This is a genomic window from Citrobacter sp. Igbk 17 (genome assembly GCF_028069775.1).
In the GTDB taxonomy this organism is placed as follows: Bacteria; Pseudomonadota; Gammaproteobacteria; order Enterobacterales; family Enterobacteriaceae; genus Citrobacter.
Genome location: NZ_JANEWI010000036.1, coordinates 1 through 50,845 on the forward strand (window position 1 = coordinate 1; position 50,845 = coordinate 50,845).

37 protein-coding genes and 1 pseudogene are annotated in these 50,845 nt (G+C 52.3%); 13 read left to right on the forward strand and 25 right to left on the reverse strand.

What is annotated here, in order from left to right:
* The 7 genes and pseudogenes from NNO08_RS18505 to nudI all read right to left on the reverse strand — a co-directional run.
* Window positions 1–85: pseudogene (locus tag NNO08_RS18505) on the reverse strand (4-amino-4-deoxy-L-arabinose-phospho-UDP flippase); the annotation flags it as partial.
* Window positions 82–1,737 (reverse strand): lipid IV(A) 4-amino-4-deoxy-L-arabinosyltransferase, encoded by a 1,656-nt coding sequence (arnT, locus tag NNO08_RS18510; RefSeq protein WP_271457305.1) that lies wholly within the window; start codon window positions 1,735–1,737, stop codon window positions 82–84. The gene arnT and the pseudogene NNO08_RS18505, both read right to left, overlap by 4 nt.
* On the reverse strand, window positions 1,734–2,636 hold the full coding sequence (gene arnD / locus NNO08_RS18515; RefSeq protein ID WP_271457285.1) for a 4-deoxy-4-formamido-L-arabinose-phosphoundecaprenol deformylase: 903 nt from the start codon (window positions 2,634–2,636) through the stop codon (window positions 1,734–1,736). The genes arnT and arnD overlap by 4 nt, the downstream gene beginning before the upstream one ends.
* Window positions 2,633–4,615: a bifunctional UDP-4-amino-4-deoxy-L-arabinose formyltransferase/UDP-glucuronic acid oxidase ArnA gene (gene arnA / locus NNO08_RS18520; RefSeq protein ID WP_271457286.1), complete on the reverse strand. Its 1,983-nt coding sequence runs from the start codon at window positions 4,613–4,615 to the stop codon at window positions 2,633–2,635. Before arnA ends, arnD begins: the two co-directional genes overlap by 4 nt.
* On the reverse strand, window positions 4,612–5,595 hold the full coding sequence (gene arnC, locus NNO08_RS18525; RefSeq protein WP_005129419.1) for an undecaprenyl-phosphate 4-deoxy-4-formamido-L-arabinose transferase: 984 nt from the start codon (window positions 5,593–5,595) through the stop codon (window positions 4,612–4,614). The genes arnA and arnC overlap by 4 nt, the downstream gene beginning before the upstream one ends.
* Window positions 5,596–5,597: 2 nt before the next feature.
* Window positions 5,598–6,737, reverse strand: a complete 1,140-nt coding sequence (gene arnB / locus NNO08_RS18530; protein WP_271457287.1) for a UDP-4-amino-4-deoxy-L-arabinose aminotransferase — start codon at window positions 6,735–6,737, stop codon at window positions 5,598–5,600.
* Between the two features lie 289 nt (window positions 6,738–7,026).
* On the reverse strand, window positions 7,027–7,458 hold the full coding sequence (gene nudI, locus NNO08_RS18535) for a nucleoside triphosphatase NudI (RefSeq protein ID WP_271457288.1): 432 nt from the start codon (window positions 7,456–7,458) through the stop codon (window positions 7,027–7,029).
* Between the two features lie 317 nt (window positions 7,459–7,775).
* Between nudI and NNO08_RS18540 the strand changes: the two genes are divergently transcribed.
* The gene (locus NNO08_RS18540) at window positions 7,776–8,318 is read left to right on the forward strand and encodes a YfaZ family protein (RefSeq protein WP_048211092.1); all 543 of its coding nucleotides are present in this window, start codon (window positions 7,776–7,778) and stop codon (window positions 8,316–8,318) included.
* Window positions 8,319–8,397: 79 nt separating this feature from the next.
* Entirely contained in the window at window positions 8,398–9,594 is a 1,197-nt protein-coding gene (locus tag NNO08_RS18545) for a nicotinamide mononucleotide deamidase-related protein YfaY (RefSeq protein ID WP_271440128.1), read from the forward strand.
* 38 nt (window positions 9,595–9,632) lie between these two features.
* On the opposite strand, the gene NNO08_RS18550 is transcribed toward NNO08_RS18545, so the two are convergent.
* The 4 genes from NNO08_RS18550 to glpA all read right to left on the reverse strand — a co-directional run bounded on the left by NNO08_RS18550 (window position 9,633) and on the right by glpA (window position 14,800).
* Complete coding sequence (locus NNO08_RS18550; protein ID WP_271448519.1) at window positions 9,633–10,550, reverse strand: Rpn family recombination-promoting nuclease/putative transposase; 918 nt, start codon at window positions 10,548–10,550, stop codon at window positions 9,633–9,635.
* A 185-nt stretch (window positions 10,551–10,735) separates the two neighbouring features.
* Window positions 10,736–11,926 carry an anaerobic glycerol-3-phosphate dehydrogenase subunit GlpC gene (gene glpC / locus NNO08_RS18555; RefSeq protein ID WP_271457289.1) on the reverse strand — a complete coding sequence of 397 codons (1,191 nt, stop codon included), beginning with the start codon at window positions 11,924–11,926 and terminating at the stop codon, window positions 10,736–10,738.
* Window positions 11,923–13,182: a glycerol-3-phosphate dehydrogenase subunit GlpB gene (glpB, locus tag NNO08_RS18560; RefSeq protein WP_271457290.1), complete on the reverse strand. Its 1,260-nt coding sequence runs from the start codon at window positions 13,180–13,182 to the stop codon at window positions 11,923–11,925. The genes glpC and glpB overlap by 4 nt, the downstream gene beginning before the upstream one ends.
* On the reverse strand, window positions 13,172–14,800 hold the full coding sequence (gene glpA, locus NNO08_RS18565) for an anaerobic glycerol-3-phosphate dehydrogenase subunit A (RefSeq protein ID WP_271457291.1): 1,629 nt from the start codon (window positions 14,798–14,800) through the stop codon (window positions 13,172–13,174). The genes glpB and glpA overlap by 11 nt, the downstream gene beginning before the upstream one ends.
* A gap of 272 nt (window positions 14,801–15,072) precedes the next feature.
* Between glpA and glpT the strand changes: the two genes are divergently transcribed.
* Complete coding sequence (glpT, locus tag NNO08_RS18570; protein WP_137384134.1) at window positions 15,073–16,431, forward strand: glycerol-3-phosphate transporter; 1,359 nt, start codon at window positions 15,073–15,075, stop codon at window positions 16,429–16,431.
* Between the two features lie 3 nt (window positions 16,432–16,434).
* Window positions 16,435–17,502, forward strand: coding sequence for a glycerophosphodiester phosphodiesterase (gene glpQ / locus NNO08_RS18575; RefSeq protein ID WP_137384133.1), 1,068 nt, complete (start codon window positions 16,435–16,437; stop codon window positions 17,500–17,502).
* A gap of 62 nt (window positions 17,503–17,564) precedes the next feature.
* Here glpQ and NNO08_RS18580 read toward each other — a convergent pair whose 3' ends face one another.
* On the reverse strand, window positions 17,565–18,443 hold the full coding sequence (locus tag NNO08_RS18580) for a LysR family transcriptional regulator (protein ID WP_271448516.1): 879 nt from the start codon (window positions 18,441–18,443) through the stop codon (window positions 17,565–17,567).
* A gap of 217 nt (window positions 18,444–18,660) precedes the next feature.
* On the opposite strand from NNO08_RS18580, the gene NNO08_RS18585 reads away from it, so the two are divergent.
* Window positions 18,661–19,851: an MFS transporter gene (locus NNO08_RS18585; RefSeq protein WP_333908957.1), complete on the forward strand. Its 1,191-nt coding sequence runs from the start codon at window positions 18,661–18,663 to the stop codon at window positions 19,849–19,851.
* 3 nt (window positions 19,852–19,854) lie between these two features.
* Here the strand turns inward: NNO08_RS18585 and yfaE are convergent, their stop codons facing one another.
* From yfaE to ubiG, 4 genes are all read right to left on the reverse strand, one after another.
* Window positions 19,855–20,109 (reverse strand): ferredoxin-like diferric-tyrosyl radical cofactor maintenance protein YfaE, encoded by a 255-nt coding sequence (gene yfaE / locus NNO08_RS18590; protein WP_115643144.1) that lies wholly within the window; start codon window positions 20,107–20,109, stop codon window positions 19,855–19,857.
* Window positions 20,109–21,239, reverse strand: a complete 1,131-nt coding sequence (nrdB, locus tag NNO08_RS18595) for a class Ia ribonucleoside-diphosphate reductase subunit beta (protein WP_271440122.1) — start codon at window positions 21,237–21,239, stop codon at window positions 20,109–20,111. The genes yfaE and nrdB overlap by 1 nt, the downstream gene beginning before the upstream one ends.
* 110 nt (window positions 21,240–21,349) lie before the next feature.
* A complete protein-coding gene (gene nrdA / locus NNO08_RS18600; RefSeq protein WP_271457293.1) occupies window positions 21,350–23,635 on the reverse strand; it encodes a class 1a ribonucleoside-diphosphate reductase subunit alpha in 2,286 nt (761 codons plus the stop codon).
* Between the two features lie 488 nt (window positions 23,636–24,123).
* The gene (ubiG, locus tag NNO08_RS18605) at window positions 24,124–24,852 is read right to left on the reverse strand and encodes a bifunctional 2-polyprenyl-6-hydroxyphenol methylase/3-demethylubiquinol 3-O-methyltransferase UbiG (protein WP_271440116.1); all 729 of its coding nucleotides are present in this window, start codon (window positions 24,850–24,852) and stop codon (window positions 24,124–24,126) included.
* A gap of 158 nt (window positions 24,853–25,010) precedes the next feature.
* Here ubiG and gyrA point away from each other — a divergent pair, with 158 nt between their 5' ends.
* Complete coding sequence (gyrA, locus tag NNO08_RS18610) at window positions 25,011–27,647, forward strand: DNA topoisomerase (ATP-hydrolyzing) subunit A (protein ID WP_271440115.1); 2,637 nt, start codon at window positions 25,011–25,013, stop codon at window positions 27,645–27,647.
* Between the two features lie 43 nt (window positions 27,648–27,690).
* On the opposite strand, the gene NNO08_RS18615 is transcribed toward gyrA, so the two are convergent.
* The 6 genes from NNO08_RS18615 to atoS form a co-directional block, all read right to left on the reverse strand.
* Window positions 27,691–28,875, reverse strand: a complete 1,185-nt coding sequence (locus tag NNO08_RS18615; protein ID WP_271457294.1) for an acetyl-CoA C-acetyltransferase — start codon at window positions 28,873–28,875, stop codon at window positions 27,691–27,693.
* A gap of 30 nt (window positions 28,876–28,905) precedes the next feature.
* On the reverse strand, window positions 28,906–30,228 hold the full coding sequence (locus NNO08_RS18620) for a TIGR00366 family protein (protein WP_271457295.1): 1,323 nt from the start codon (window positions 30,226–30,228) through the stop codon (window positions 28,906–28,908).
* Window positions 30,225–30,875, reverse strand: coding sequence for a 3-oxoacid CoA-transferase subunit B (locus tag NNO08_RS18625; protein WP_048211108.1), 651 nt, complete (start codon window positions 30,873–30,875; stop codon window positions 30,225–30,227). Before NNO08_RS18625 ends, NNO08_RS18620 begins: the two co-directional genes overlap by 4 nt.
* Window positions 30,876–30,877: 2 nt before the next feature.
* Entirely contained in the window at window positions 30,878–31,537 is a 660-nt protein-coding gene (gene atoD, locus NNO08_RS18630) for an acetate CoA-transferase subunit alpha (protein ID WP_271457296.1), read from the reverse strand.
* 196 nt (window positions 31,538–31,733) lie between these two features.
* Window positions 31,734–33,119, reverse strand: a complete 1,386-nt coding sequence (gene atoC / locus NNO08_RS18635; RefSeq protein WP_271457297.1) for an acetoacetate metabolism transcriptional regulator AtoC — start codon at window positions 33,117–33,119, stop codon at window positions 31,734–31,736.
* On the reverse strand, window positions 33,116–34,954 hold the full coding sequence (gene atoS, locus NNO08_RS18640; protein ID WP_271457298.1) for a two-component system sensor histidine kinase AtoS: 1,839 nt from the start codon (window positions 34,952–34,954) through the stop codon (window positions 33,116–33,118). Before atoS ends, atoC begins: the two co-directional genes overlap by 4 nt.
* 168 nt (window positions 34,955–35,122) lie before the next feature.
* Here atoS and rcsC point away from each other — a divergent pair, with 168 nt between their 5' ends.
* Window positions 35,123–37,969, forward strand: coding sequence for a two-component system sensor histidine kinase RcsC (gene rcsC / locus NNO08_RS18645; RefSeq protein ID WP_271457299.1), 2,847 nt, complete (start codon window positions 35,123–35,125; stop codon window positions 37,967–37,969).
* A gap of 112 nt (window positions 37,970–38,081) precedes the next feature.
* Here rcsC and rcsB read toward each other — a convergent pair whose 3' ends face one another.
* Together rcsB and rcsD are read right to left on the reverse strand one after the other, a co-directional pair.
* Window positions 38,082–38,732, reverse strand: a complete 651-nt coding sequence (gene rcsB / locus NNO08_RS18650) for a response regulator transcription factor RcsB (RefSeq protein WP_003027592.1) — start codon at window positions 38,730–38,732, stop codon at window positions 38,082–38,084.
* Between the two features lie 16 nt (window positions 38,733–38,748).
* Window positions 38,749–41,418, reverse strand: a complete 2,670-nt coding sequence (gene rcsD, locus NNO08_RS18655; RefSeq protein ID WP_271457300.1) for a phosphotransferase RcsD — start codon at window positions 41,416–41,418, stop codon at window positions 38,749–38,751.
* 741 nt (window positions 41,419–42,159) lie between these two features.
* Between rcsD and NNO08_RS18660 the strand changes: the two genes are divergently transcribed.
* From NNO08_RS18660 to mgtE, 6 genes are all read left to right on the forward strand, one after another.
* Complete coding sequence (locus NNO08_RS18660) at window positions 42,160–43,260, forward strand: porin OmpC (protein WP_271440107.1); 1,101 nt, start codon at window positions 42,160–42,162, stop codon at window positions 43,258–43,260.
* A 115-nt stretch (window positions 43,261–43,375) separates the two neighbouring features.
* Window positions 43,376–44,431: an FAD:protein FMN transferase ApbE gene (gene apbE / locus NNO08_RS18665; protein WP_271457301.1), complete on the forward strand. Its 1,056-nt coding sequence runs from the start codon at window positions 43,376–43,378 to the stop codon at window positions 44,429–44,431.
* A gap of 79 nt (window positions 44,432–44,510) precedes the next feature.
* Window positions 44,511–45,575: a bifunctional DNA-binding transcriptional regulator/O6-methylguanine-DNA methyltransferase Ada gene (gene ada, locus NNO08_RS18670; RefSeq protein WP_271457302.1), complete on the forward strand. Its 1,065-nt coding sequence runs from the start codon at window positions 44,511–44,513 to the stop codon at window positions 45,573–45,575.
* Window positions 45,575–46,225, forward strand: a complete 651-nt coding sequence (gene alkB / locus NNO08_RS18675) for a DNA oxidative demethylase AlkB (protein WP_416348253.1) — start codon at window positions 45,575–45,577, stop codon at window positions 46,223–46,225. Before ada ends, alkB begins: the two co-directional genes overlap by 1 nt.
* Window positions 46,226–46,300: 75 nt before the next feature.
* On the forward strand, window positions 46,301–47,944 hold the full coding sequence (locus NNO08_RS18680) for a multidrug ABC transporter permease/ATP-binding protein (protein WP_271457303.1): 1,644 nt from the start codon (window positions 46,301–46,303) through the stop codon (window positions 47,942–47,944).
* Window positions 47,945–48,049: 105 nt separating this feature from the next.
* The gene (mgtE, locus tag NNO08_RS18685; protein WP_137384114.1) at window positions 48,050–49,486 is read left to right on the forward strand and encodes a magnesium transporter; all 1,437 of its coding nucleotides are present in this window, start codon (window positions 48,050–48,052) and stop codon (window positions 49,484–49,486) included.
* On the opposite strand, the gene NNO08_RS18690 is transcribed toward mgtE, so the two are convergent.
* Window positions 49,449–50,696 (reverse strand): SulP family inorganic anion transporter, encoded by a 1,248-nt coding sequence (locus NNO08_RS18690; RefSeq protein ID WP_271457304.1) that lies wholly within the window; start codon window positions 50,694–50,696, stop codon window positions 49,449–49,451. The genes mgtE and NNO08_RS18690 overlap by 38 nt on opposite strands.
* Window positions 50,697–50,845 lie beyond the last annotated feature (149 nt).

Here is a 50,845-nt window from a genome sequence, read left to right on the forward strand (position 1 = left end):
CGGGTACCGGGCGGGTGGCCTGCTTTTGGCACAATTGTCCACAGACACTGAGCAGGCTGGCAAGGACTAAGGTTAGCCAGATCATTTAGGCCTGTACTGAATCAAGACCAGGCGCCCCTGATTGTCGATATAGTCAGCGGGAGGAATGGCAAGCTGATTAATATCCTCATCCTTCGAAATTGACAGCACGAGCGTAATGATCCCCTCCTGACGATGTTGCGCCAACCAGCCGGCAAAGTCATCCCGGCTAACGAAGCGTCCCTGGGCATCCGGATAATTAAGGCCATATTTTAACTCACCTGTTTGCCCGTACATGTTGATGTCATCGCGTTTCAGGCTCCAGGCCAGGCCAGCGGCAACGCCAACACTGTCGGTGAAAATATAACGGCTCGACTCCAGCGACTCTTTGGTCATCTCGACAAAAAACTGTGGCTGTTTGGATTCCATTACCCTGTCAGGTACTGAGAAGCCGAACAACAGCGCCAGCCCCAGCGGGCAGAGCGCTGCTAATTTCCAGTTTTTTTCACTGTTATTAAGCGTATACCAGCCAAATAGTGTCCAGGTGATAAAGATACCCCATGAGCAAAACACTTTATACGTTTCGATATGCGACCAGACCGGTGTCTTCAACGGTCCGAGCGTGGACACGATAAATGTGGCGACAATACCAATAACACCGAACAGAATATTGATCCAACCGTTGACGCGCAGGGCTGCAGAACCTTTTTCAGCAGCCTGCAAGCCAAACCGCGCGGTAAGGATCGCCAGCGGCGCGAAGCAGGAAAGAATATAGGTTGGCAACTTCCCTTTGGCGATACTGAAAAACAGTATCGGCATAATAATCCAGCTCAGCAGGTATAAGGCGCTACGTGGTACATCCCGTTCACGCCAGCCGGTACGCAATGCGCCCGGTAGTAGCCCGAGCCAGGGTAAGGCACCTGCCACGAAAACCGGTATGTAGTACCAGAATGGCGCTTTATGCTGGGCATCATCCTGCGCAAAACGCTGAATATGCTCAATCCAGAAAAAGTAGTGCCAGAAGTCAGATTCGCGTTGTGCAATCGCCAGCCCCCACGGCAGGACAATGGCAATACAGCTGATAATCGACAACAGACCGTAAATAAAGATCTCTTTCCAGCGCCTTTGCACGAAAACCCATGGCAGCACGCTGAGGACGGGGACAGCGAGCGCGAGAAAGCCTTTGGTCATCACGCCCATGCCGCAGGTGAGTCCTAACAGCAAAAAGGCGACAATTTTACCTGTTCTGGTGGTGGCCTGCATTCCCTCCCAAAAACAGCACATACCCGCCATTAGCCACAGCGCGATAATGGGATCAAGTACCGCATAGGTTCCGATACTGTAAACAGAGAAAAACGTTAGAAAGATGACGGCAGAGAGTATGGCCGTGCGTTTGTCACGCCATAGCCGCATTGCCAGCCAGGCGACCAGAAGTGCAGTCAGTAGGGTTGCAAAAATAGCCCCCGCCCTGACGCCAAAGTTGTTTGCACCAAACAACCATTGCCCGATGCTGTTTAACCAGTATCCCGCGATGGGTTTTTCAAAATAGCGTAGCCCTAAAAAATGTGGGACGATCCAGTCGCCAGACGTCAGCATTTCCCGACTGATTTCAGCATAGCGCGTTTCGTCGGGCTGCCAGAGCAGGCGGCTATTGATGGGTAAAATAAAATACAGTGCAATAAATGCGACAAATGCCAGGGCGTAACGTGCGGATTTCATGGTGTCACACTCGCGGGTTGCTGGCAGCCGAGCCATCCCTCTCTGCCGGGTATTTTGCCACGAACGATCTGGCCCGTTGGCAGTGTACTGATATCGTCTGGTAACAGTTCGCCCAGCGGACAAAACGTAATTCCTGCGTCGGCGGCACGAATGAGCAGATCGTCAAATTTCTGCTGAAAAGCAATGCCTTCCACCTCTGCGTGAATCGTGTAGACCGGGGTGCCTTTGTCCCGCTGAATACGGGAGAGAATATAGTCGTTGAAGTCCGCTGCCTGTACCTCCTGACCAACCACCTCATCCCATGTCGGTAGCGTGACCGGAATTTGTGGCGTACCCATTTCTCCTGTTTCAAGTACGGGACGGAATAACGATGTTCCCCTGCAATCGCTGTTATAGCGCAGATGGAATGTTTCTTTCGCCTCGACGACGCGCGAGTCGGCACGCCAGCCAGCGACGGCAGAACAGGTGACGGGTTGGCCGATGATCGTTTCGAGCGCATTAATGCCTCGCGAAATATCATCAATCAGCTGTTTATCGTTCCAACTGCCACTTCGTGATTGCCAGGCATGATGATCCCAGGCGTGCAAGCCTGTTTCGTGATATCGGGCAGCTTGCGAAATGATGGCCGCATTGGCCAGGCCAATTTCTTTTCCAGGCCAGGCGGTGCCGGCCAGTAAAATATCCCACCCGTAGAGCGAGGCTGCGTTTGAGCGCAGCATCTTCCACAAAAATTGCGGCTTCACCAGACGCCAGAGATGGCGTCCCATATTGTCGGGCCCGACGCTAAAAAAGAAACTTGCCCGAACGTTATGCCGGTTCAATGTCTCCAGCAGGCGGGGCACGCCTTCGCGTGTCCCCCTGAATGTATCGACATCTATGCGCAAGCCCACTTTGGTCATGATGTGTGTTCCGTGATATCCACACTGCGTAAGAAGAAGTCCAGCGTCTCTTCAACCGTTTCTTGCATCTCGATTGTTGGTTCCCAGTTCAGGCAACGTTTGGCGTTACGAATACTGGGTTTGCGGTGCTCAACGTCCTGGTAGCCTTTGCCATAGTAGCTGCTACTCTCAACGTCGCGGAAACCAGCAAACGGCGGGAAGTGCTGGCGCAATGGATGTTTTTCGAAACAGGACAGGAGCATTTCAGCCAGTTCCTGAATACTGGCTTCGTTATCCGGGTTACCGATATTGATGATCTCGCCATCACAGCGCCCGCCGTCGTTTTCAATGATACGGAACAGGGCTTCGATACCGTCACGAATGTCGGTAAAGCAGCGCTTTTGCTTACCACCTTCAATCAGCTTGATGGGGGAGCCTTCCACCAGATTCAGGATCAGTTGGGTAATGGCGCGTGAGCTGCCGATACGTGCGGCGTTCAGGCTGTCCAGACGCGGTCCCATCCAGTTAAACGGACGGAATAAGGTGAAACGTAGCCCTTCTTTTTCACCGTATGCCCAAATGACGCGATCCAGCAGTTGTTTAGAGACCGAGTAGATCCAGCGCGGTTTATTAACCGGGCCGACGATCAGGTTGGAGCTGTCTTCATCGAAATCTTTATCGGTACACATACCGTAAACTTCAGATGTTGACGGGAAAATGATGCGTTTGCGGTACTTGACACAGTAACGAATAATTTTCAGGTTTTCTTCAAAATCGAGTTCGAAGACGCGCAGCGGGTTGCGGGTATATTCAATCGGCGTGGCAATGGCGACCAGTGGCAGCACGACGTCGCATTTTTTCACATGATATTCAATCCATTCGGAGTGAATGCTGATATCACCTTCCACAAAATGGAATCGTGGGTGTTGCAGAAAACGCTCAATTGCATCGCTGCCAATATCAAGCCCGTAGATTTCGTAGTTATCTTCGCGCAGCAGACGTTCGGTCAGGTGGTTGCCAATGAAACCGTTAACGCCAAGGATCAACACGCGGGTGCGACGTTTGCTGGCGGAAACGGGCTGGCTGTTGAGGCGAGAACCGGCAACCAGACCCAAAACTTGTGCCAGCTGTGAGCCCTGCATGGTAATGCCATCACCCGCTTGCCCGGTAATGATTTCGAGTGCGCCATCGGCACAGGCAATCAGCAATGGTGATACGGAGATAACCGTTCCCGGCAGCGCCGCAGATGTATTTGCACTCTGGCGTGATGACCAGATGGTGAATTTTTGTGTACCGGCATAGCTAAATGCACCAGGCCATGGATCGGACACGGCGCGAACCATGTTGTGCAGTTGTGCGCAGGGTTTGTTCCAGTCGAGGAAACTATCTTCCGGCGTGCGGCGACCAAAACAGGTGGCGTCGGCTTCCTGCTGTGGGTATTCCTGAAAATCACCGGCTTTGATGGCTGGCAGCGCCTGCGCCAGTACCTCGCGGGCAGACTGGCATAATTTATGGTGCAGGGTTAACGCTACGTCATCGGGGGAAATGGTAATGCGTTGCTGGGCGACGATGGCACCAGCATCTGCGCGCTTGACCATGCGGTGAAGCGTCACACCTGTTTCGGTTTCGCCATTGACTAATACCCAGTTCAGCGGTGCACGGCCACGATATTTGGGCAGCAATGAGCCGTGCAGATTAAAGGCTCCCGCAGGCGCAAGACGCAGGATCTCATCGCTGAGTAAATGGCGATAGTAGAATGAGAAGATCACATCGGGGGCGAGTTGGCCGATCCGCTCGATCCACAGCGGATGATTGACCTCGTCAGGAGCGTACACCGGAATTCCTGCGCTGGCAGCGAGGCGGGAAACTGAGCCAAAAAACGCTTTTTCACCTGGGTTATCGGCATGCGTAAAAATAGCAGCGATGTCATAACCCGCATCCATCAGGGCCTGAACCCCCTGACATCCCATATCGTGATAGGCAAATACGACGGCTTTCATGCGCGGTTTTCCTCAGTTGACTGCGTGGTTTGTGGACGGATAACGTGTTGAACAAAATAGCGAGGGCGTGCGCGGACATCGTTATAGATGCGACCGATATATTCGCCGAGTAATCCCATGCCAATGAATTGCGCGCCGATAAAGGTAAACAGCACGGCAAACAGCATAAACACACCTTCTGCCGCCCACTGCGGGCCGAGCGTCAGGCGAAGAACAACAAGCAGGACCGACAGGGTAAAACCTGTGGCGGCAATGATGCTGCCCAGCAGGCTCAACATACGCAATGGCGTGGTGGTCAGGCAGGTTACCAGGTCATACATCAGGTTTATCAGACGCATGAAACTGTATTTAGAGTCGCCAAATTCACGCTCGGCATGGTGTACCGGGATTTCCGTGGCGCGGCGAGCAAAGATGTTAGCCAGGATCGGAATAAAGGTGCTGCGCTCCTGGCAATGCAACATGGCATCGACGATGTGGCGGCGATAGGCGCGCAGCATGCAGCCATAATCGCCCATGGCTTTACCGGTTGTTCGCTGAATCAGATGATTGATCATCCGTGAGGCGGTCTTACGAAAGCGGCTGTCCTGGCGGTTCTGACGCACCGTGCCGACGACATCGAAGCCTTCTTTTGCCGTGGCAACCAGCCGCGGGATCTCCTCTGGCGGGTTTTGTAAATCAGCATCCAACGTGATGATCAGGTCGCCAGTGACGTGGCTGAAACCGGCCATAATCGCCGAGTGCTGCCCATAGTTTCGATTCAACAGAATAGAGACAATATGGCTGTTCGGTGCCTGAGAGGCGTCCATCATCAGTTGAGCCGAATTATCACTGCTACCGTCATCAATGAGCAGGATTTCATATTCAGTATCCAGTTTTTCGCAGGCGGCGCTGGTGCGCCTGATTAATTCTGGCAGGCTTTCCTGTTCGTTAAAAACGGGAATGACCACCGAGACTTTACTAATCGGTGAGGCTTCAAACATGCTTATTGTCCTGCAATCTGGCGAAGTGCCGTAATGACGCGTTGTGTGTCATCGTCGGTCATGTCGGGAAATAGCGGCAGTGAACAAATGCGTGCGCTATTCCATTCGGTATTAGGCAGAGAAAGATCGGTGAAACGTTCGCGATAATATTTCTGCGTGTGGGCCGCGCGAAAATGCAGGCCTGTGCCAATATTTCTGGCCTTTAGTGCTTCCATCAGAGCATCTCTGCTCAGCCCACAGCGGGCTTCATCCACGCGAATGATGAACAAATGCCAGGCGTGCAGATGCGACCACTGAGGCAGGGTGAGCGGTTGAAACGGCGTATCGGCCAGCGCCTGTTGATACTGCTGCGCAATTTGCGCCCGGCGCGCGTTCAGACGATCCAGCTTGTTCAACTGCACCAGGGCGATGGCGGCGTTGATGTCAGTCAGGTTGTACTTGTATCCCGGCGCGAGAACTTCAGCCTGCGGCGCGCGACCATAGGTTTGACGGTCATAAGCATCTACACCCAGGCCGTGGAATTTCAGGCTGCGAAGCCGTTGAGCGAGCTGGCTGTCGTCAGTAACAATTAACCCACCCTCTGCACAGGTCACATTCTTGATCGCGTGAAAGGAAAAGATTGCGGTACCACGAGCACCAACATGACGCCCCTTGTATAACGTTCCGACGGCGTGCGCTGCATCTTCAATAACAGGGATTCCGTAGCGTTCACCGATGGCGTAAATGGCATCAAGATCGGCCGGGGCCCCGGCATAATGCACGGGAATAATAGCTTTGGTTCGTGGTGTGATAGCGGCTTCAATGTGTTCGGGGGTCACCATCAGCGTATCGCGGTCGACATCGATCATAACCGGTGTGGCGCCCAGCAGGACAATCATGTTGAGTGTCGATACCCACGTCATCGACGGGGTGATCACTTCATCGCCTTCACCCACACCCAGCGCCATTAGCGTAATGTGCATACCTGCCGTCGCGGAACAGACGGCAACGGCGTTTTGGTTTCCTGTGAGCTGGCAGAAAGCGTCTTCCAACTGCTGATTTTTAGGACCCGTGGTTATCCACCCTGAATCCAGAACCGCCTTAACTGCGGCAAGTTCTTCATCACCCATTGCCGGACGGGAGAAAGGCAAAAAGTCAGACATCATTATTCCTTCAAGCCATTTAACGCCACCGCAGTTTTATTTTTAGTGATAAACAGGGGCATCGTTAATTATTTCATCAGGCCACAAAGGTTAAAGACTGAAGGTTAATTTATCCTTAAGAGTTTAAGGTTGGAGATATAAAGGGGGATGTGCAGGAGATTATTTTATTTGTCTGAAAATAAATGATTTTTACGAGTGTTTTGTCGTGGCTATGGCATTGCAGCCCTGCTGCTGAATGATGAGTGCAATGCCATGATCTGAAGGATCAATATCCTACTGCTATCACCATTTAAGCTGACAATAACCCTTTCAATGTTAACGTTTTACGTGTGGCGATGTTTAAATCGTATTGGGCGAGATCTTCCGGTTTAACCCAGGCGAAGTCCTGGAACTCTTCGTTAATCTTTACTTCACGGTTAGCGGAAACACAATCGAAGATGAGATAAATCATGTAAATCTCTTCCTGGCTACCATCAGCATAGGTTTTGGTTCGAATATCGTCACTGAAGGTCCAGGGGGTAATCTGCGATAACTCGAGGTGTTCTCCCAGTTCTTCCCTGATTTCCCGACGTAAGGCTTCTTCGATACGCTCTCCTGGCTCAACGCCGCCGCCAGACAACGCCCACTGACCAGGGAAAACGCCGCGATCGTCGGCCATTTTGCACAGTAAATAACAGCCTTCATTTTGAATGAGTGGGCAAACAATCGTTCTTTGACGCATTAGTCTGTTCCTTGTAGGGGAGGGCGGAGGAGTCCATCGTTAACATATCTTACCTTTTGCAGGCGACAGAAAAAACGCTTCATTGCTGTTTAAGTCTGCTTTGCCGGGGAAAAGAAGGTTGTCTGTTAAAAACGGCAATCAGGTGCCTTTCACCGTCAATTTCAGGTAAGAACTTAACCTTACTGAAATATTGCGGGTAGTATTTAGTTACAATATGTCATTGCATCGCTTTTTTAGCTCATTGATTCCTCGCTATCTGGCAGTACAATCCAGCGGTTTTGGGGCTATGTTTTGATTCTTGCTGGAAAGGATAGAAAATGAAAAAAAGTTTATTACTGGGTTTTGCCGGAATGCTGTTTGTTTCTGCGTCGGCGAATGCGATTAGCATTAGCGGTCAGGCTGGCGAAGATTACACTAACCTCGGTTTTGGTATGGGTACTGAGTCCACCGGACTGGCTGTTAGCGGCAACTGGATGCATAACGATGACGACGGTGATGTTGCAGGGCTTGGCCTTGGTCTGAATATCCCTCTGGGTCCGTTGCTGGCAACAGTCGGTGGGAAAGGTATCTATACCAACCCGAAAGACGGTGATGAAGGCTACGCGGCAGCTGTCGGTGGTGGTTTACAGTGGCCGATTGGCGACAGTTTCCGTCTGTTTGGCGAATACTACTACTCCCCGGACTCACTCTCCAGCGGGATCGACAGCTACGAAGAAGCAAATGCTGGTGCGCGCCTGACGATTATGCGTCCGCTGAGCATTGAAGCAGGTTACCGTTACCTGAATCTGGCGGGTAAAGATGGCAACCGCGATAACGCGATTGCTGACGGCCCATACATCGGGGTTAACGCCAGTTTCTAATCTACCAGGCGCGGCGTTCAGTCGCGCCTTCCCCCCTCCTTGCGTTATAGTGTTTTCATCATAAAAGCAGGAGAACACGATGTTAAACGTGGAGATGCTATCCACCGGGGATGAAGTGTTGCACGGACAAATCGTCGACACCAATGCCGCCTGGCTGGCCGATTTTTTCTTTAATCAGGGATTACCATTAACACGCCGCAATACGGTAGGCGACAATCTGAATGATTTGGTCGCTATTCTGCGTGAGCGTAGCGAACATGCTGATGTGCTGATCGTCAATGGTGGCTTAGGGCCGACCAGCGATGATTTGAGCGCACTGGCGGCGGCAACCGCAAAAGGTGAAGGGCTGGTTCTGCATGAAGCGTGGCTGGCCGAAATGACGCGTTTTTTCCGTGAGCGGGGACGTGTGATGGCTCCGAGCAATCGCAAACAGGCTGAACTTCCGGCCAGCGCGGAGTTTATTAATAATCCGGTCGGAACGGCCTGCGGGTTCGCCGTGAAGCTTAATCGCTGCCTGATGTTTTTTACGCCGGGTGTGCCGTCAGAATTTAAAGTCATGGTTGAACATGAGATCCTGCCGCGCCTGCGTGAGCGTTTTTCTCTTTCTCAGCCCCCGCTATGCCTGCGCTTAACGACTTTTGGTCGTTCTGAAAGCGATCTGGCGCAGAGCCTGGACTCTCTGGTTTTACCACCCGGGGTGACAATGGGGTATCGCTCGTCGATGCCGATTATCGAGCTGAAGTTAACCGGGCCTGATTCCCAACGTGAAGCGATGCTGGCGCTATGGCCAGAGGTGAAACGCGTTGCCGGCCAGAACATGATTTTTGAAGGTACCGAAGGGTTACCTGCGCAAATTACCCGTAAGCTCCAGGAGCGCCAGTACAGTCTGACGCTGAGCGAGCAATTTACCGGAGGCTTAATTGCTCTGCAGCTGTCTCGCGCCAGTGCCCCGCTGTTAGCGAGCGAGGTGGTGCCATCTCAGGAAGAAACGTTGGCACAAACGGCGCACTGGATAACCGAACGACGCGGCAACCATTATGCCGAACTGGCGCTGGCGGTATCGGGTTTCGAAAACGAACATATTAACTTCGCACTGGCAACACCTGACGGTACGCATGCCTTGCGGGTGCGACTCAATGCAAATCGCTACAGTTTGGCTATTCGTCAGGAAGTTTGCGCAATGATGGCGCTTAATATGCTGCGGCGTTGGCTAAATGGTCAGGATATTGCCGGGGAACACGGCTGGATAGAAGTGGTTGAATCGCTCACGATTTAATGATTGATTGGGAAGGCTAAAAACCTTCCCAATCTGACTCATTCTGTGACATCGTCAGGCAATAGCCCAGTAATTAACCGAACCAAATCACGATCAATTCCATTTACCAGCATCATGCGCGCGATACGTAAGGCTTCTTCTTGCGTACCTTTCTGTACTCCTTGCGCTAATCCTTGTTGTAGCCCATTGTGGTGACCTTCTTGTTTTAGCCTCTCTGCGATTGTCATCAACCTCTCCTTGTGGTGGGGGGAACGTTCAGCAACTTCATGGATAAATTCGCTGACGTGAGAAACGTCACCGTACCGTAGCAGGTAATTAAATAGCGTTTGTAGCTGGCTGTCATTAGCGGTGCTTGTAACTAATAGCGAGACCAGGCGGTCCACTAATCCCATCAAATCGCGATCGCGGATATGTTTTTGCATCAACTCTAGCAGTGCAACACGCCGATGCTGTGCGATTTCATCGTCAGGTATCACGGTAATGTCGACCAGCGGAAAGGCTTCTGAATAAAGCTGTCGTGCCAGCTGTGGATTGTCAAATTCATCCAGCCAGTTGAGTGACCAGGGATAAGGACTTTGTTGACCGTGATAAAACAACATGGGGATTACCAGCGGCAGCGTTTTATTCCCGGCATCAAGATGATACTGCATCGCAGCAGTGGCATAACGCATCAGGCGAAATGCCATGTGCTGTACCGCCGTACTCTGATGTTCAATAACACAATAGATATAGCCCTGGCCTTCGCGGGTTTCTAACGACCACACTACGTCAGAGTAGTATGCGCGGAGATCTTGTTCGATAAAACTGGTGGACTCCAGCTTCAGCGTTTTTAAATCGCATATCTCACGTAATGCGGTGGGAAGATGTATATCCAGATAATCCCGAGCCATCTCAGGGTAAGACATTATCTTTTTAAAAACGGCATCATGCGGTGTAGATGTAGTGGATTTAGCCATGGTAGTCCGTCACCGGAAAGAGAAGATGGCGTGACGGTATCCACTTTTAAAATGCGCTGCATGCGGGAAATGGGGTCTTTGCGTGGGTGAATCAGAGATAAATACGCCCGACTGCAACGTATTCAATTAAGCGGAACGGGCTACGCAAAAAAATGCCCGGTAGCAAATGACACCGGGCAACAGGTTTAACCCAACGCTTTGGCAAGCAGGGTGATCGGATGTTCGCAGCGCTTACTGGTAGACATCTCAATCTGCCATTTACACGTTTCGCAGTCGGTCACGACGATATCCGCGCCGCTTTCTTCAATCTGGCGGAACAGCGGTGCGCCGATTGACTGTGACGTCGGATAGTTTTCCTTTTTGAATCCGTACGTTCCGGCGATCCCACAGCACTGTGAATCCAGCACTGTCAGTTCAAGTCCAGGAATTTGTCGCAGCAGTTCCAGCGTATAGAGTGTCCAGCCCATTTTCTCCATATGACAGGGTGTGTGATAGACCACTTTTAGCGGCAACGTTTTCAGCGGCAACGTTTTCCCTTCGTCCAGCTTGCGCCACAGCCAGCGTGTAGCCAGTTCAATATGTTCGCGCAGACCTGAGTTGTCGACATCCAGCACTTCAGGGTATTCATCGCGTAGCGCAAAGGTACAGGTTGAAGAGGTGGCAATAACCGGAATGCCTTTGCCATCAATCGCCTCTCTGAGTGAGGCCACGTTGCTTACTGCCTGCTTACGCGCTTTATCGGTAAAACCGTTGGCAATCAGCGGTACGCCGCAGCATTTCTCTTTACTCAGCAGTTGCACGCCAGTACCCATCGCATTCAACACCTTGATCAGGTCTTTACCGAGCTGGGGATGGTTGTAATTCACAAAACAGCCGTGGAAAAAGGCGACCTGATCCTGGTACTGCGCCTGCTGTGCGGCAACGCTGCGATACCAGCGGCGGAAGGTGCCAAAGGAGTACTTCGGCAGCGTACGGCGATGATCGATTTTTAGTGCATAATCAAGAAGCTGGCGCACCGGTTTCAATGATGTAGCGGTGTTCACGATGGGTGCGAACGGCGTAGAAACACTGCCCATCAAATCGGTATGGCTTAAGACAAAGTTACGTATCGATGGACGCGTCGTGTCGTATTTGGCACGAGCGCGTTGAATGATATCGCCAATTTTGACATCCGAAGGGCAGGCCACTTCACAGCGTTTGCAGTTGATGCAATATTTCAGCGCATCGTCGTATAACGCGCCATCTTTCAAACGCAGACGTTCACCGTCAGGGCCGGCTTGTTTAGGGCCAGGGTAACCAGGGTTGACACGGCTTACCGGGCAGGCTGTGGTGCACACTGTGCATTTGATACAACTTTCAAAACGTGTGTCGCTCATTGCTGGCCTCCTGCACGTTTCGCAATATGATGAGCGGCGTGTAAAGCGCTCACTGCGCACACTCCGCCTCCGCAACCCTGGGCGATAGGGTCAAAACCGCCAAGTACCGATCCGATGGCAAACATATTCTCTACTGTTTTTCCTGCAAGCGATGGACGCAGTTCAGCATCGGTGGTTACGCCAAACTGTTGCCACGGCTGCGGATCAAAAACGTCACGCTGATACCATTGCGCGCGTGTGGCGGTTTGTTGTACATCCAGACTGAGAATCGGCTCATGAACGGCCTCACGCGTGGCAACCAGCCCGCTGCTAAAGAAGCTACCGCTGGCGAGCACGGCGAAGCGTGGACGCAATGGAATATCGGCATGGTTGCGGGTCCAGATTTCGCTGACAACGCCATCCTGACAGGTGATTTTTTTCACTTCATCGCCAGGCATCCACACCCCACCCTGGCGTACAAATTGGCGCTGCAATTTGTTATGCAGGCGCATGCCCAACACTGATGGCGGTAAAGTGGGTAATAACATCAGTGAGCAGGGCAGGCGGTCGTTGAGCCACTTCCAGAGCCGATCGTCAGCCAGACCGAAACAGGCTGGCATAATTATCATGTCGCAGGTTTTTGCGATTGGCAGCAGGGCGTCATAGAGCAGCGACCATTTATCTTCGTTATCTAACAGACGTGCAATGTTGACGGCACGAAACTCGGTTGGGTTATCACGCAGGACATCCAGTTCTGGCAAATCGATTTCAGCCGTGTCGACGCTGAGGTTACGCTGGCGCAGTGAGGCCGCGGCCAGGTGCGCCTGGAAATCCAGTAAGCCGCTAATTCCCACCACACAGATGCGTTGTGCTGATAACGGCCAGACCGGCACTTCCGCCGAACTAAGCCAGGTTGAACGCAGGGTTCCCAACGGTGTTACACGTTGATGAGCCTGATGAACCTTACCGTGCAAATGTGTTCCGCACTCTTCCAACAGATTCTGCGCCTGCTGCGCCAGCGCCAGTACAGTCTGCGTTCCGATGGTGCTATAAGGATGACCCGGAGCTTGAGTACGCAGTGCATTCAGCCCCGCTTCAATGTCGGTTACCGGTTGACCATCTGGCAGGTTGCTGAGCAAATCCAGTGAACCGGAGGAAAAGTGCAGAGCGCTTTGGCCGCGGGTAACAATCGTGCAGCGCAACCCGCTTTTTTGCAGTTGCAGGCCACACATCAGCCCGGCGAGACCGCCGCCGATAATGACGGTATCAAATTTCATCCTGGTGCTCCTTTTCCAGACCGCATAACCCCTGATAAACCCAGCGGGTGAATTCGCTTTCGCGCAGTGCATCTCCCCACGCGATAGGCTGCACGCCTTTCCAGCGTTCGTTGAGGAATTCAGAAAGCTGGGTGATAGATTGTGCGGCGGTAGTGACATTAAAACGTTGTAGCAAACCTGCGGCGCGGCAGGCACACAATTCGCCCTGACACGTCCCCATCCCGACGCGGGTGCGACGACGTAAGTCGAGCAAACTGTTGACGGTTAAATTTTCAACGGCATATTGCACTTCGCCTGCGGTGACGGCTTCACATTCACAGACCAGGCTGCGGTGTTGACGGCCTTCGCTAAGCCATGCCGGGGTGCGGTCGCCATGGCGGTAGACCGCTGAGCCGCGCAGTGGTGCTGGCAAAGAGATAACGCGTTTAAGCGTGTGTTCGGTCGATTCCTGCGAGCCTGGCAGTGCTGTCTCTGCGGTCGTACAAGGGCGAGAATTGCCCAGTTTACGGCACACTGCGTCGGTGGCCCATTCCGCCATCAGGCGGTAGGTCATCAGTTTGCCACCGGTAATGGTGATAAATCCGTCCAGTCCGTCGCGCGTGGCGTGATCGAATAACACAATACCGCGGCTGACGTTACGGCCGGTCGGATCGTCGTCGCTGGCCACCAGCGGACGCACACCGGAGTAAGCACGCAGGATGCGAGTTTTCGCCATAATTGGCGCCAACTTCTCACCTTCACGCAGCAGAATATCCACCTCTTCTGCGGTGACGCGGTTGCTGTCGATATCGTCGTAATCAATGTGCTGTGAGGTTGTACCGATCAGCGAAATGGTATCGCCAGGGACCAGAATATCGGCGTCAGATGGCTTACGGCAGCGGTTGATAACATGCTGGTTTATGCGATGGTCCATGATCAACAGAGAACCTTTCGCCGGGAACATACGGATGCTCAGATCCGCATATTCTGCAATGCGCTGACCCCAGATCCCGGCGGCATTAACAACCACCGGTGCATGCAGAGACTGCATCTCGCCCGTCAGATGGTTGCGTACGTTCACCCCGCACACGGTCGCACCTTCACGAATCAGCCCCGTCACTTCATGGGCCGTTAAGATAATCGCACCGTGCTCTCGTGCATCCAGCATGTTGGCGGCGGTTAAGCGGAAAGGATCAACGGTACCGTCTGGTACTTTCACTGCGCCAATCAGTTGCGGGTTTACCGAAGGTTCGATAATACGCGCCTGCTGTGGATCAATCGCTTCTGCGCGGATGCCCGCGTCTTCACAGGCACGAATAAAGGTTGCCTGGAAAGAGAGTTCATCTTCTGGCAGCGTAATAAACAGACCGTCCGTCGGCTCAACACAATGGCGGGCGATACGTTTCAGAATTTTGTTTTCGCTAATGCATTCGCGGGCAGATTCAGCATCAGTAACAGCGTAACGTGCTCCGCTGTGCAGCAGACCGTGGTTACGGCCCGTCGCGCCTGTCGCGATATCGTGGCGTTCTACTAAGATGACGCGCAATCCGCGCAGGGCACAGTCGCGTGCGATCCCTGCACCTGTTGCTCCTCCACCAATGATTATCACGTCACTTGTTTGCGAGTCGCGAGTTTTCATTGTTTTTCCTCACAGTTCGTTTTTTATCATTTAGCCACATAAAAAACATGGATTGTTTGATTTCGCGCATAATCGCTCATAATTCGAAAATGAAACGTGATTCCGTGCGCTTTTATGAACATTTGTCATAAATGTGTAACAATCTGTGCTGTAATTCACATTATTGCCCTGAATGTTTCCTTAACATCGCGGCCACACTGGGAGCGGTAGGGTTGTTACGGCAATCTGCAGTGTTTCCTTCGAATGAAAGACGGCCACGGAGGCTACTATATATGTTGAGTATTTTTAAACCTGCGCCACACAAAGCGCGTTTAGCTGCAGCGGAGATCGATCCGACTTATCGTCGATTGCGCTGGCAGATTTTCCTGGGGATTTTTTTCGGTTATGCCGCGTACTATCTGGTACGTAAGAACTTTGCTCTGGCCATGCCGTATCTGGTTGAACAGGGTTTCTCTCGTGGCGATCTGGGCTTTGCGTTGTCCGGTATCTCCATTGCATACGGATTTTCGAAATTCATCATGGGGTCCGTCTCGGATCGCTCGAATCCGCGCGTTTTCCTGCCAGCGGGTCTGATTCTGGCTGCTGCGGTGATGCTGTTCATGGGCTTCGTGCCGTGGGCGACATCCAGCATTGCAGTCATGTTTGTGCTGCTGTTCCTCTGCGGTTGGTTCCAAGGGATGGGGTGGCCGCCGTGTGGCCGTACCATGGTGCACTGGTGGTCGCAGAAAGAGCGTGGCGGCATCGTTTCCGTCTGGAACTGTGCGCATAACGTCGGTGGCGGTCTGCCTCCGCTGCTGTTCCTGTTGGGTATGGCCTGGTTTAACGACTGGAAAGCTGCGCTGTACATGCCTGCCTTTGGTGCGATAGTCGTTGCGCTGTTCGCCTTTGCGATGATGCGTGATACGCCGCAGTCCTGTGGCCTGCCGCCTATCGAAGAGTACAAGAACGACTATCCGGATGATTACAACGAAAAAGCGGAAGAAGAGCTGACTGCGAAGCAGATCTTCATGCAATACGTACTGCCGAATAAACTGTTGTGGTATATCGCTATCGCCAACGTGTTCGTCTATCTACTGCGTTACGGTATCCTGGACTGGTCACCGACCTATCTGAAAGAAGTGAAGCATTTTGCGCTGGATAAATCGTCCTGGGCTTACTTCCTGTACGAGTATGCCGGTATTCCGGGTACGCTGCTGTGCGGCTGGATGTCGGATAAAGTCTTCCGCGGTAACCGTGGTGCCACTGGTGTGTTCTTTATGACGCTGGTCACCATCGCGACGGTCGTTTACTGGATGAACCCGGCAGGCAATCCGAACGTGGATATGGCTTGTATGATTATCATCGGCTTCCTGATCTACGGCCCGGTCATGTTGATCGGTCTGCATGCGCTGGAACTGGCACCGAAAAAAGCGGCGGGGACGGCGGCAGGCTTTACTGGACTGTTCGGCTACCTGGGCGGCTCTGTAGCGGCGAGCGCCATTGTAGGTTACACCGTTGACTTCTTCGGCTGGGATGGCGGCTTCATGGTGATGATTGGCGGTAGCGTACTGGCGGTGATTCTGCTGGTGGTCGTCATGATTGGTGAAAAACGACATCATGCAGAAATGATGCTGAAGCGTAACGGGGGCTAATGGATGAAAACCACATTGAAAAGTCTCAGCGTAGCGCTGATGCTGGCAGGTATGGTTGTTAGCAGTGCGGCGGTTGCCGCAGATAAAATTGTCATTGCACACCGTGGTGCCAGCGGATATTTACCCGAGCACACGCTGCCTGCGAAAGCGATGGCTTATGCTCAGGGTGCGGATTTTCTGGAGCAGGATTTGGTGATGACCAAGGATGATCACCTGGTTGTCCTGCATGACCACTATCTTGACCGCGTAACCGATGTTGCTGAGCGCTTCCCGGATCGTGCGCGTAAAGATGGGCGTTACTATGCCATCGACTTTACGCTGGATGAGATCAAATCGCTGAAATTTACCGAAGGTTTCGATATCGAAAATGGCAAAAAGGTACAGACATATCCAGGGCGTTTCCCGATGGGTAAATCTGATTTCCGTGTGCACACTTTCGAAGAAGAAATTGAGTTTGTTCAGGGATTAAATCATTCAACTGGCAAAAACATCGGCATTTACCCGGAAATGAAAGCGCCGTGGTTCCATCACCAGGAAGGGAAGGACATCGCCGCTAAGACGCTGGAAGTGCTGAAAAAGTACGGGTACACCGGTAAACAAGACAATGTCTATCTGCAGTGCTTTGATGTTGCGGAGTTAAAACGCATCAAAAATGAACTGGAACCGAAGATGGGGATGGATCTCAATCTGGTGCAGTTGATTGCGTACACTGACTGGAATGAAACTCAGGAGAAAAAACCAGACGGCAGTTGGGTAAATTACAACTACGACTGGATGTTCAAACCGGGTGCCATGAAGCAGGTGGCGGAGTATGCGGATGGCATTGGGCCGGACTACCATATGTTGGTTGATGAGAAGTCCAGTAAGGGCAATATCTCATTAACGGGTATGGTACAGGACGCGCACCAGAACAAGATGGTGGTGCATCCATATACTGTTCGTGCCGATCAGTTGCCGGATTATGCAACGGATGTAAACCAGCTGTATGACGTGTTGTACAACAAGGCGGGCGTTGACGGGCTGTTCACCGACTTCCCCGACAAAGCGGTAAAATTCCTGCATAAAGAGTAACGGCAGAAGGCCTGCGATGAACGTATTCTCGCAGGCCTTATTTGTGAAGCGTGAGCAGATTGCTAGATGAGGCCGTCAGCAGTCAACGATTCCATATATGCCTGCAGTAGAAATAAAGGGCTGCCGTCTACCGGCGGCTCTTTTGCCAATAACGATATTTGTCGATAAAACGTTGGCTCCAGCGCTACAGAGCGAATTTCCCCGCCAACTGCCTTCAGCGTGAGTTCCGGTAGTAATGCAATCCCCAGCCCCTGGCGAATAAAACTCATTGCGGTATCCGGATGGTTAAATTCGTATTTAATAACTGGCTCAATCCCTTTTTCTTTAAACAATGTCATGATGCTTAATTCATAGCGGCCTTTACTGATAATCAGCGGTTCTCCCATCAGTTCTTCCAGCGAAACGGTGGTGTTGGCTGCCAGCGGGTGGCTTTCGGGGACCACTACGGTGAATCTGTCACGAATGACAGGTACGCAATACATATTGCTGACCGGGAAGTGTACAAAGCCTGCATCAATGCTCCCATTGCGGAGTGAATCCACTATCTCGTTGCTGTTCTCTTCGTAGGGTATGATTTTGATAGTAGGGTGCTGATGCTCAAAGTAGCGGATGATGCCGGGTAAAATGCAGGCGCAGGCACTGGGAAAACAGCCAATATGCAGGGTACGAATTGGGTTTTGCTTCTCCTGCTCGGCAATCTCTTTGACCGCGTGCGTTTGCACGATAATCTCACGAAGGTGTGGGATAAGCCGGGAACCTGCTGGTGTTAGCTGAATATCTTTTCGACGCTCACGGATTAAAATATCGATGCCCAGCTCTTCTTCAAGCGCTGAAATAGCCTGACTCACTGCCGATTGGGTCATATAGAGCCGCTTGCTGGCTTCGGTGAAACCACCGTACTCAAGAACGGCAAGCAGGGCGTGGATCTGTGTTAGCGTCATTAGTTATCTCTAATTAATATAATTAAAATGATTAATTTCTCTAATATCATAGGCCTGTTTATACTTGCTTTCTACATTCAGTACCCAAAATAATTGGCGTAGCCAACACGTAAGCAACGTGAAGTATGACGGGTATAAATCACATTTTGACGCACCTGTCCGTGGTTCAGTTGAGCTGAGCGTTGCCTGCGTGCGCCGTCTGAACAGGTTGTCGAAAATGAAAGAAAAACTGTGGACGAAGGATTTTTGGGCAATAACAATTATCAGCTTTATTATCTTTTTTGTTTTTTATGTCCTGCTGACCCTGCTTCCGATCTATATTTCGGATCGCCTGCATGCGACTCCTGATAAGGCCGGTTTATTAGTCACGTTCTTTTTGGGCGCAGCCATTCTTGTTCGTCCTTTTGCCGGGCAGTGGGTGGGAAAATATTCGAATAAAACGATTCTGGTGCTCTCTTCTCTGGCCTTTTTGGTGGTCACTGCGCTGTATCCGGTTTGCCATTCAATTGAATCACTCCTGCTGATTCGGGTGCTTCATGGTGTAACGTTTGGCGTTATAACCACGGTAAAAGGAACGATTTCCGCGCGGTTGATACCGGCCTCCCGACGTGGGGAGGGCATCAGTTTTTTCTCGTTAGCCATGGGATTGGCGATGGTGGTTGGGCCATGGGTCGGGCTGAACATGGCGCGTTGGGAAGCATACACCGCCGCATTCTGGCTGTGCACGGCCGTGGCGGCGCTGGGGATTGTGCTGTCACTGATTGTCGCCGTACCGCCAGTGATTCGTCACGCTGATGGATCTAAACCGAAGCTGGGTTTTGCAGCCATGTTTGACCGCGCTGCGCTGCCTTTCGCGATGGTGACATTCTTTATGACCTTTTCCTATGCGGGTGTTTCAGCTTTCCTTGCATTGTATGCCCGCGAATTGGATTTGATGGCCGCTGCCAGTAATTTCCTGCTTTGCTACGCTATTTGCCTGATGGTCTGCCGAACTTTTACCGGCAATATCTGTGATAAAAAAGGGCCGAAATACGTGGTTTACCCGTGCTTACTGGCCTTCACCGTTGGGTTGGTGGCGCTGGGTTACACCAACGGGAGTATTATGATGATTCTGGCCGGTGGATTAATTGGTATCGGCTATGGCTCAGTGACGCCTGTGTTTCAGACACAAATTATTAGCTCGGTGGAGCCGCACAAAATCGGTGTTGCCAATTCGCTGTTTTTCAATGCAATGGATGCGGGAATGGCGATTGGTGCGTTCATTATGGGCATGATGGTTGAAGGTGTGGGGTATCGGGCGATTTACCTGGTTGGGGCTTTGCTGGTGGTGCTGGCCGGGGCGTTGTATATCATGCAGATGAAAAAACGCGGCGACGTGGTACTGGTCTCCGCGCATGAAGTCCACTAAGCACTACATTTCAATCTCAATATCCCCGTTTGCCCGGCAACAGCAGGGCAATATCTCGCCCGGCTGAATAAACGCCAGAGGTTCTGCAATCCAGTCAACCTGTCCCGCCACCAGGCGGGTACGGCAAGAACCGCAGTAACCTTCACGGCACTGATACTCGACTTCAACGTTGTGCGATTCGAGCGCGGCGAGCAGGGAAGGATGTTCATCCTGGCACAGCAGTTGTGTGCCAGAGATGCGCAGAGTAACGCGGCCCATCAGAGCTGGAAATTACTCAGGTCGTCGGTATCAACTTCGGCGTCGATTTGGCCGACCAGGTAAGAGCTGACTTCCACTTCCTGCGGTGCAACCTGGACGTTATCGGATACCAGCCAGGTATTGATCCACGGGATCGGGTTAGAGCGTGTCTGGAATGGCAGATCAAGGCCAACAGCCTGCATACGGATATTGGTGATGTACTCAACGTACTGGCACAGGATATCTTTGTTCAGACCGATCATCGAACCGTCACGGAACAGATAATCTGCCCACTCTTTTTCCTGCAGCGCGGCCTGTACAAACAGGTCATAGCACTCTTGTTTACACTCTTCGGCAATTTCGGCCATCTCTGGATCGTCGACACCGCTGCGCAGCAGGTTCAGCATATGCTGGGTGCCGGTCAGATGCAGGGCTTCATCACGGGCAATCAGACGAATGATTTTTGCATTGCCTTCCATCAGTTCACGTTCCGCAAAAGCGAAAGAGCAGGCAAAGCTGACGTAGAAGCGAATAGCTTCCAGCGCGTTAACGCTCATCAGGCACAGATACAGTTTTTTCTTCAGTTCACGCAGATTGACGACAACCGTTTTACCATTGACCGTATGCGAGCCTTCGCCCAGCAGATGCCAGTAGCTGGTCATCTCGATCAACTCATCGTAGTAGCTGGAAATACCTTCCGCGCGTTTCTGGATCTGTTCGTTGGTGACGATATCGTCGAACACCACCGCGGGATCGTTAACGATATTACGGATGATATGGGTATAAGAGCGGGAGTGGATAGTCTCGGAAAATGCCCACGTTTCCACCCAGGTTTCCAACTCAGGGATAGAAATCAGCGGCAGAAGTGCCACGTTCGGGCTACGCCCCTGAATAGAGTCCAGCAGCGTCTGATACTTCAGGTTGCTGATAAAAATATGTTTTTCATGTTCCGGCAGTGCCTGGAAGTCAATGCGGTCACGTGAAACGTCGACTTCTTCCGGACGCCAGAAGAAAGAGAGTTGTTTTTCGATCAGTTTTTCGAAGATGTCATATTTTTGCTGGTCGTAGCGGGCGACGTTCACCGGCTGGCCGAAAAACATCGGTTCCAGAAGCTGGTCATTTTTCGTCTGTGAAAAAGTGGTGTATGCCATTGATGTGAATCCTTTGTGGGATGTGCGCCGGAGGCGGTGCAAGCACCTTTCCGGCCTACAAACCGTGCAATCGTAGGCCGGGTAAGCGTAGCGCCACCCGGCATCATTCATCAGATCTTACATGCGCCGCTTTCGCAGCCATCATCCTGAATGGATGGCACCAGATCGTCCTGAGAATCTTCCGCACCGTCGCGGGTGTTCTGATAATACAGCGTTTTGACACCAAATTTGTAGGCGGTGAGCAGGTCTTTCAGTAACTGCTGCATCGGCACTTTTCCTGATGGGAAGCGTGACGGATCGTAGTTGGTGTTGGCAGAAATCGACTGATCGATAAATTTCTGCATGATCCCTACCAGTTGCAGATACCCGTCATTGTTCGGCATCTCCCACAGCAGTTCGTACGCGTCGTGCAGGTGTTCGTAGTCCGGCACAACCTGACGCAGAATGCCATCTTTGGATGCTTTAATGCTCACGTAGCCGCGCGGCGGTTCAATGCCGTTAGTGGCGTTGGAGATCTGCGAAGAGGTCTCCGACGGCATCAGCGCAGAAAGCGTGGAGTTACGCAGACCGTGGGTCTTAATGGACTCACGCAGTTGCTCCCAATCCAGGTGCAACGGCTCGCTGGCAATGGCATCCAGATCTTTCTTATAGGTATCGATCGGCAAAATACCCTGTGCATAGGTGGTTTCGTTGAACCACGGGCATGCGCCTTGCTCTTTTGCCAGTTCGTTAGAGGCTTTCAGCAGGTAATACTGAATGGCTTCAAAGGTTTTGTGGGTCAGGTTATTTGCGCTGCCGTCAGAGTAACGCTTACCGTTTTTCGCCAGCCAGTAGGCGTAGTTGATCACGCCAATACCCAGCGTACGACGGCCCATGGCACCACGTTTAGCGGCCGGAATTGGATAATCCTGGTAATCCAGCAGCGCATCGAGAGCACGCACAGCCAGTACGGCCAGTTCTTCCAGCTCATCCAGGCTGTCGATAGCACCAAGGTTGAATGCGGATAACGTACACAGTGCGATTTCACCGTTTTCGTCGTTCACATCGGTCAACGGTTTGGTCGGCAGTGCGATTTCCAGACACAGGTTGGACTGGCGTACCGGTGCGACAGCCGGATCAAACGGGCTGTGGGTGTTGCAGTGGTCAACGTTCTGAATGTAGATACGACCAGTTGAAGCACGTTCCTGCATCATCAGCGAGAATAGCTCAACCGCTTTCACGCGCTGTTTGCGGATGCTGTCGTCGTTTTCATATTTTGTGTACAGGCGTTCAAACTCGTCCTGATCGGCGAAGAATGCGTCGTACAGACCTGGAACATCGGACGGGCTGAACAGGGTGATGTCACCGCCTTTCAGCAGGCGCGTATACATCAGCTTGTTGATTTGCACACCGTAGTCCATATGACGGACGCGGTTGCCTTCTACGCCACGGTTGTTTTTCAGCACCAAAAGGCTTTCCACTTCCAGATGCCACATCGGGTAGAACAGCGTGGCGGCACCGCCACGAACACCGCCCTGAGAGCAGGATTTCACCGCTGTCTGGAAGTGTTTATAGAATGGGATACAGCCCGTGTGGAACGCCTCACCGCCGCGAATCGGGCTACCCAGCGCACGAATGCGACCCGCGTTGATACCAATGCCAGCACGTTGAGAAACGTATTTTACAATCGCGCTGGACGTGGCGTTAATCGAATCCAGGCTGTCGCCACACTCGATCAGTACACAGGAACTGAACTGGCGGGTAGGGGTGCGCACGCCGGACATGATTGGTGTCGGCAGCGAAATTTTAAACGTAGAAACGGCGTCGTAGAAACGTTTAACGTATTCCAGACGGGTTTCACGCGGGTAGTTAGAAAACAGGCAGGCCGCGACCAGAATGTAGAGGAACTGTGCGCTTTCATAAATCTCACCGGTCACACGGTTTTGCACCAGATATTTGCCCTCTAACTGCTTTACCGCAGCATAAGAGAAGGTCATATCACGGTCGTGCTCGATGAACGAGTCCATCTGCTTGAACTCTTCTTCCGTGTAGTCTTCCAGCAGATGATTGTCGTATTTACCCATTCCAACCATTTTCACGACATGGTCGAACAGTTTTGGCGGCTCAAACTCACCGTAGGCTTTTTTACGCAGGTGGAAAATTGCCAGGCGAGCAGCCAGGTACTGATAATCCGGCGCGTCGCGGGAGATCAGGTCCGCAGCAGCTTTGATGATTGTTTCATGGATATCGGAAGTCTTGATACCGTCATAAAACTGAATGTGGGAGCGCAACTCGACCTGTGAAATCGATACGTTATTCAGTCCTTCTGCCGCCCAATCCAGAACTCGATGGATTTTGTCGAGATTGATGCGCTCTGTACTACCATCACGCTTTGTCACCAGCAGACTCTGATTCATGTGGTTTTTTACCTGTCCGTGAAAGAAAAAATATCCCCCATATTATCCACAGTGCCACGTTGTGACTAAGTCTGTGGATAAATACTATATGTAGGGGTTGTTTGATAAAATAGACGCTATATGGTGAGTATTCTAGTAGGGATTCTTTTCAGCACAAGAGTTGATTTTGAGGTTAAATTGAGGTTGCAAAAGGGTAAGAATCGCTAAGTGCGCGTCTTATAAGGCCTGGCGGGGATGTCAATAATTGAGAAAAAAAATAGAAAATTTGATCGAGTGCTGATTTCTTCATCTAAGGCAAAGAAAGTTCTTATGATCTGGCACAAAAATTGCCCTAAGGCACCTACTCAGGATGAGTAGGTGATGCGTAATCACGTAGGCCTGATAAGCGAAGCGCCATCAGGCATTGACGTTCGGTGTCGTGCCGGATGGCGGCGCTGGCGCGCTTTATCCGGCCTACAATTCAGCGCCATCAGGCCATGAGCGCCGGTTTATTCGCTTTTGGCGGTGGTATGCACCATATAGTTCACATCCACGCCGGGGCCCAGTTTGAAGGTGTTGGTGATGGGGTTGTAATGCAGACCGGTCATGTGACGTTCCTTCAACACCGTCTGGTCAACCCACTGTAACAATTCAGCCGGCTTAATAAATTTTTTCACATCGTGTGTACCTTTAGGCACCATGCGCAGAATATATTCCGCGCCGACCACGGCCATCAACCAGGACTTACCGTTACGGTTGAGCGTGGAGAAAAACACTTCGCCGCCGGGTTTGACCAGTTTGGCGCAGGCTCTGACCACAGACTGCGGGTCCGGTACGTGTTCCAGCATTTCCATACAGGTGACGACGTCATACTGGTGCGCATATTTCTCGGCGTGTTCTTCGACTGTCTCTTGCACATACTCAACATGTATGCCGCTTTCCAGCGCATGCAGTTTTGCCACCTGTAAGGGTTCAAACCCCATATCCAGGCCGGTGACCGTTGCGCCTTCACGCGCCATACTTTCTGCCAGAATCCCGCCGCCGCAGCCGACGTCGAGTACCTTTTTACCAAACAGACCACCTGACCGCTCGGCAATATAGCCCAGACGCAGCGGGTTTATGCGGTGCAGAGGCTTAAATTCACCCTCAAGATCCCACCAGCGTGACGCGACTGCTTCAAACTTGGCAATTTCTTCATGGTCAACGTTGTGAGTTACCGGCGGTTTTTCGGCATTCATTGGGGCTTCTACTCCTAAATTTGCAATGCAAACGAGTATATCAGCCTGACGGGATGAATAAAGCCTCCGTCTGGGGGAATCCATTTACCTGAATCTGCACGGGTGTGTTATAATTTGCGACCTTTGAATCCGGGATACAGTAGAGGGATAGCGGTTAGATGAGCGACCTTGCGAGAGAAATTACACCGGTCAACATTGAGGAAGAGCTGAAGAGCTCCTATCTGGATTATGCGATGTCGGTCATTGTTGGCCGTGCGCTGCCGGACGTCCGAGATGGCCTGAAGCCGGTACACCGTCGCGTACTTTACGCCATGAACGTATTGGGCAACGACTGGAATAAAGCCTATAAAAAATCTGCCCGTGTCGTTGGTGACGTAATCGGTAAATACCACCCTCATGGTGATACCGCCGTTTACGACACCATTGTTCGTATGGCGCAGCCATTCTCCTTGCGTTACATGCTGGTGGATGGTCAGGGTAACTTTGGTTCTGTCGATGGCGACTCCGCAGCTGCGATGCGTTATACGGAAATCCGTATGTCGAAAATCGCCCACGAGCTGATGGCTGACCTGGAAAAAGAAACGGTTGATTTCGTCGATAACTACGACGGCACCGAACGCATTCCAGACGTCATGCCAACCAAAATTCCTAACCTGCTGGTGAACGGTTCGTCCGGTATCGCGGTAGGTATGGCAACCAACATTCCGCCGCACAACCTGACGGAAGTGATCAACGGCTGTCTGGCATATATTGACGATGAAGACATCAGCATTGAAGGGCTGATGGAACATATTCCGGGTCCGGACTTCCCGACCGCAGCGATCATCAATGGTCGTCGTGGTATCGAAGAAGCTTACCGTACCGGTCGCGGCAAGGTATACATTCGCGCACGTGCAGAAGTCGAAGCTGACGCGAAAACTGGCCGTGAGACCATCATCGTGCATGAAATTCCGTATCAGGTGAACAAAGCACGCCTGATCGAGAAAATCGCCGAGCTGGTAAAAGACAAACGCGTTGAAGGTATCAGCGCACTGCGTGACGAGTCTGACAAAGACGGTATGCGCATCGTGATTGAAGTGAAACGCGACGCGGTTGGGGAAGTGGTGCTGAATAACCTCTACTCCCAGACCCAACTGCAGGTTTCTTTCGGTATCAACATGGTTGCGCTGCACCATGGTCAGCCGAAGATCATGAACCTGAAAGATATTATCGCTGCGTTTGTTCGTCACCGTCGTGAAGTGGTTACCCGCCGTACTATTTTTGAACTGCGTAAAGCCCGTGACCGTGCGCACATCCTCGAAGCGCTGGCGATTGCTCTCGCCAACATCGATCCGATCATCGAACTGATCCGTCGTGCACCGACCCCAGCTGAAGCGAAAGCGGCACTGGTTGCGCGTTCCTGGGAACTGGGTAACGTCTCTGCCATGCTGGAACGTGCGGGTGATGACGCTGCGCGTCCTGAATGGCTGGAACCTGAGTTTGGCGTGCGTGATGGTCAGTACTTCCTGACTGAACAGCAGGCCCAGGCGATTCTGGATCTGCGCTTGCAGAAACTGACCGGCCTTGAGCATGAAAAACTGCTCGACGAATACAAAGAGCTGCTGGAGCAGATTGCTGAACTGCTGCACATTCTGGGCAGTGCCGATCGTCTGATGGAAGTTATCCGTGAGGAGATGGAGCTGATTCGTGAGCAGTTCGGCGACGCACGTCGTACTGAAATCACCGCGAACAGCGCTGACATCAACATCGAAGATCTGATTAGCCAGGAAGATGTTGTCGTAACCTTGTCTCACCAGGGCTATGTGAAATATCAACCGTTAACCGATTACGAAGCGCAGCGTCGTGGCGGGAAAGGTAAATCAGCAGCACGTATTAAAGAAGAAGACTTTATCGACCGCCTGCTGGTGGCCAATACTCACGACACGATCCTCTGCTTCTCCAGCCGTGGTCGTTTGTACTGGATGAAAGTTTATCAGCTACCGGAAGCGAGCCGTGGCGCGCGTGGACGTCCAATCGTCAATCTGCTGCCGCTGGAAGCCAACGAACGCATCACCGCAATTCTGCCGGTACGCGAGTACGAAGAGGGTGTGAACGTCTTCATGGCGACCGCCAGCGGTACGGTGAAGAAAACGGCGCTGACCGAGTTCAGCCGTCCGCGTTCTGCCGGTATTATTGCGGTTAACCTCAATGATGGTGATGAGCTGATTGGCGTCGATCTGACCTCAGGTTCTGATGAAGTCATGCTGTTCTCTGCTGCCGGTAAAGTGGTGCGCTTTAAAGAAGATGCCGTTCGTGCGATGGGTCGTACCGCGACCGGTGTACGCGGTATCAAGCTGGCAGGAGAAGATAAAGTTGTTTCTCTGATTGTTCCGCGCGGTGAAGGCGCTATTCTGACCGTAACGCAGAACGGCTACGGTAAGCGTACCGCGGCAGAAGAGTATCCGACCAAGTCTCGTGCGACGCAGGGCGTTATCTCCATCAAGGTTACCGAGCGCAACGGCTCTGTTGTCGGCGCGGTACAGGTTGAAGATACCGACCAGATCATGATGATCACCGATGCCGGTACGCTGGTGCGTACTCGCGTGTCGGAAATCAGCGTGGTTGGGCGTAACACCCAGGGCGTGATCCTCATCCGCACGGCGGAAGATGAAAACGTCGTCGGTCTGCAACGTGTTGCTGAACCGGTTGATGATGAAGAACTTGACTCCATCGACGGTAGTGCTGCGGAAGGGGACGATGATATCGCTCCTGAAGCTGAGAGCGACGATGATGCGGCAGATGACGCAGAAGAGTAATTAAGTTGTAATGAGAAGGGCCGGAGAAATCCGGCCCTTTTTTTTAGTTCATCCGCTCCACGATCATTGCTATACCCTGGCCGCCGCCGATACACAGCGTTGCCAGACCGAGCGTTTTATCCCGTGCCTGTAACGCGTGCAGCAATGTGACCAGAATACGCGCGCCGCTGGCGCCGATAGGGTGGCCCAGCGCAATCGCCCCACCGTTAACGTTGACCTTTTGCGCATCAAACCCCAGTGTTTTACCCACGGCAAGAAACTGTGCGGCAAATGCTTCGTTAGCTTCGATAAGGTCGATATCCGACAGTTGCAGCCCGCTCAGTTGTAACGCTTTTTGCGTGGCCGGAACGGGTCCCATGCCCATCATCGCCGGGGCGACGCCGCCGCTGGCCCAGGCTTTGATTCTCGCCAGCGGCTTTAGCCCAGCAGCCAGCGCTGCCGACTCTTCCATTACCACCAGCGCGGCAGCACCGTCGTTAATCCCTGAGGCGTTGCCAGCGGTAACAGTGCCGGCTTTGTCGAAGGCCGGACGCAATGCGGCAAGACCTTCCGCCGTGGAGTCAGCCTTGGGAAACTCATCGCGTTCAAAAATGAGGGTTTTCTTACGTGATTGTACGCTGACGGGGACAATTTCGGCCTGAAAAGCGCCGGACTCTATTGCGGCAACGGCTTTCTGCTGTGATAACAGTGCCAGTTCATCCTGCATTTCGCGGCTGATGCCGTACTCTTTAGCGACGTTCTCGGCGGTAATCCCCATATGGTATCCATGCTCGGCGCAGATCAGGCCGTCGCGCAGAATAACGTCTGACAATTGCCCATCACCAAGACGATATCCCCAGCGTGCTTTTGCGTCTAACAGGTAGGGGGCCTGGCTCATGTTTTCCATCCCTCCCGCCACGATAGCCTGAGCTTGTCCTGCTTTGATTGCGAGGGCGGCGAGCGCCACGCTTTTCAGGCCCGAGCCACACACTTTGTTGACAGTGAAGCCGCAAACCGTGTCGGAAAGACCGCTTCTTAGCAACGCCTGACGCGCCGGATTCTGCCCCAGACCAGCCTGCAGTACGTTACCCATAATCACTTCTTCAACCTGCTGCGGATCAAGATGAGCGCGCTCAATTGCCGCTTTTATCACGGTTGATCCCAGCTCGATAGCGCTGGTGGTCGCCAGTGCGCCATTAAAGCTACCGATTGCGGTACGTGCCGCGCTGACAATGACACAGTTTTTCATTTTTCTGTTCCTTTATGTAAGTAATGGCTGTCAGAACAAGGTCAATCCAATGACAAAAATGACGCCTGAGAAGAGCAGGGCGGTGATGCAATACCCCATGATGTCGCGCACCCCCAATCCGGCGATAGCCAATGCAGGTAGCGCCCAGAACGGCTGCGCCATATTCATCCACTGCTCGCCATAGGCGATAGCCATTACTGACTTACCGAGATCGGCACCAAGGGCCTGAGCGGCTGGCATGACGAACGGTCCCTGAATAACCCAATGGCCACCGCCAGACGGCACGGCAAAGTTAATCAGTGCTGAACTGAAGAAGGTCATCAGCGGGAAGGTGTCTTTGTTGGCGACGTTGATGAAGAACTCGGTAATCAATCCACCGAGGCCAGAGTGTTCCATCATCAACTGAATACCGGCGTAGAAGGGGAACTGCACCAGGATGCCGGCGGTGCTACGCGCGGCTGCGCTAACGGCACGCATATAGGCCATAGGCGTTTTATGCAGCAGCAGACCGGCAATCATAAACATCAGGTTGACGGTGTTGATGGTGATGTTGAAGCCTTTCTCAGTGAAATAGATAGCCAGATAAGCAATCCCTAATGCCCCAATGATCAGGGCCAGAATGCGGCTCTCTTCCAGTTTTTCCGATGGTGGGGCGTCGGGTGGCAGTTTTTTCTGGAAATCAGCTTCTTCCAGTAACAGCTTCGGATCGATACTTACCACATCAGAAGGTTTTGGCGTCATCATGCGTGTGATGAACGGCATCACGACGATCAGTGCCACGGTGATGAAGATGTTGAAACCGGTAAACAGCGTGTCTGCGACCGGAATTAACCCTGCGACGTGTTCAACCGGGTTGCCTGGTGTTGCCGCCAGCAATGGCATTGAACCGGAGAAGCCACCCCCCCAGGTGAGAAAACCGATGTAGGCACAAGCAATCAGCAGGGGGTAGTCGGAGCCGGGTACCCGGCGTGCGACTTCACGGGCAAACATCGCCCCCACTACCAGACCAAAACCCCAGTTGATGACACAGGCGACTGAACCGAAAAACGTTACCAGCATGACACCCTGAGCGGGGGTTTTGGCGGCAGAGGCCGCCGTACGCAGCAGACTTTTCACCGGTCCTGAGCTGGCTAACGCGTGGCCTGTGACGATGATCAGCGCCATCTGCATGCCGAAAGCCAGCAGATTCCAGAAACCATCACCCCAGAATTTCACCATGCTGACGGGTGTTTGTGGCGTTAGCCACAGCGCGATGCCGAAGGTCAACAGCGTTAGCAGCATGGCGAAAATCAGCGGGTCAGGCAGCCAGCGGCTGACCACGCGCGTCATAAAACGAGCAATGCGGCCGATCATGCATCACCTCGCAGGATAATCAGCTCGGCGGCGACATCAAACTGCGCTTCGGTTTTTTCACGCAGCGTGGCGATATCGCATCCTTCCGCGATTTCCGTAAGCCACATTTTTCCGTCAATGAAGCGGAAAACAGCGAGTTCGGTCACCAGCATATGCACCGCATGTTGTGCCGTCAGCGGCATGGTGCAATGTCGGAGGATCTTCGCTGAGCCGTCTTTTGCACAATGCTCCATCGCGATAATCACTTTGCGCGCGCCGGTCACCAGATCCATCGCCCCTCCCATGCCGGGAACCATTTTTCCGGGAACCACCCAGTTGGCGAGGTTGGCTTGTTCATCGACCTGTAACCCACCGAGCACGCAGGCATCGACATGGCCGCCGCGAATTAACGCAAACGACATGGCGCTATCAAACATGGCCGCGCCTGGTAAAATCCCGCACGGTTGCCCACCGGCGTTTACCAGGTCTGGATGCGCGGTCGTGACCGGGCCCAGACCGAGAAAACCATTTTCTGACTGCAATGTGATATGAATGTCAGCGGGCAGGTAGTTGGCAACCATCGTCGGCAGACCAATCCCCAGGTTGACGACATCCCCATCGTGAAGCTCAAGCGCCACACGGCGCGCAATACGTTGTTTAGCATCCATGATTAGCTCTCCTGTGGCATGACGATATGGTCGATAACGGCACCGGGGGTAACGATCTGGTCTGGCTGGAGTTCACCGATCCCGACCATTTCATCCGGTTCAACCAGTGTGATGTCGGCGGCGAGGGCAATCAGTGGGTTAAAATTACGGGCGCTAAGTTGATAGGTCAGGTTGCCAAGCGTGTCGGCGCGGTGTGCGCGGATCAGCGCCAGATCGGCACGCAATGGACGTTCGAGCAACCAGACTCTGCCATCGAGCGTCATGGTCTGCTTGCCATCTTCCACTACGGTGCCGACGCCGGTTGGTGTGAGAAAACCGCCAAGGCCTGCGCCACCGCAGCGAATTTGCTCAATCAGAGTGCCTTGTGGCACCAGTTGTACGTCCATCTCGCCGGCAATCATGCGGCGACCGGTTTCAGGGTTGGTGCCAATGTGCGAGGCAATCACTTTGCTCACGCGGCCGTTGACGATTAAGGGGCCGATACCGGTATCGACAAATGCGGTATCGTTGGCAATTAACGTCAAATCCCTGACGCCAGATTCAAGTAAGGCTTCGACAAGGCGAGGTGGCGTGCCAACCCCCATAAAACCGCCGACCATGATGGTCATGCCGTCACGAAAGAAGCTCGTTGCGTCTTGTAAAGTAATCAGTTTTGTTTTCATTATGTTTCCCTTTTGCATACTCCATTTTGGGTACGCTCAGGGAATTGCAAGCCGGGTGCCAGAATGACAAATAGCGAAATTATTTTTTAATTATTTGAATTTTATGATTTATTTTTTATTGGCTGGTGAGGGGAAGGGGGAGTTGCTATGCAGAGTTTTGCGCAGTGTGCAAAATTCTGCATAGCAAATTTAGGTATCAGGAGCCTGACGGGTCAATACCATACTCTTGCAATTTGTACATCAGAGCGCGCCGACTGATCCCCAGCATTAGCGCGGTACGGGTGCGGTTGCCATCCTGATTGTCGAGCACCTCAAGGATGATGCGTTTTTCCTCACGCTTAATTTCTTCCTTCAGATTGCGTTCTCCGGTCTGAACTGCTTTTACCTCTGTTACGGTACTGACAGGCGATCGGAACTGCGCAGGCAGGTCTTCGGCAAAAATCACCGCACCGGTATTCATGACCACCGCGCGTTCGATGACGTTAGACAGTTCACGAATGTTCCCTGGCCATGGCCAGGCGGTAAGCATGGACATCGCCGTTGGATCGATCTCAATGATATCCCGCTGATTTTCTGAGCTAAATTTTTGTAAAAAGTGATTCGCTAACAGGGCGATGTCTTCGCGGCGTTCGCGTAACGGGGGAAGGGTCAGATGAATCACGTTAAGCCGATAAAACAGGTCTTCGCGGAACGTTCCTTCCTTCACCATTGTTTGCAGGCAGCGGTTGGTGGCGGCAACAATACGGATATCGACGCGGATAGTTTGGTGTCCGCCGATGCGCTCGAATTCTCTTTCCTGCAAAATACGCAGCAGTTTGGCCTGCAGAACCAGCGGCATTTCACCAATCTCGTCGAGCAGAAGCGTTCCCTTATGCGCGCGTTCGAACAGCCCCTGGCGTAGGGTTTGTGCACCGGTAAATGCCCCCTTTTCGTGGCCAAACAGTTCGCTTTCCAGTAAGGATTCCGGTAAGGCCGCACAGTTGATTTTGATAAAGGGGCCGTTGGCGCGTTTACTGTTGTAGTGGATGGCGCGGGCAATCAGCTCTTTTCCTGTGCCACTTTCGCCGCTAATCAGTACGTTCGCCTGTGAGAGGGCGATTTTTGCCGTGTCTTTACAAATATCCATCATCACCGGGCTGGTAGTCAGGATATGCCCCCATTGCCAACTGGTGCTTAGAGCCTGATGCAGATTGCGGATCTCCTGCTTCATTGCCTGAAGCTGTAGTGCGCGCTGAATGACCAGATTGAGCTCATCCAAATCAAAGGGTTTAATCACATAGTCAAACGCGCCGCTACGGAGAGCTTCTACTGCGGTCTCCACTTCGGCGTAGGCCGTCATCAGAATCACGGGGATCCGCGGCTGCTGGGCGCGCATGGCTTTCAGTGCATCAATACCGTCCATCTCTGGCATACGGATGTCCATCAGTACCACGTCAGGATGCGTATCAGCAAACAGAGTCAGCGCGGCTTTTCCATCGCTGGCGCAGTGCGTCTCATGCCCTTGCAGGGAAAACGCAGTGGCAAGCATACGGCGAACATTTTCTTCGTCATCAACGATGAGAATACGGTAGGTCGTTTTCATTCTGACGGATTTCCCTGCGGGTTAAGAGGTAAAATCAGGGTGAAGGTTGCGCCGCAGCCCGGCATACTTGTCACGTGGATATCCCCCTGATGTGCGTTGATTATGCGCTGGCTTAGCGCCAGTCCAAGACCCGTACCTGACGCTTTGGTCGTAAAGAAGGGGTCGAATATTTTCTTCTGAATGGCAATATCGATACCGTTGCCATTATCTTCAATCATCACCGCCTGCTGTGAGGCTGAATATTGCCAGGTGCGGATTCGAATTTCGCCCCGTGCGGCTATCGCCTGCACCGCATTGATTAAAATATTAAGGATCACCTGCTTGAGGAGTTCGCGATCGGCGACGATGGCGGGCAGGCTGGCATCTAATTCTGTGGTAAATGCGATTCGAGCCTGTAGGCCTGCGGTTTGCACGAGGATCAGCGTTTCTTCAATCAACGCATTGAGCCGTACCTGCTGCCACTGGCTTTGTCGCGGGCGAGAGAAATCCAACAGTTGCTGGATGACTTTATTGATTGAGTCAATTTCGTTCAGCACAACGGATAAATATTCCTGATGTTCTGGTAAAGACGTTTGTTGGCGGATGATCTGTACATAGCCACGGATTGCCGTCAGCGGGTTACGTACCTCATGCGCCACTCCAGCCATCAACTCGCCGAGCGTCGCGAGCCTTTCCGTTTGTGCCAGCCGGCGCTGTGTCTCTTTGCGGGCCGTTAAATCAGAGAAGATCACCAGAGCTCCGATTAGCTCGCCATGCGCGTTATGGATCCGGCTGGTGGTGACGCTTATTTCAATGGTGCGGTCGCGACCAGGAAAACTTACCTCCTGGGCGACATGTTCGGTGCCGTGCTCCAGTGTATCCAGTACCGGGCTGGAGAACTGAGTATCGGCAAAGAGGGTTGCATAGGGCTGCCCGACCAGTTCATGAAGCTGATAGCCAGTGATTTGCTCTGCCGCCGGGTTCATGGTGGTGACATCGCCCTGTCTGTCGATGGCAATGACGCCGTCTGCTGCGTTCTCAATAATCAGGTCATTAAGGGTTTTGGTTTCCCGAAGCGTTTGTGCCAGCGCATTGACGCTGCGGCTGATTTGTCCCAGTTCGCCGGGCAGTTCAGGCAGTCGGGCTGGTGTTTTTTGCGCCAGCGTGGAGAGCCCGTCGGTGATAATGTCGATATTCGCACTGAGACGGCGAGAGAAAAGCACAATCAACAGCAGGCTACTGATGAGTCCGGCAGCCAGCACGGCAATGATCCTGACGTCCATTTTCCAGGCTTGCTGGCGGATATCTTCCGTCAGTTCATTCGCCCAGATATAGCCAATAACTTCACCCTGCCGTTCGATGGGGATCATGGAGTTGAGGATGTCGCCACGAACCTGTCGTCCGGAAAAAACCACAGGTGCGTTGCTGCTCATCACTTCACGTCCGGGGTGATCGTCAGTGATGGTGATACCGACATTACTTTGATACAACGCAGAGGGGGCGTAGGTGATGATTGCATCCAGTGCCTTGTTGTAATACCCCGCGCCGATGCCAGGAAATGCCTGGGTGATCCGTTCGGTGATGGGGCCCAACTCAAGATTCAGCGCCCGAATGCGCGCTTCACGCGGTAAATCCGCGTAGTGGCTAAAGCTATCGCCCAGCGCACCGTTAAGCAGAGTGAGCACCGATGACAGTTTTTTCTCTTTTTCAGATAAGACTGCTGACCGACCTTCGGTTTCTACGATATAACCAATAGAAATCGTCGGCACAATGACCATCAGAATGGCCATCATGATCATTTGGTTGCGTAAACGTCGCGGGTATAAACGACGCGTCAGCCATCTCAGCTTGCGCATTCTCACATCCGTGCAGTGTTTTTTAGGCAAACGACGATTATCAGGGGTTAAGACAACGGTGTCAGAGCGGTGTATCATATTCCCGTAAAGAGAGGGCATTGCGACGCCGGACATTTACCGCTACCTTAACCACACTCTATTGATATCCTGAGGCGGAGCTTCGCCCCTTTGAAATACCTTGCTTCCGTTCATTCAACTCTAAAAGTCTCACGCTACCTGTTCAGAGCGCTGGCCTTACTGGTCTGGTGTCTGATTGCTTTTGTTTCGGTGTTCTACATTGTGAATGCGCTGCACCAGCGAGAGTCTGAGATCCGCCAGGAGTTTAATCTCAGCTCCGATCAGGCCCAACGCTACATTCAGCGTACTTCTGACGTGATAAAAGAGCTGAAATACATTGCTGAAAACCGGTTAACGGCAGAAAACGGCGTGATGTCATTGCGGGCACGGGATGATAAAACCGTGGTGCCGAATTTTGAACCGCTGTTTGCCGATTCCGACTGTGCGGTGATGGGTAATGCCTGGCGTGGCTCGCTGGAGTCATTAGCGTGGTTTATGCGCTACTGGCGCGACAATTTTTCAGCGGCTTATGATTTGAACCGCGTGTTCCTGATCGGCAGCGATAACCTCTGTATGGCCAATTTTGGTCTGCGGGATATGCCTGTCGAACGTGACGAGGCGCTGAAAGCGCTGCATGAGCGCATCATTAAGTATCGCAATGCCCCGCAGGAAGAAAACGGCAATAACCTGTTCTGGATAAGCCAGGGGCCACGTCCAGGGGTGGGGTATTTTTATGCGCTGACGCCGGTCTATCTTGCCAATCGTCTGCAGGCGTTGCTGGGTGTGGAACAGCCGATTCGCATGGAGAACTTCTTCACGCCGGGCAGTTTGCCGATGGGGGTGACCATCCTTGATGAAAATGGTCATGCGCTGATTTCACTCACCGGTCCTGAAGGCGCTATTAAGTCTGAACCGCGCTGGATGCAGGAGCGCTCGTGGTTTGGCTACACGCCGGGTTTTCGCAACCTGGTGTTGAAGAAAAACCTGCCGCCGTCATCGCTCAGTATTGTGTACTCCGTGCCGGTCGATCTGGTGCTGGAGCGGATACGCATGATGATCCTGAATGCGGTTCTGCTGAATGTGCTGGTAGGTGCGGCGTTGTTTATGCTGACGCGCATGTATGAGCGGCGTATTTTTATTCCAGCGGAAAGCGATGCCCAACGCCTGGAAGAGCATGAGCAGTTTAACCGTAAAATCGTGGCTTCTGCGCCGGTCGGTATTTGTATTCTGCGCACAATTGATGGCATTAACATTCTGAGCAACGAGCTGGCACATACCTATCTCAACATGCTGACGCATGAAGACAGGCAACGGCTGACGCAAATTATCTGCGGCCAGCAGGTTAATTTCGTCGATGTGCTGACCAGCAATAATACCAATCTGCAAATCAGCTTTGTGCATTCACGTTATCGCAATGAGAACGTAGCGATATGCGTCCTGGTCGATGTGAGTGCGCGTGTGAAAATGGAAGAGTCGTTACAGGAGATGGCGCAGGCGGCGGAACAGGCCAGCCAGTCAAAATCAATGTTCCTTGCGACGGTGAGTCATGAGCTACGCACGCCGCTGTATGGCATTATCGGTAACCTTGACCTGCTGCAAACGAAAGAACTGCCCAGCGGAGTGGATCGCCTGGTGACGGCGATGAATAACTCCTCCAGCCTGTTGTTGAAGATTATCAGCGATATTCTTGATTTCTCGAAAATTGAATCCGAACAGTTGAAGATTGAACCGCGCGAATTTTCACCGCGTGAAGTGATGAGCCATATTACGGCCAACTATCTGCCGCTGGTGGTACGCAAGCAACTGGGATTGTACTGTTTCATCGAACCGGATGTGCCCGTGGCATTAAATGGCGATCCGATGCGCTTACAGCAGGTCATTTCTAACCTGCTGAGTAATGCGATTAAATTTACTGATACCGGCTGTATTGTGCTGCATGTTCAGTGCAGCGGCGACTACCTCAGCATTCGTGTGCGTGATACTGGCGTGGGGATCCCGGCCAAAGAAGTCGTTCGTCTGTTCGATCCCTTCTTCCAGGTGGGGACGGGCGTGCAGCGTAATTTCCAGGGGACCGGGTTGGGTCTGGCTATCTGTGAGAAACTGATCAGCATGATGGACGGGGATATTTCCGTCGATTCTGAACCGGGGATGGGGAGCCAGTTTACGCTGCGGATACCGCTGTATGGTGCCCAGTACCCACAGAATAAGAGTGTGGATGGTCTTGCCAGCACTCGCTGCTGGCTGGCCGTGCGAAACGCGTCACTCTATCACTTTATCGAATCCAGCCTCACGCGTACCGGGATGACGGTGCTGCGTTATGAGGGACAGCAACCTGATGCAAATGATGTATTGATTGCTGATGATGTGCAGGATCAGGCATGGCAGGGAAGAGCCACGGTGATTTTCTGTCGTCGCCACATTGGTATTCCGCTGGAAAGAACGCCTGGGGAGTGGGTGCACAGCGTGGCATCACCGCACGAGTTGCCCGCGCTGCTGGCGCATATCTACAGCGTTGAACTGGGTAGTGAAGCGCTTTCCACCGCACTGCCAGCTCCAGACAAAGTGGGCGCCACAAACGATGACATGATGATTCTGGTGGTTGACGATCATCCGATTAACCGTCGTTTGTTGGCCGATCAGCTAGGATCGTTGGGGTATCAGTGCAAAACCGCCAACGACGGTGTGGACGCGCTCAATGTATTGAGTAAAAACCATATTGATATTGTGCTGAGCGACGTCAACATGCCGAATATGGATGGCTATCGTTTGACGCAGCGTATTCGCCAACTGGGGCTAACGCTGCCGGTGATTGGTGTGACGGCCAATGCTCTGGCGGAAGAGAAGCAGCGCTGTCTGGAGTCGGGAATGGACAGCTGTTTGTCCAAGCCAGTGACGTTAGACGTGCTGAAGCAGACGTTGACTGTCTATGCGGAACGCGTGAGAAAAACGCGGGGATAAAAGAGGCTGGGTAGTGGTGTTTGCCTTATCCGGCCTACAGAACATACACAACGCTGTATTGTTCGTAGGCCAGATAAACGCGGTGCCTTCAGGCAGATGATATGAAAATGAATTACTCTTTGTCTGACGGGCTTAACGTCACGGATGACAGGTAATTCAGCAGGGCGATATCGTTTTCCACGCCGAGCTTCATCATTGCAGACTTTTTCTGGCTACTGATGGTTTTAATACTGCGATTGAGCTTCTTAGCGATTTCAGTCACCAGGAAACCTTCGGCAAACAGGCGCAGAACTTCACTTTCTTTCGGTGACAGGCGTTTGTCGCCATAGCCGCTGGCGCTGATTTTTTCCAGCAGGCGAGAGACACTTTCCGGGGTGAATTTCTTACCTTTTTGCAGCGCCGCCAGCGCTTTAGGCAGGTCAGTTGGCGCACCTTGTTTCAGCACGATCCCTTCAATGTCGAGATCCAATACCGCGCTCAGAATGGCCGGGTTGTTGTTCATGGTCAAAACGATGATCGACAGGCTCGGGAAATGGCGTTTGATATATTTAATTAACGTGATCCCATCACCATATTTATCTCCCGGCATTGAGAGATCGGTAATCAACACATGAGCATCTAATTTAGGCAAATTGTTGATCAGTGCAGTGGAGTCTTCAAATTCGCCGACAACGTTCACCCACTCGATTTGTTCAAGTGATTTACGAATACCGAACAGTACAATCGGATGGTCATCGGCAATAATTACGTTCATAGTGTTCATGTATTGGGCTACCTTGCTACAGCAAGCTCTTGACGTAAACGTCAATGTCGCTGATGTACTTTTCTATACCTGGAGCATCTTTCTCTTGAATAAGATGTTCCAGCGCTTCACATAACTGCTTGCCGGGTACCAGATTAAGCATGGCAAACACGCCTTTCAGGCGATGGGCCGTTTGGGCTAACGCAGCGAAATCGCTGGTTGCTGCCTCAGTATACAACCTCTTAACATCATCCGGTACTGTGTCTACAAAGAGTGCATAGTAACCACTGGCATGAAGTTCGGCGTTTTCATCACCGCCGAGGGGGAGTTCCTGGATCTCTTCTTGCGCCAGTTGTTCTTCTATTAGCTCCAGGACAGCTTCCTGCATAGCATTACTCATATTAAAGTTGACGCGCAGCTGACCGGGGCCAATTTTTCGCACGCCAGACTCATCATCGCTTAAAAGCAAGCCTGAGGCAGTAAGATTAGACGGATTATCAGTGATAAAGAGATCATATTCTTGACTATTCAGTCGCTCATCGGGGGTGATGCAGGTTGCTCCCCAGTTTTCCAGCTGACGCAATACAATGCTGCGTACGTCATTCGAGGTGACGTCAACCATCACGCAGACATCATCCAACAACCGTTCTTCATTATCAGCATGTTGGTCATGTAGCGGCATCTTAACATGGACGATATAACGCGTTCCAAGTTCTTCCCGCGCTTTAATATTCAGATGTCCACCCAGTTTGCGTGCGAGCTGATCGCACAACCAGAACGTGAGTGGATTCGCTTTGCCATATCGATCGCTCTGCGTGTCATTGATGAACGGGAAGTGCAGATTATCAATTTCATTCAGCGCGACGCCTTCCCCCGTATCCAGAATACGGAAGGTCAGACGCTCTGCCTCCGATTCATCCTGGTCGACATCCAGCGTAATTTTGCCAATCTGCGTCGTGGTCACGGCATATTGGATGAGCAGCAGCAAAATACGACGCAGGGCATCGCGGTCGCCGCGGCGCTCATCATTGGCGCTCAGGTGATTTTTAATCAGCAGCTGTAACCCTTTACGCTTGATGGCTGGCAGTACTTCAGGCACGACGTCGTCAATTAACGCCTGCACGGAAAACAGCGTTGATTCACTTTTCCAGTCATCGCTTTCCAGAAGATTGGCCAACTGAATCTCATCGACCATACGTACCAGCACGTCTGCCTGGTTTGCCAGTTTCTGGCTGTCGGGCGTATTGAGTGCAGCAGCATTTATGGCCAGCGTTTTGGCAGGATCTTTCAGTGCGCTACCAATGTTTTGCATAAAGGCGGCGCGAGCCTGTTGGTTTTTCTCATACAGTCGCTGCGCTTGTTTCAGCTTTTTATTGACCAGTACTTCGCGATCCTGGTCGCGAATGATAAAGATCTGCGTGCGGGCTGAGATCTGGCTGCGGAACAGCCTGATCTCATATAATTCATTATTGATTGTGGCCTGGATGACCCCCTGATGCTGCTCCGCCATACTGGTGATATTTTGCAGATTTAAATGTGGCAGCAGATGGTCGGCAGTTTTATTGCTGATAACCGTGCGGTTGGATTCCTGGTCGTGTACCAATAATCCCAGCGGCAGCAGCGAAACAATTTCTTCATTGATTGCGCGAAGCACCCGGAGTTCATTATTTGCGACAAGGTTTGGCGCCACTTCGTTTGAACGGGCAGGAAGGTGGCGGAAAGTGGTATAGCCAAACAGCGCCAGCGCCAGCAGAGCGATATTCAGTAACAACGGCAGCAGAATGCTTTGCAGCGTATCAAGCAGTAATGACCCAAAGGGAACCTGCCAGACCAGTCGCATATCCGTTGAATTTAGCGCTGAGGAGATCTCAATCTTGCTATTGTTAAAGTTGATGCTGACGCTGTCAGGCGACTCTTTTTCACTGAGATGCTCTGCCGTAGACGTGGCATCAGGCTCCAGGTGAAAGCTGTCCAACTGCATGCCCGGGGGGATCAAATCATTAATCGGCAGGTCAAACGCGACCACGGTTGCCAGATGCCCTGGCTGATTAAAGGTAGTGCGTAACGTGAAGTAATGGCCGTTTTGCCAGACCAGACGGCGAAGGGACGAGAAGCTTTCACGCTCATCGAGCGCATTGGCCTGTTGTAACATTTCAGCGCGGCGCGAATCGACAATGTTGCCAATTGTCGATTCTTTAAAGCCGGAAGTGAGATCTTTCAGCGGCAGCGTTGAGATAAGAATCAGGCTATTGTCCTGACCATTCAGATAATACATTGACCATGGGACATTCTCTGCGCCCCACAGTGTATCCAGATAGGTTGAGATACGTTGGGTCATTTCCAGCGTAGAACTGTCATGCGAGCCGAAAATCAGTGCTTCAGTCTTTCTACGGGGTTTTTCAAGATAGTAGACATCTTGCTTGAGTCGGGTTTCCTGTAACCCGTCGGCAGTCGATGAGTTGGCTGTCGCTGCAATATTGTCATAGATTTGCCAGGTCACGTATCGCCAGGTATCCACCCTTTTATGAATTGCGTGGGTGATATCGACAATCTGATAGCTCTTATCTTTTAGCCAGGTGTTGACCGCGCTCTGGACCATCACGCCCATCATCACCAACAGCACCACGATCAGTAATAAGAAGAAACGGGTAATACTTCCCGGAAGCAGGGAGAATCGGGTAGAAGCCGTTGTGTCAGACTGACTCATTCGTGTTTATGACCTGTTAAAACGACGCTAAAGATGAAGGGGCAGTATAAAGGGTAATGTATGAATTGCCATACTTACGCAACATCCGGTGAGCTGCATTTTTTATTGTTGTGTATCGTTGCCAGGCAGGCAATGAAAACGTGTACAGCCGGTCACTAACAGTACAAATAGAGGTATGAAACCTACAGATTTAGCATTAAATAACAAGAAATTATTTGCCTGATTTATAAGCGATGGTGAACAGGTGAGATAGTTAATAGTCGTTATAGTTTTTCATCGGTAGCACAGAACAGTGATGTTTGTGTAAAGAAGGGTAAAAAAAAACCGAACGCGGAGCATTCGGTTGAAATAGGGGTAAACAGACATTCATGAATGAATGACGGTAATAAATAAAGTTAATGATGATAGCGAGTCTATTTTAGTTGCGAGTGAAGATTTTTTTTTATCATTCAGTGCTATGGTTGTGTTTTGTACAAGTGATTGATGTATAGGTATTTTATAATGATTCTTGACTATTCGTGCTTATTTGCCCCATTTTCTTAATTAAAAAAAGTTCCCTTTTGTTAATATTTTGAAACATCTCCATAGATAAATGAAACATCTTTAAAGTATTAGTATCATATTCGTGTTGGATTATTCTGTGTTTTTGCGGAGAATGAAGTTGCCGACTGGTTAATGAGGGTTAGCCAGTGAGCAGTGGCATAAAAAAGCAATAAAGGCATATAACAGAGGGTTAATAACATGAAAGTTAAAGTACTGTCCCTCCTGGTACCGGCTCTGCTGGTAGCAGGCGCAGCAAATGCGGCTGAAATTTACAACAAAGACGGCAACAAATTAGATCTGTACGGTAAAGTCGACGGTCTGCACTATTTCTCTGATGACTCTACTAAAGATGGCGATCAGACCTATATGCGTATCGGCTTCAAAGGTGAAACCCAGGTAAACGACCAGCTGACCGGTTACGGCCAGTGGGAATACCAGATCATGGGTAACTCCTCTGAAAACGAAAACAACGCCTGGACGCGTGTCGCGTTTGCCGGTCTGAAATTCGCTGATGCAGGTTCTTTCGACTACGGTCGTAACTACGGCGTGGTTTATGACGTCACGTCCTGGACCGACGTCCTGCCGGAATTCGGCGGCGATACCTACGGTTCTGACAACTTCATGCAGCAGCGTGGTAACGGCTTTGCAACCTACCGTAACACTGATTTCTTCGGTCTGGTTGATGGTCTGAACTTTGCCCTGCAGTACCAGGGTAAAAACGGTAGTCCGGAAGGTGAAGGCATGACCGGCGTGACTGGCAACGGTCGTGACGCACTGAATCAGAACGGTGACGGCGTTGGCGGATCTATCACTTATGATATCGGCGCAGGCTTCTCCCTGGGTACCGCAGTTACCAGCTCCAAACGTACTGATGAGCAGAACAAGCTGAACTTCGGTACCGGCGATCGTGCTGAAACCTACACTGGCGGTCTGAAATACGACGCGAACAACGTCTACCTGGCAGCACAGTACACCCAGACCTACAACGCAACGCGTGCAGGCAAACTGGGCTGGGCAAACAAAGCGCAGAACTTCGAAGCTGTTGCTCAGTACCAGTTCGACTTCGGTCTGCGTCCGTCTGTGGCTTACCTGCAGTCCAAAGGTAAAGATCTGGACAGCGGCTACGGCGACCAGGATATCCTGAAATATGTTGATGTTGGTGCGACCTACTACTTCAACAAAAACATGTCTACCTATGTTGATTACAAAATCAACCTGCTGGATGACAACAACTTTACCCGTAATGCAGGTATCTCTACCGATGATATCGTAGCACTGGGTCTGGTTTACCAGTTCTAATCTGCATTTATTTCTATCAAAGGCCCTACGGGGCCTTTTTTAATGCCGTTTTTCTGACGTACAAACACTCTTTTTTGGTGTACTCTTGCGCCCGTTTTCATAAGGGTAATCACGTATGGATATGATTTTTTGCCGTGCAGCGCTCCTGGCTGTAACACTCTTTTTTGTCGGGTGCGATGAGGCCCCGAAATCAAACCAGACCCCGTCCTCAACCGCGACAGTCTTGGAAGGTAAAACCATGGGCACCTTCTGGCGGGTCAGTGTAGTTGGCCTGGATGACAAACGCGCCGGAGAGTTGCAGGCGAAGATCCAGACTCAGCTTGATGCTGATGATCAACTGCTTTCTACCTACAAGAACGATTCTGCGCTGATGCGTTTTAACCAGTCAAAAAGCCTGTCACCGTGGCCGGTGAATGATGCGCTGGCGGATATTGTGACATCGGCGTTACGTATTGGCGCAAAAACCGATGGGGCCATGGATATCACCGTCGGTCCGTTGGTGAATCTGTGGGGCTTTGGTCCACAGCAGCAACCGCTGCATACACCTACGCAGGCAAGAATTGATGCGGCAAAAGCGCAAACCGGGCTTGCACATCTGAAGGTGGTTAATGAGGCGCACCAGAATTATCTGCAGAAAGATCTGCCGGCGCTGTATGTTGATCTCTCCACCGTGGGGGAAGGGTATGCGGCTGACCATCTGGCGCGATTGATGAAACAGGAAGGGATCGCCCGCTATCTGGTTTCTGTTGGTGGTGCTCTGAACAGCCGTGGAATGAATGCCGAGGGGCAACCGTGGCGTGTAGCAATACAGAAACCAACCGATCGTGAAAACGCGGTACAGGCGATTGTCGATATCAATGGACATGGCATCAGCACCTCCGGTAGCTATCGCAACTATTACGAACTGGACGGTAAACGTCTGTCCCATGTCATCGATCCGCAAACCGGTCGTCCTATTGAACACAATCTGGTCTCTGTGACGGTGATTGCACCCACGGCGCTGGAGGCTGACGGGTGGGATACCGGGCTAATGGTGCTTGGCCCGGAAAAGGCCAAAGAAGTCGTGCGTCGCGAAGGGTTGGCGGTGTATATGATTGTTAAAGAAGGCGACGGGTTTAAAACCTGGATGTCGCCGCAATTTAAAAGCTTCCTGGTCAGCGAAAAAAATTAAAAAGCAAGATTGCGGGTTTTTATAACCCGCAATGCGGACACACTGAGGCTAAGCGCTATGCTTAACAAAGGAGTCCATCATGACAAATCTCTTACACATAACTGATGATGAACGCTGGCAGTCTGTGCTGGACCGTGACGCGGGTGCTGACGGTCAGTTTGTTTTTGCTGTTCAGACTACCGGCATTTTCTGTCGGCCGTCCTGTCGGGCAAAACATGCGCTGCGCAAAAATGTCAGTTTCTTCGCGGATGCAAAGCAGGCACAGGCGGCAGGGTTTCGTCCCTGCAAACGCTGCCAGCCGGACAAAGACAGCGCACAACAGCAGCGGCTGAACAAAATAGCCCACGCCTGTCAGTTACTGGAGCAGGAGTCCCCCCTCACACTGGAAGCTCTTGCGCAGCATGTTGCGATGAGCCCGTTTCACCTGCATCGCCTGTTCAAAGCAACCACCGGAATGACCCCAAAGGCCTGGCAACAGTCATGGCGTGCCCGTCGCCTGCGTGAGGCGCTGGCAAAAGGCGCACCGGTCACGCAGGCGATTCTTGACGCTGGATTCCCCGACAGCAGCAGCTATTACCGCAAAGCGGATCAGGCGTTAGGCATGACCGCCAGGCAATTTCGTCAAGGCGGCGGTAATGTTTCTGTGCGCTATACCCTCGCAGATTGCGCTCTGGGTCGCTGCCTGGTCGCGGAAAGTGAACGGGGTATCTGCGCGATCTTGCTGGGCGACGACGATGCTACGCTGATAGCAGAATTGCATGAACTGTTTCCGACAGCACGTGACGAGCCCGCCAATGCGGAGTTTCAACAACATGTGCGTGAGGTGATCGCCGTGATTAATACGCGCAATACTGCACTGTCACTGCCGCTGGATATTCAGGGTACCGCCTTTCAGCAACAGGTATGGCAAGCGCTGCGGGCAATCCCTTGTGGTGAGACGGTGAGTTATCAGCAACTGGCCAGCACTATCGGCAAGCCGAAGGCGGTGCGTGCCGTCGCCAGCGCCTGCGCGGCGAACAAACTGGCCATTGTGATCCCGTGTCACCGTGTAATCCGCGGCGACGGTGCGCTTTCTGGCTATCGTTGGGGAATAACGCGCAAGGCGCAACTGTTGCAACGTGAAGCCACCCGCGAGGAAACATAATGCTCGATCTCTTTGCCGATGAGAAACCCTGGCACGAGCCGCTGGCGTCAGGTGCGGTGATTTTGCGGCGTTTTGCATTTGAATCCGCACCCGCTTTACTGCGGGCAATCGCGGCGACAGCCAGGCAGTCGCCGTTTCGCCAGATGGTCACTCCAGGCGGCTATACGATGTCGGTAGCCATGACGAATTGCGGCCATCTGGGCTGGACAACGGATCAACATGGCTACCTCTATTCACCGGTCGATCCCTTAACTGGCGCTCACTGGCCGCCATTACCCGAGGTCTTTGCTGAGCTGTGCCATCAGGCGGCAACGGCCGCAGGCTATCCTGATTTTCAACCGGATGCTTGCCTTATTAATCGCTATACGCCGGGGGCAAAACTGTCTTTACATCAGGATAAAGATGAACCTGATCTGCGAGCGCCTATCGTCTCTGTTTCGCTGGGCCTGCCGGCAATTTTTCAGTTTGGTGGCTTACGGCGCAACGATCCCTTAAAGCGAGTATTGCTGGAGCATGGTGATGTGGTGGTATGGGGGGGAAACTCGCGGCTGTTTTATCACGGCGTCCAGCCTCTCAAAACTGGCTATCATCCATTGACGGGGGATTGTCGTTACAACCTGACGTTTCGCCAGGCAGGTAAAAAAGAATAAAAATAAGAATTATTATTGCTGTGAGCGAAGAGATGTTTAAACTGCGGGCTGTTATTACTTGTCCGGGTTGTTTGCATGGAACTTTTACTTCTTGTCTGGCGGCAGTATCGCTGGCCATTTATCAGCGTCATGGCGCTCAGCCTTGCCAGTGCCGCGCTGGGGATTGGGCTGATTGCGTTTATCAATCAGCGCCTGATTGAAACGGTCGACACCACGCTGATGGTGCTACCGGAGTTTCTTGGCCTGCTGCTGTTACTGATGGTCGTCACCCTCGGTTCACAGTTGGCGCTCACCACGCTGGGACACCACTTTGTCTACCGTCTGCGTAGCGAATTTATCAAACGTATTCTGGACACTCACGTCGAGCGTATCGAGCAAATCGGTAGCGCCTCGTTACTGGCCGGTTTAACCAGCGATATCCGTAACATTACCATTGCCTTTGTGCGCCTGCCTGAGCTGGTACAGGGGATTATTTTGACCGTGGGGTCGGCGGCGTATCTGGCCATGTTGTCGACGAAAATGCTGCTGGTGACGGCAATCTGGATGGCAATCACCATCTGGGGCGGATTTGTGCTGGTGGCGCGGGTGTATAAACACATGGCTACCCTGCGTGAAACCGAAGACAAGCTGTACAACGACTACCAGACGGTGCTGGAAGGGCGCAAAGAGCTGACGCTCAACCGTGAGCGTGCAGAGCATATCTTTAACCAGCTGTACGTCCCGGATGCCAAAGAATACCGCCACCATATTATTCGTGCTGATACCTTCCACCTGAGCGCGGTCAACTGGTCGAACATCATGATGCTGGGCGCCATTGGCCTGGTATTCTGGATGGCCAACAGTCTGGGCTGGGCGGATACCGCGGTGGCGGCAACCTATTCGCTGACGTTGCTATTCCTGCGCACGCCGTTGCTCTCCGCCGTTGGCGCGCTGCCGACGCTGCTGACGGCTCAGGTGGCGTTTAACAAGCTGAATAAGTTCTCCCTGGCCCCCTTCAAGGCAGAATTCCCGCGGCCAACCGCATTTCCGAACTGGCAAACGCTGGAGTTGCGTGACGTGGTTTTCCACTATCAGGATAATGCGTTCTCCGTTGGGCCAGTGAATCTGACCATTCGTCGTGGTGAACTGATCTTCCTGATTGGCGGTAATGGCAGCGGTAAATCCACTCTGGCGATGTTGCTGACCGGGTTGTACCAGCCGCAGTCTGGTGAGATTTTACTCGATGGCAAGGCGGTTGCTGTCGAAAAACCGGAGGACTACCGTAAGCTGTTCTCGGCAGTGTTTACCGACGTCTGGCTGTTTGACAAACTGCTGGGACCCGAAGGCAGAGACGCTTCTCCGGCGCTGGTCGCGAAGTGGCTGGAACATCTGCAAATGGCGCACAAGCTGGAGCTGAACGACGGGCGCATTCTCAACCTGAAGCTGTCGAAAGGGCAGAAAAAGCGAGTGGCGCTGTTGCTGGCCTTAGCGGAGGAGCGCGACATTATTCTGCTGGATGAATGGGCCGCCGATCAGGATCCGCATTTCCGCCGGGAGTTTTATCAGGTCCTGTTACCGCTGATGCAGGAGATGGGCAAAACCATTTTTGCCATTAGCCATGACGATCATTACTTTATTCATGCAGACCGTTTGCTGGAAATGCGTAATGGGCAATTGAGTGAACTGCTGGGCGATGAACGTGATGCGGCTTCGCGTGATGCGGTGGCTCGAACAGCATGATCCCACATGCCGCCGGTTTTTTATCCAGCCGGCGGCCTCGTTTATTGTTATTTACATAATTCAGCATCATGATTGATGATATTTCATATCATGGATTTATGATTGATGTCCGTAATAAACAAAAACAGCGCCAGGCTACGTGACGAGGAACGTGCTCGTCTTATCTGGCTACTGACCACTGATAAAGCCATCATTTCAACATTATTGGGTAAGCTTACCCTGGCTGAGCAATATGACGTCGGTACGTTAGCCGACGATATTGCTGAGGTAGGGGCACTGGTGGCGCATCTGCCGCCACCCGATCTGGCCGATACCCTCGAAGCACTGCCCTCCGAAGAGCGTCACGCCCTGTGGCGACTGGTCGAAAGTGAAAAACGCGGCAACGTCCTGCTTGAAGCATCAGAAAATGTGTGGGATGACCTGATCGACGAGATGAGCGACCGCGAGCTACTGGATGCGCTGCAATATCTCGACATCGACGAACAGATTTATCTGGTACAGCATTTACCCCGTAACCTTACCGGTCGACTGCTGGCATCACTGCCTGCTGAAGAGCGGGCGCGCGTACGTCAGGTGCTGCACTACGAGAAGAATCGCGTCGGTGCGATCATGGAGTTCGAAGTCATCACCGTACGTCCGGACGTGACGCTGGAAGTGGTGCAGCGGTACTTGCGGCGGCTGGGAAAAATGCCGGAGAACACCGATAAACTCTTCGTAACCGATCGCAATAAAGTCCTGGTGGGCGAACTGACGCTAACCTGTATTCTGCTTAATGACGTGCAGCGTAAAGTCAGCGAAGTGATGGAGGATGATCCGCTGACATTTTCTCCGGAAGATATCGCCGAGAACGCTGCGCGTACGTTTGAACGTGATAACCTGGTCAGTGCTGCGGTGGTTGATCCCTCTGGCAAACTGATGGGACGCTTAACCATCGATGAGATCGTCGATGTGGTTTATGAAGAAACTGATACCGATCTGCGTCGAATGGGGGGCTTAAGTGCCGAAGAGGACGTATTCGCTCCGGTCACTAAAGCGGTAAAAACCCGTTGGGCGTGGCTGGCAATTAATCTCTGTACCGCCTTTATCGCCTCGCGGGTAATCGACGGTTTCGAGCACACCATTTCACAACTGGTGGCACTGGCCTCGCTGATGCCCATTGTGGCAGGGATTGGTGGTAATACAGGTAATCAGACCATCACCATGATCGTCAGGGCGCTGGCGTTACAGAATATTCAGCCCGGCAACCTGACGTTTCTGATCCTGCGTGAGATGGGGGTAGCGCTGATCAACGGCCTTGTCTGGGGCGGAATCATGGGCGGCATCACCTGGTGGCTGTACGATGATATGGCGCTGGGCGGCGTGATGACCCTGGCGATGATGCTCAATCTGCTGATGGCGGCGCTGATGGGCGTTATCATTCCGATGACGATGGTCAAGCTCGGACGCGATCCGGCGGTCGGCTCCAGCGTCATGATTACCGCTATCACCGACACCGGCGGATTCTTTATTTTTCTGGGTCTGGCGACGCTGTTTTTGATGTAGACGCCCGTTTCCCTCTGACGATGCGCGGCAGTATCAACATCGTAACCACGCCGGCAACCACGCCAATCGCCAGGTTGCCGGTAGAGACTGTCGCGGCGACGGTAACCAACATTGCCAGCGTTTCGGCGACCGGCATGTTGGCCAGCGTCGAGGGTTGGATGCTGTGCCAGCTAAACGTTTTCACCGCCACAATCACCATAATTCCCGCCAGTACTGACATCGGTATCTTCGCCATCACCTCGCTGAGTGCGGTGACGAGCAACAGCAAGACCAGCCCGGCGGCGAACGTCGAGACGCGGCTGCGTCCTTTACCCATCTCAACGTTGACAATCGTTTGACCGATCATCGCGCATCCGGCGATGCCGCCATAAAAACCGGCCAGGATATTGGCTACGCCTAGTCCAGTGCTTTCACGGTTTTTATTCGACGGGGTGACCGTCAGGTCGTCAACCAGACGGGCGGTTAACAATGACTCCATCAACCCAACAAAAGCGATGCTCAGCGCGCAGGGCCAGATAATGGCTAACGTTTGCAGGTTGAGTGGTACGAGTAACTGCGTCAAGCCCGGCAGACCGCCGCTCATTGAACCTTCGTCACCGACGGTTGGTAACAGTTGCCCGCTGGTGACAGTGAACACAGTCAGCAGCACGATGGCGATAAGCGGCGCGGGGATTGCTTTAATAAACCGCGGAACCCACAGCACAATCAGCAGCGTAAGGACGAACAGCCCCCAGATTAACGGGCTTTTACCCCAGAAATGCGGGACCTGGGCAAAGAAAATCAACATGCCCAAGGCGTTGACAAAGCCGGTCATGACTGCCGTGGGGATGAACCGCATCAGACGCGCCATCCCTGATACGCCAAACAGAATTTGAATAATCCCGGCCAGCACCACCGCAGGCAGAATGTACTGCACGCCGTGTTGATGCACCATCGGGCCAATGACTAATGCAACCGATCCTGCAGCGGCGGTAACCATTGCCGGACGCCCACCTAAAAAGGACATCGCCAGGCACAGTACGACCGAGGCTATCAGGCTGACTTTAGGGTCCACGCCAGCGATAACTGAAAACGAAATCACTTCCGGGATCAGCGCCAGGGCGGTTACCACACCAGCCAGCGTTTCACGAACCAACAGGCGGGGGTGGCGTAACACGGTGCGGGTGGTGTGTTCTGCCACCGCGGCAGGGGAAGAGTGTGTTGCAGACATAGTTACTCTCAGGTCAGAAAAGGCCTGATGACAGCAGACCGACAGGCATCCGTGCGGTGAATAGCAAAGCGCAGCATAGTACCCGTCTGACGGGGAGGTTTCCAGAAATGATTGTCAATAACCGTATAAATAATCAACGTATTAATAAC

Excerpts from the sequence above, each read along its gene's own strand:
- NNO08_RS18625 (WP_048211108.1), bottom strand. The coding sequence starts at position 30,875 with ATGGATGCTAAACAACGTATTGCGCGCCGTGTGGCGCTTGAGCTTCAC.
- NNO08_RS18620 (WP_271457295.1), bottom strand. The coding sequence starts at position 30,228 with ATGATCGGCCGCATTGCTCGTTTTATGACGCGCGTGGTCAGCCGCTGG.
- arnA (WP_271457286.1), bottom strand. The coding sequence starts at position 4,615 with ATGAAAGCCGTCGTATTTGCCTATCACGATATGGGATGTCAGGGGGTT.
- arnB (WP_271457287.1), bottom strand. The coding sequence starts at position 6,737 with ATGTCTGACTTTTTGCCTTTCTCCCGTCCGGCAATGGGTGATGAAGAA.
- NNO08_RS18545 (WP_271440128.1), top strand. The coding sequence starts at position 8,398 with ATGTTAAACGTGGAGATGCTATCCACCGGGGATGAAGTGTTGCACGGA.
- NNO08_RS18540 (WP_048211092.1), top strand. The coding sequence starts at position 7,776 with ATGAAAAAAAGTTTATTACTGGGTTTTGCCGGAATGCTGTTTGTTTCT.
- NNO08_RS18580 (WP_271448516.1), bottom strand. The coding sequence starts at position 18,443 with ATGACGCTAACACAGATCCACGCCCTGCTTGCCGTTCTTGAGTACGGT.
- NNO08_RS18690 (WP_271457304.1), bottom strand. The coding sequence starts at position 50,696 with ATGTCTGCAACACACTCTTCCCCTGCCGCGGTGGCAGAACACACCACC.
- ubiG (WP_271440116.1), bottom strand. The coding sequence starts at position 24,852 with ATGAATGCCGAAAAACCGCCGGTAACTCACAACGTTGACCATGAAGAA.
- mgtE (WP_137384114.1), top strand. The coding sequence starts at position 48,050 with ATGTCCGTAATAAACAAAAACAGCGCCAGGCTACGTGACGAGGAACGT.
- NNO08_RS18680 (WP_271457303.1), top strand. The coding sequence starts at position 46,301 with ATGGAACTTTTACTTCTTGTCTGGCGGCAGTATCGCTGGCCATTTATC.
- nrdB (WP_271440122.1), bottom strand. The coding sequence starts at position 21,239 with ATGGCATACACCACTTTTTCACAGACGAAAAATGACCAGCTTCTGGAA.
- atoC (WP_271457297.1), bottom strand. The coding sequence starts at position 33,119 with ATGAAAACGACCTACCGTATTCTCATCGTTGATGACGAAGAAAATGTT.
- glpT (WP_137384134.1), top strand. The coding sequence starts at position 15,073 with ATGTTGAGTATTTTTAAACCTGCGCCACACAAAGCGCGTTTAGCTGCA.
- alkB (WP_416348253.1), top strand. The coding sequence starts at position 45,575 with ATGCTCGATCTCTTTGCCGATGAGAAACCCTGGCACGAGCCGCTGGCG.
- NNO08_RS18550 (WP_271448519.1), bottom strand. The coding sequence starts at position 10,550 with ATGGCTAAATCCACTACATCTACACCGCATGATGCCGTTTTTAAAAAG.
- arnC (WP_005129419.1), bottom strand. The coding sequence starts at position 5,595 with ATGTTTGAAGCCTCACCGATTAGTAAAGTCTCGGTGGTCATTCCCGTT.
- glpA (WP_271457291.1), bottom strand. The coding sequence starts at position 14,800 with ATGAAAACTCGCGACTCGCAAACAAGTGACGTGATAATCATTGGTGGA.
- arnD (WP_271457285.1), bottom strand. The coding sequence starts at position 2,636 with ATGACCAAAGTGGGCTTGCGCATAGATGTCGATACATTCAGGGGGACA.
- rcsB (WP_003027592.1), bottom strand. The coding sequence starts at position 38,732 with ATGAACACTATGAACGTAATTATTGCCGATGACCATCCGATTGTACTG.
- atoS (WP_271457298.1), bottom strand. The coding sequence starts at position 34,954 with ATGCGCAAGCTGAGATGGCTGACGCGTCGTTTATACCCGCGACGTTTA.
- gyrA (WP_271440115.1), top strand. The coding sequence starts at position 25,011 with ATGAGCGACCTTGCGAGAGAAATTACACCGGTCAACATTGAGGAAGAG.
- NNO08_RS18615 (WP_271457294.1), bottom strand. The coding sequence starts at position 28,875 with ATGAAAAACTGTGTCATTGTCAGCGCGGCACGTACCGCAATCGGTAGC.
- glpB (WP_271457290.1), bottom strand. The coding sequence starts at position 13,182 with ATGAAATTTGATACCGTCATTATCGGCGGCGGTCTCGCCGGGCTGATG.
- yfaE (WP_115643144.1), bottom strand. The coding sequence starts at position 20,109 with ATGGGCCGCGTTACTCTGCGCATCTCTGGCACACAACTGCTGTGCCAG.
- nudI (WP_271457288.1), bottom strand. The coding sequence starts at position 7,458 with ATGCGTCAAAGAACGATTGTTTGCCCACTCATTCAAAATGAAGGCTGT.
- glpQ (WP_137384133.1), top strand. The coding sequence starts at position 16,435 with ATGAAAACCACATTGAAAAGTCTCAGCGTAGCGCTGATGCTGGCAGGT.
- atoD (WP_271457296.1), bottom strand. The coding sequence starts at position 31,537 with ATGAAAACAAAACTGATTACTTTACAAGACGCAACGAGCTTCTTTCGT.
- nrdA (WP_271457293.1), bottom strand. The coding sequence starts at position 23,635 with ATGAATCAGAGTCTGCTGGTGACAAAGCGTGATGGTAGTACAGAGCGC.
- ada (WP_271457302.1), top strand. The coding sequence starts at position 44,511 with ATGACAAATCTCTTACACATAACTGATGATGAACGCTGGCAGTCTGTG.
- rcsD (WP_271457300.1), bottom strand. The coding sequence starts at position 41,418 with ATGAGTCAGTCTGACACAACGGCTTCTACCCGATTCTCCCTGCTTCCG.
- arnT (WP_271457305.1), bottom strand. The coding sequence starts at position 1,737 with ATGAAATCCGCACGTTACGCCCTGGCATTTGTCGCATTTATTGCACTG.
- NNO08_RS18660 (WP_271440107.1), top strand. The coding sequence starts at position 42,160 with ATGAAAGTTAAAGTACTGTCCCTCCTGGTACCGGCTCTGCTGGTAGCA.
- NNO08_RS18585 (WP_333908957.1), top strand. The coding sequence starts at position 18,661 with ATGAAAGAAAAACTGTGGACGAAGGATTTTTGGGCAATAACAATTATC.
- apbE (WP_271457301.1), top strand. The coding sequence starts at position 43,376 with ATGGATATGATTTTTTGCCGTGCAGCGCTCCTGGCTGTAACACTCTTT.
- glpC (WP_271457289.1), bottom strand. The coding sequence starts at position 11,926 with ATGAGCGACACACGTTTTGAAAGTTGTATCAAATGCACAGTGTGCACC.